General features: G+C 52.8%; 64 protein-coding genes and 3 pseudogenes (1 of these 67 cut by a window edge). 41 read left to right on the forward strand and 26 right to left on the reverse strand.

Features of this window, described 5'->3' with window-relative positions; translation table 11 throughout:
* Both FGK63_RS20155 and FGK63_RS20160 read left to right on the forward strand, forming a co-directional pair.
* On the forward strand, nt 1-666 hold a 666-nt coding region (locus FGK63_RS20155; protein ID WP_138845682.1), incomplete at its 5' end, for an ATP-binding cassette domain-containing protein.
* A complete protein-coding gene (locus tag FGK63_RS20160; RefSeq protein ID WP_138845684.1) occupies nt 666-1982 on the forward strand; it encodes an HlyD family type I secretion periplasmic adaptor subunit in 1317 nt (438 codons plus the stop codon). The genes FGK63_RS20155 and FGK63_RS20160, both read left to right, overlap by 1 nt.
* A 636-nt stretch (nt 1983-2618) precedes the next feature.
* Here the strand turns inward: FGK63_RS20160 and FGK63_RS20165 are convergent.
* The 4 genes and pseudogenes from FGK63_RS20165 to FGK63_RS20180 all read right to left on the reverse strand — a co-directional run bounded on the left by FGK63_RS20165 (nt 2619) and on the right by FGK63_RS20180 (nt 7089).
* The gene (locus FGK63_RS20165) at nt 2619-3734 is read right to left on the reverse strand and encodes an HIRAN domain-containing protein (RefSeq protein WP_138845686.1); all 1116 of its coding nucleotides are present in this window, start codon (nt 3732-3734) and stop codon (nt 2619-2621) included.
* Between the two features lie 246 nt (nt 3735-3980).
* Nucleotides 3981-5539: pseudogene (istA, locus tag FGK63_RS20170) on the reverse strand (IS21 family transposase).
* A 179-nt stretch (nt 5540-5718) separates the two neighbouring features.
* The gene (locus FGK63_RS20175) at nt 5719-6327 is read right to left on the reverse strand and encodes a DJ-1/PfpI family protein (RefSeq protein WP_138845687.1); all 609 of its coding nucleotides are present in this window, start codon (nt 6325-6327) and stop codon (nt 5719-5721) included.
* Between the two features lie 213 nt (nt 6328-6540).
* On the reverse strand, nt 6541-7089 hold the full coding sequence (locus FGK63_RS20180; protein WP_138845689.1) for a hypothetical protein: 549 nt from the start codon (nt 7087-7089) through the stop codon (nt 6541-6543).
* A 309-nt stretch (nt 7090-7398) separates the two neighbouring features.
* Here FGK63_RS20180 and FGK63_RS20185 point away from each other — a divergent pair, with 309 nt between their 5' ends.
* On the forward strand, nt 7399-7668 hold the full coding sequence (locus FGK63_RS20185) for a helix-turn-helix transcriptional regulator (protein ID WP_171052724.1): 270 nt from the start codon (nt 7399-7401) through the stop codon (nt 7666-7668).
* Nucleotides 7669-7933: 265 nt separating this feature from the next.
* On the opposite strand, the gene FGK63_RS20190 is transcribed toward FGK63_RS20185, so the two are convergent.
* Nucleotides 7934-8296 (reverse strand): hypothetical protein, encoded by a 363-nt coding sequence (locus FGK63_RS20190; protein WP_138845693.1) that lies wholly within the window; start codon nt 8294-8296, stop codon nt 7934-7936.
* A 470-nt stretch (nt 8297-8766) separates the two neighbouring features.
* Here FGK63_RS20190 and FGK63_RS20195 point away from each other — a divergent pair, with 470 nt between their 5' ends.
* From FGK63_RS20195 to FGK63_RS20205, 3 genes are all read left to right on the forward strand, one after another.
* The gene (locus FGK63_RS20195) at nt 8767-9525 is read left to right on the forward strand and encodes an XRE family transcriptional regulator (RefSeq protein ID WP_138845695.1); all 759 of its coding nucleotides are present in this window, start codon (nt 8767-8769) and stop codon (nt 9523-9525) included.
* A 352-nt stretch (nt 9526-9877) separates the two neighbouring features.
* Entirely contained in the window at nt 9878-10120 is a 243-nt protein-coding gene (locus FGK63_RS20200) for a hypothetical protein (RefSeq protein ID WP_138845697.1), read from the forward strand.
* Between the two features lie 90 nt (nt 10121-10210).
* A complete protein-coding gene (locus FGK63_RS20205) occupies nt 10211-10828 on the forward strand; it encodes a hypothetical protein (RefSeq protein WP_138845699.1) in 618 nt (205 codons plus the stop codon).
* Here the strand turns inward: FGK63_RS20205 and FGK63_RS20210 are convergent.
* The gene (locus FGK63_RS20210) at nt 10825-11130 is read right to left on the reverse strand and encodes an H-NS histone family protein (protein ID WP_138845701.1); all 306 of its coding nucleotides are present in this window, start codon (nt 11128-11130) and stop codon (nt 10825-10827) included. The genes FGK63_RS20205 and FGK63_RS20210 overlap by 4 nt on opposite strands.
* Before the next feature lie 167 nt (nt 11131-11297).
* Here FGK63_RS20210 and FGK63_RS20215 point away from each other — a divergent pair, with 167 nt between their 5' ends.
* The 3 genes from FGK63_RS20215 to tnpC all read left to right on the forward strand — a co-directional run bounded on the left by FGK63_RS20215 (nt 11298) and on the right by tnpC (nt 13574).
* Entirely contained in the window at nt 11298-11642 is a 345-nt protein-coding gene (locus FGK63_RS20215; RefSeq protein WP_138845703.1) for a transposase, read from the forward strand.
* Nucleotides 11639-11986, forward strand: coding sequence for an IS66 family insertion sequence element accessory protein TnpB (gene tnpB / locus FGK63_RS20220; RefSeq protein ID WP_138845705.1), 348 nt, complete (start codon nt 11639-11641; stop codon nt 11984-11986). Before FGK63_RS20215 ends, tnpB begins: the two co-directional genes overlap by 4 nt.
* 70 nt (nt 11987-12056) lie before the next feature.
* Nucleotides 12057-13574, forward strand: a complete 1518-nt coding sequence (gene tnpC / locus FGK63_RS20225; protein ID WP_138845707.1) for an IS66 family transposase — start codon at nt 12057-12059, stop codon at nt 13572-13574.
* 133 nt (nt 13575-13707) lie between these two features.
* Here the strand turns inward: tnpC and FGK63_RS20230 are convergent, their stop codons facing one another.
* Both FGK63_RS20230 and FGK63_RS20235 read right to left on the reverse strand, forming a co-directional pair.
* Nucleotides 13708-14502, reverse strand: coding sequence for a hypothetical protein (locus FGK63_RS20230; protein WP_138845709.1), 795 nt, complete (start codon nt 14500-14502; stop codon nt 13708-13710).
* Nucleotides 14503-15128: 626 nt separating this feature from the next.
* Nucleotides 15129-15560: pseudogene (locus FGK63_RS20235) on the reverse strand (IS6 family transposase); the annotation flags it as partial.
* Between the two features lie 376 nt (nt 15561-15936).
* Between FGK63_RS20235 and FGK63_RS21240 the strand changes: the two are divergent.
* Nucleotides 15937-16425 carry a thermonuclease family protein gene (locus FGK63_RS21240; protein ID WP_425471887.1) on the forward strand — a complete coding sequence of 163 codons (489 nt, stop codon included), beginning with the start codon at nt 15937-15939 and terminating at the stop codon, nt 16423-16425.
* 65 nt (nt 16426-16490) lie between these two features.
* Complete coding sequence (locus FGK63_RS20245) at nt 16491-17549, forward strand: hypothetical protein (protein WP_138845713.1); 1059 nt, start codon at nt 16491-16493, stop codon at nt 17547-17549.
* On the opposite strand, the gene FGK63_RS20855 is transcribed toward FGK63_RS20245, so the two are convergent.
* Both FGK63_RS20855 and FGK63_RS21245 read right to left on the reverse strand, forming a co-directional pair.
* Nucleotides 17546-17695 carry a hypothetical protein gene (locus FGK63_RS20855; RefSeq protein WP_171052725.1) on the reverse strand — a complete coding sequence of 50 codons (150 nt, stop codon included), beginning with the start codon at nt 17693-17695 and terminating at the stop codon, nt 17546-17548. The two genes, FGK63_RS20245 and FGK63_RS20855, sit on opposite strands and share 4 nt — an antisense overlap.
* A 28-nt stretch (nt 17696-17723) precedes the next feature.
* Nucleotides 17724-17996, reverse strand: a complete 273-nt coding sequence (locus FGK63_RS21245) for a hypothetical protein (protein ID WP_138845715.1) — start codon at nt 17994-17996, stop codon at nt 17724-17726.
* 260 nt (nt 17997-18256) lie between these two features.
* Here FGK63_RS21245 and FGK63_RS20255 point away from each other — a divergent pair, with 260 nt between their 5' ends.
* The 3 genes and pseudogenes from FGK63_RS20255 to FGK63_RS20990 form a co-directional block, all read left to right on the forward strand.
* On the forward strand, nt 18257-19786 hold the full coding sequence (locus FGK63_RS20255) for a B12-binding domain-containing radical SAM protein (RefSeq protein ID WP_138845717.1): 1530 nt from the start codon (nt 18257-18259) through the stop codon (nt 19784-19786).
* Nucleotides 19787-20164: 378 nt separating this feature from the next.
* Nucleotides 20165-20914, forward strand: a complete 750-nt coding sequence (locus FGK63_RS20260) for a DUF4274 domain-containing protein (protein WP_138845719.1) — start codon at nt 20165-20167, stop codon at nt 20912-20914.
* 339 nt (nt 20915-21253) lie between these two features.
* A pseudogene (locus tag FGK63_RS20990) lies at nt 21254-21343 on the forward strand (IS6 family transposase); the annotation flags it as partial.
* Nucleotides 21344-21379: 36 nt separating this feature from the next.
* On the opposite strand, the gene FGK63_RS20265 reads toward FGK63_RS20990, so the two are convergent.
* The 3 genes from FGK63_RS20265 to FGK63_RS20275 form a co-directional block, all read right to left on the reverse strand.
* Complete coding sequence (locus FGK63_RS20265) at nt 21380-21916, reverse strand: invasion associated locus B family protein (protein WP_171052726.1); 537 nt, start codon at nt 21914-21916, stop codon at nt 21380-21382.
* 272 nt (nt 21917-22188) lie between these two features.
* The gene (locus tag FGK63_RS20270) at nt 22189-23151 is read right to left on the reverse strand and encodes a DUF2332 domain-containing protein (RefSeq protein ID WP_246044098.1); all 963 of its coding nucleotides are present in this window, start codon (nt 23149-23151) and stop codon (nt 22189-22191) included.
* A gap of 204 nt (nt 23152-23355) precedes the next feature.
* The gene (locus FGK63_RS20275) at nt 23356-24222 is read right to left on the reverse strand and encodes an alpha/beta fold hydrolase (protein ID WP_246044099.1); all 867 of its coding nucleotides are present in this window, start codon (nt 24220-24222) and stop codon (nt 23356-23358) included.
* 326 nt (nt 24223-24548) lie between these two features.
* On the opposite strand from FGK63_RS20275, the gene FGK63_RS20280 reads away from it, so the two are divergent.
* The 4 genes from FGK63_RS20280 (at nt 24549) to FGK63_RS20295 (ending at nt 26213) form a co-directional block, all read left to right on the forward strand.
* On the forward strand, nt 24549-24896 hold the full coding sequence (locus tag FGK63_RS20280; protein WP_138845723.1) for an XRE family transcriptional regulator: 348 nt from the start codon (nt 24549-24551) through the stop codon (nt 24894-24896).
* Nucleotides 24887-25282: a hypothetical protein gene (locus FGK63_RS20285; protein ID WP_138845725.1), complete on the forward strand. Its 396-nt coding sequence runs from the start codon at nt 24887-24889 to the stop codon at nt 25280-25282. The genes FGK63_RS20280 and FGK63_RS20285 overlap by 10 nt, the downstream gene beginning before the upstream one ends.
* Before the next feature lie 62 nt (nt 25283-25344).
* Nucleotides 25345-25695 (forward strand): antitoxin Xre/MbcA/ParS toxin-binding domain-containing protein, encoded by a 351-nt coding sequence (locus tag FGK63_RS20290; protein ID WP_138845727.1) that lies wholly within the window; start codon nt 25345-25347, stop codon nt 25693-25695.
* A 2-nt stretch (nt 25696-25697) separates the two neighbouring features.
* A complete protein-coding gene (locus tag FGK63_RS20295) occupies nt 25698-26213 on the forward strand; it encodes an RES family NAD+ phosphorylase (protein ID WP_138845729.1) in 516 nt (171 codons plus the stop codon).
* 395 nt (nt 26214-26608) lie between these two features.
* Here the strand turns inward: FGK63_RS20295 and FGK63_RS20300 are convergent, their stop codons facing one another.
* Together FGK63_RS20300 and FGK63_RS20305 are read right to left on the reverse strand one after the other, a co-directional pair.
* On the reverse strand, nt 26609-27358 hold the full coding sequence (locus FGK63_RS20300) for a GGDEF domain-containing protein (RefSeq protein ID WP_171052727.1): 750 nt from the start codon (nt 27356-27358) through the stop codon (nt 26609-26611).
* A 31-nt stretch (nt 27359-27389) separates the two neighbouring features.
* Nucleotides 27390-27818 (reverse strand): hypothetical protein, encoded by a 429-nt coding sequence (locus tag FGK63_RS20305; protein ID WP_138845733.1) that lies wholly within the window; start codon nt 27816-27818, stop codon nt 27390-27392.
* Between the two features lie 360 nt (nt 27819-28178).
* Between FGK63_RS20305 and FGK63_RS20310 the strand changes: the two genes are divergently transcribed.
* On the forward strand, nt 28179-28421 hold the full coding sequence (locus tag FGK63_RS20310) for an antitoxin Xre-like helix-turn-helix domain-containing protein (protein WP_138845735.1): 243 nt from the start codon (nt 28179-28181) through the stop codon (nt 28419-28421).
* A 363-nt stretch (nt 28422-28784) separates the two neighbouring features.
* On the opposite strand, the gene FGK63_RS20315 is transcribed toward FGK63_RS20310, so the two are convergent.
* Nucleotides 28785-29429, reverse strand: a complete 645-nt coding sequence (locus FGK63_RS20315; RefSeq protein WP_138845737.1) for a hypothetical protein — start codon at nt 29427-29429, stop codon at nt 28785-28787.
* 171 nt (nt 29430-29600) lie between these two features.
* Here FGK63_RS20315 and FGK63_RS20320 point away from each other — a divergent pair, with 171 nt between their 5' ends.
* The 3 genes from FGK63_RS20320 to FGK63_RS20330 all read left to right on the forward strand — a co-directional run bounded on the left by FGK63_RS20320 (nt 29601) and on the right by FGK63_RS20330 (nt 31318).
* Entirely contained in the window at nt 29601-29996 is a 396-nt protein-coding gene (locus tag FGK63_RS20320; protein WP_138845739.1) for a hypothetical protein, read from the forward strand.
* A 57-nt stretch (nt 29997-30053) separates the two neighbouring features.
* A complete protein-coding gene (locus tag FGK63_RS20325; RefSeq protein ID WP_138845741.1) occupies nt 30054-30422 on the forward strand; it encodes a hypothetical protein in 369 nt (122 codons plus the stop codon).
* Between the two features lie 110 nt (nt 30423-30532).
* Complete coding sequence (locus FGK63_RS20330) at nt 30533-31318, forward strand: hypothetical protein (protein WP_138845743.1); 786 nt, start codon at nt 30533-30535, stop codon at nt 31316-31318.
* On the opposite strand, the gene FGK63_RS20335 is transcribed toward FGK63_RS20330, so the two are convergent.
* From FGK63_RS20335 to FGK63_RS20860, 5 genes are all read right to left on the reverse strand, one after another.
* Nucleotides 31315-32468 (reverse strand): IS3 family transposase gene (locus FGK63_RS20335; protein ID WP_138845745.1). Its coding sequence is split into 2 segments (ribosomal slippage): nt 31315-32207 and nt 32207-32468, totalling 1155 coding nucleotides; the frame shifts between segments, so codons are not numbered across the junction. The genes FGK63_RS20330 and FGK63_RS20335 overlap by 4 nt on opposite strands.
* 51 nt (nt 32469-32519) lie before the next feature.
* Entirely contained in the window at nt 32520-32744 is a 225-nt protein-coding gene (locus FGK63_RS20340; RefSeq protein ID WP_138845746.1) for a hypothetical protein, read from the reverse strand.
* Nucleotides 32741-32974: a hypothetical protein gene (locus tag FGK63_RS20345; protein WP_138845748.1), complete on the reverse strand. Its 234-nt coding sequence runs from the start codon at nt 32972-32974 to the stop codon at nt 32741-32743. Before FGK63_RS20345 ends, FGK63_RS20340 begins: the two co-directional genes overlap by 4 nt.
* 106 nt (nt 32975-33080) lie before the next feature.
* A complete protein-coding gene (locus FGK63_RS20350) occupies nt 33081-33401 on the reverse strand; it encodes a helix-turn-helix domain-containing protein (protein WP_171052728.1) in 321 nt (106 codons plus the stop codon).
* Nucleotides 33401-33844 carry a hypothetical protein gene (locus FGK63_RS20860; protein ID WP_171052729.1) on the reverse strand — a complete coding sequence of 148 codons (444 nt, stop codon included), beginning with the start codon at nt 33842-33844 and terminating at the stop codon, nt 33401-33403. The genes FGK63_RS20350 and FGK63_RS20860 overlap by 1 nt, the downstream gene beginning before the upstream one ends.
* 461 nt (nt 33845-34305) lie before the next feature.
* Between FGK63_RS20860 and FGK63_RS20355 the strand changes: the two genes are divergently transcribed.
* From FGK63_RS20355 to FGK63_RS20395, 9 genes are read left to right on the forward strand one after another with little or no spacing between them, the layout of a single operon-like run.
* Nucleotides 34306-34665, forward strand: coding sequence for a hypothetical protein (locus FGK63_RS20355; RefSeq protein WP_138845753.1), 360 nt, complete (start codon nt 34306-34308; stop codon nt 34663-34665).
* Nucleotides 34658-34951, forward strand: coding sequence for a hypothetical protein (locus tag FGK63_RS20360; RefSeq protein WP_138845755.1), 294 nt, complete (start codon nt 34658-34660; stop codon nt 34949-34951). Before FGK63_RS20355 ends, FGK63_RS20360 begins: the two co-directional genes overlap by 8 nt.
* Nucleotides 34948-35670 carry a hypothetical protein gene (locus FGK63_RS20365; RefSeq protein WP_138845756.1) on the forward strand — a complete coding sequence of 241 codons (723 nt, stop codon included), beginning with the start codon at nt 34948-34950 and terminating at the stop codon, nt 35668-35670. Before FGK63_RS20360 ends, FGK63_RS20365 begins: the two co-directional genes overlap by 4 nt.
* On the forward strand, nt 35663-35902 hold the full coding sequence (locus tag FGK63_RS20370) for a hypothetical protein (protein ID WP_138845758.1): 240 nt from the start codon (nt 35663-35665) through the stop codon (nt 35900-35902). The genes FGK63_RS20365 and FGK63_RS20370 overlap by 8 nt, the downstream gene beginning before the upstream one ends.
* A 29-nt stretch (nt 35903-35931) precedes the next feature.
* Complete coding sequence (locus tag FGK63_RS20375; RefSeq protein ID WP_138845760.1) at nt 35932-36120, forward strand: antitoxin Xre/MbcA/ParS toxin-binding domain-containing protein; 189 nt, start codon at nt 35932-35934, stop codon at nt 36118-36120.
* Entirely contained in the window at nt 36117-36632 is a 516-nt protein-coding gene (locus FGK63_RS20380) for a hypothetical protein (protein ID WP_138845762.1), read from the forward strand. Before FGK63_RS20375 ends, FGK63_RS20380 begins: the two co-directional genes overlap by 4 nt.
* 2 nt (nt 36633-36634) lie before the next feature.
* On the forward strand, nt 36635-37135 hold the full coding sequence (locus FGK63_RS20385) for a 3'-5' exonuclease (protein ID WP_138845764.1): 501 nt from the start codon (nt 36635-36637) through the stop codon (nt 37133-37135).
* A 3-nt stretch (nt 37136-37138) separates the two neighbouring features.
* On the forward strand, nt 37139-37645 hold the full coding sequence (locus FGK63_RS20390) for a hypothetical protein (RefSeq protein WP_138845766.1): 507 nt from the start codon (nt 37139-37141) through the stop codon (nt 37643-37645).
* Complete coding sequence (locus tag FGK63_RS20395; RefSeq protein WP_138845767.1) at nt 37642-38355, forward strand: hypothetical protein; 714 nt, start codon at nt 37642-37644, stop codon at nt 38353-38355. Before FGK63_RS20390 ends, FGK63_RS20395 begins: the two co-directional genes overlap by 4 nt.
* Before the next feature lie 7 nt (nt 38356-38362).
* Here FGK63_RS20395 and FGK63_RS20400 read toward each other — a convergent pair whose 3' ends face one another.
* A complete protein-coding gene (locus tag FGK63_RS20400) occupies nt 38363-38725 on the reverse strand; it encodes a hypothetical protein (protein ID WP_138845769.1) in 363 nt (120 codons plus the stop codon).
* 129 nt (nt 38726-38854) lie between these two features.
* Between FGK63_RS20400 and FGK63_RS20405 the strand changes: the two genes are divergently transcribed.
* From FGK63_RS20405 to FGK63_RS20425, 6 genes are all read left to right on the forward strand, one after another.
* Nucleotides 38855-39175 (forward strand): hypothetical protein, encoded by a 321-nt coding sequence (locus FGK63_RS20405; protein WP_138845771.1) that lies wholly within the window; start codon nt 38855-38857, stop codon nt 39173-39175.
* 7 nt (nt 39176-39182) lie between these two features.
* The gene (locus FGK63_RS20865; protein ID WP_171052730.1) at nt 39183-39356 is read left to right on the forward strand and encodes a hypothetical protein; all 174 of its coding nucleotides are present in this window, start codon (nt 39183-39185) and stop codon (nt 39354-39356) included.
* Between the two features lie 103 nt (nt 39357-39459).
* The gene (locus FGK63_RS20410; protein WP_138845773.1) at nt 39460-39825 is read left to right on the forward strand and encodes a hypothetical protein; all 366 of its coding nucleotides are present in this window, start codon (nt 39460-39462) and stop codon (nt 39823-39825) included.
* 590 nt (nt 39826-40415) lie between these two features.
* Nucleotides 40416-41597 (forward strand): plasmid partitioning protein RepA, encoded by a 1182-nt coding sequence (gene repA / locus FGK63_RS20415; protein WP_138845775.1) that lies wholly within the window; start codon nt 40416-40418, stop codon nt 41595-41597.
* A gap of 2 nt (nt 41598-41599) precedes the next feature.
* Nucleotides 41600-42583, forward strand: coding sequence for a ParB/RepB/Spo0J family partition protein (locus FGK63_RS20420; RefSeq protein ID WP_138845778.1), 984 nt, complete (start codon nt 41600-41602; stop codon nt 42581-42583).
* A gap of 198 nt (nt 42584-42781) precedes the next feature.
* Nucleotides 42782-43843 (forward strand): helix-turn-helix domain-containing protein, encoded by a 1062-nt coding sequence (locus FGK63_RS20425; RefSeq protein ID WP_138845780.1) that lies wholly within the window; start codon nt 42782-42784, stop codon nt 43841-43843.
* A gap of 573 nt (nt 43844-44416) precedes the next feature.
* Here FGK63_RS20425 and FGK63_RS20430 read toward each other — a convergent pair.
* From FGK63_RS20430 to FGK63_RS20870, 4 genes are all read right to left on the reverse strand, one after another.
* On the reverse strand, nt 44417-44794 hold the full coding sequence (locus tag FGK63_RS20430; protein ID WP_138845782.1) for a hypothetical protein: 378 nt from the start codon (nt 44792-44794) through the stop codon (nt 44417-44419).
* A complete protein-coding gene (locus tag FGK63_RS20435; protein WP_138845784.1) occupies nt 44794-45474 on the reverse strand; it encodes a ParA family protein in 681 nt (226 codons plus the stop codon). Before FGK63_RS20435 ends, FGK63_RS20430 begins: the two co-directional genes overlap by 1 nt.
* Nucleotides 45475-45661: 187 nt before the next feature.
* Complete coding sequence (locus tag FGK63_RS20440; RefSeq protein WP_138845786.1) at nt 45662-45886, reverse strand: hypothetical protein; 225 nt, start codon at nt 45884-45886, stop codon at nt 45662-45664.
* Nucleotides 45887-45938: 52 nt separating this feature from the next.
* Entirely contained in the window at nt 45939-46085 is a 147-nt protein-coding gene (locus tag FGK63_RS20870; protein WP_171052731.1) for a hypothetical protein, read from the reverse strand.
* A 1285-nt stretch (nt 46086-47370) separates the two neighbouring features.
* Here FGK63_RS20870 and FGK63_RS21140 point away from each other — a divergent pair.
* The 4 genes from FGK63_RS21140 to FGK63_RS20460 form a co-directional block, all read left to right on the forward strand.
* The gene (locus FGK63_RS21140; RefSeq protein ID WP_138845788.1) at nt 47371-50832 is read left to right on the forward strand and encodes a hypothetical protein; all 3462 of its coding nucleotides are present in this window, start codon (nt 47371-47373) and stop codon (nt 50830-50832) included.
* 373 nt (nt 50833-51205) lie between these two features.
* Entirely contained in the window at nt 51206-51985 is a 780-nt protein-coding gene (locus tag FGK63_RS20450; protein WP_138845790.1) for a hypothetical protein, read from the forward strand.
* 321 nt (nt 51986-52306) lie between these two features.
* Nucleotides 52307-52750: a hypothetical protein gene (locus FGK63_RS20455; RefSeq protein ID WP_138845792.1), complete on the forward strand. Its 444-nt coding sequence runs from the start codon at nt 52307-52309 to the stop codon at nt 52748-52750.
* Nucleotides 52751-52757: 7 nt separating this feature from the next.
* Nucleotides 52758-55603: the start of a calcium-binding protein gene (locus FGK63_RS20460; protein WP_138845794.1), read on the forward strand. 3271 nt of this gene lie beyond the right edge of the window; the window shows 2846 of its 6117 coding nt (coding positions 1-2846); it begins with the start codon at nt 52758-52760; the stop codon falls past the right edge of the window.

Raw genomic sequence — 55603 nt, forward strand, 5'->3', positions numbered from 1 at the left:
CAGCTCAATCCGGGAGAGGCCATCGGGGTGATCGGCAAGAGCGGCTCCGGCAAGACCACGCTGGCCAAATCCATTCTGGGACTGTGGCCCCCTGCGGCAGGTGAGATCCGTCTCGGTGGCGCCAGCCTGGACCAGTATGACCCGGAAGACCTGGGGCGCCACATCGGCTATCTGCCGCAGCAGGTCATCCTGTTCAACGGCACCGTGGCAGAGAACATCGCCCGGCTGTCGCGGAACCCGGATCCGAACAAGGTCATCGCCGCGGCAAAGAAAGCAAATGCCCATGAGCTGATCCTGAGCCTGGAGAAGGGTTATGACACGATCTTGCAGGGCAATGACAGCCAGCTCTCCGGCGGGCAGAAACAGCGGATCGCTTTGGCGCGCGCTCTCTATGGCGATCCGGTCCTGCTGATCCTGGATGAACCCAACTCGGCCCTGGATGCTGATGGCACTGAGGCGCTCAACGCAGCGGTGCGGGAACTCAAGGCTGAAGGCAAGTCGGTGATGATCATGACCCACCGGCCACAGGCGATTTCGGAATGCGACCGGCTGGCGGTGGTGGAGCGCGGCCAGATCGCAAAGATTGGCAGCCGTGATGACGTGCTGAGCGCACTGGTTCAGAATGCCGGGGTGATCAAACGGCAATTTGCCAAGGCGGGTGAGTGATGTCGGATATCGTCGCTGCAAAGCAAGGCCCGGCCTGGCGCATTACGATTCCGGCCATTGTCGGTTTCACCGCCCTGATCATTCTGATTGGCGGACTGGGGATCTGGAGCACCCGGACACAATTGGCCGGCGCCATCGTATCCTCTGGGGTTATCGAGGTTCAGACGAACCGGCAGGTTGTCGAACATCCCGATGGCGGGGTGGTCGGCGAGATCCTGGTCCGCGATGGCGCCAAGGTCGCGGCCGGCGATCTGCTGCTGCGGTTTGATGATACGTTTCTCGCATCCGAAAAGGCCATCGTCGAAGGCCAATTGTTCGAGCTTCTGGCCCGCAAGGCCCGGCTGGAGGCCGAACGGGACGGCGTCAGCGTTCAGGAACTGGAAGACAGGTTTGCCGAACTCCAGAGCCAGGAACCCATTGGCGATGATCTAATGGCCGGGCAGCGGCGGCTGTTTCTGGCCCGTGCGGAAACGTTCGCGAAACAGGCCGAGCAACTGCACGAACAGCGCATTCAGATCGAAAACGAGATTATTGGGACCCAAGCCCAGCTGGTTGCCATGCGCCGGCAGGTCAAGCTGATCGCGAATGAACTTCGGGACCAGCAAAGCCTGCTGAACCGGGGTCTTACCCCGGCCAGCCGGGTTTCCGCCCTGCAACGCGAGGAGGCCGGCCTGGAGGGACAGATCGGCCAGCTGGAAGCCACGGTGGCGCGGCTCAAGGGGCAGATCGCCAGCACCGAGATCGAGGTCTTGCGGTTGACCGCCTCCCGTCGCGAGGAAGCAATCTCCATGCTGCGGGACCTACAGTTCCAGGAGGTCGACCTGGCCGAACGCCGTTTGTCCCTGGCCGAGCGCCTGTCCCGCCTCGACATCCGCGCCCCGGTGGCCGGCACGGTCTACGGCAGCCAGGTCTTCGCCCTGCAATCGGTGATCCAGCCGGGTGAAGCGATGATGTATGTGGTGCCGCAGGATACGCCTTTGCTGGTCGCGGCGCGTGTGGATGCGATCCATGTGGACCAGCTCCATGTCGGTCAACCCGTCACCTTGCGGTTCCCGGCTTTCAACCAGCGCCAGACTCCGGAACTGGAAGGTCACGTCATCAATATCTCGGCCGACGTGTTCACCGATGAAAACACGAGGTTCAGCTTCTACCGCGCCGAGCTTGTTCTCGATGAAGGGCAGAACAAGCGCCTGAACGGGCAGGTCCTCTTGCCAGGCATGCCTGTCGAAGCCCTCATCAAGACAGATGAACGGACGCCACTGTCCTATCTGGTGAAACCGCTGTCGGATTATTTCACGAAGGCGTTCAGGGAGTGAAGTGAATGGCTTTTGCGGAAATTCTCATTCGAGTTTAGAGTTCACCGCGGAATTGCTGTCCAGATCTGAATCTGAACCCCAGTCAGAGGTTTGCGGCCGGGGCAGGGGAGCTGTATCTGGGTCTGCCCAAATCAGAAGTCTTTTCCCGCCTGGCTTGAGCATTTTCCGACCGCGGCGTGTGGGTTGAGGCTGAGTAGGCACTTTGTCCCGCAACATGGAAACCAGCTTTTCGTCTGAGCTGCGGCGCACTGCATTCTTGGAAGGCGCAATTGTCTATCCATCTGTCCGCCGCAGCCAAGCTCTGGATACAATGCTCGCACATACTGCACCAAGCCCAAGCTTGAACCCCCAATCAATAATCATGCCTACCGTGCGCTGCCCCAGTGTTTCGCCGAATGCTCCACACAAAAGGACGCTTCCTCGTCCGGGATATTCCCAGGAGTGCATTGGGCAATGATCCACCAAGACAAGTCCAGTAATGGTAACCGCCGCCGCCACCCCAAAAACGAATGCTGCCAATATGACGAAGTTGCGCAAGATATTCATTTCTTTCCCTAGCTGTAGCGGGTTGCATTGTGAACTGAACCCGGTTTCGACCGGATACCTTGTCTAAGGCAAGTCGACTTCAGTACTTTCCTATTTCCTGGCGCCGGGCGCTGTGGAAACGACAACTCCCAACTTTCTGGCCCTCTCTACAAGGTCACTGTATCGCTTGCCATTCCCACTGGGAAAGTGCCGCGTCCATGCTTCCAGGAATCGCTTTTCCAGATCTTTGTGCCCGGCTTTTCGCAGGATGACCGCGATCCGATAGGCATAGTAGGGTGCCGGCACCTCGCCGGTCTTCAGCCAGAAGTCAAAGCTCTTTTGAACGATTGATACCTGCTGCTCCAAGTTGTTGTCAGCCTTCTTCATGAAGTCCTCGCACTCTCCGTCGGACATTTGAAGATGCGAAAGAGGGTGCTGCTCTTTCGAACGGCGCTCGATTTCTTTTTGGGCACCATCAGAATCGCTGATGAAATCAATCTTTCGACTTTCAATGAGATTGCTGACTTGCTTTCCTGAGAGGGGCTCTGTGGCGTTCATGTGGTCAATCAGGGTCAATAGAATGGAGCTGTCCACATCTATTGCTTGAGCATCGACCGGCGGTTTTTCAGGCGCCTCTTCCCATCCGTTCTCCCTACGAACCTTTACCGGTGGGATTAAACCCGCAACCGACACAATAATCTTAGAGTGGCCAATCTTTGCCTGTTTGAGCTCCGCCGCTGTCGGCATACCAGCGGGCAAGCTGGCCGCTTTCTCTGCAATATCCCGTGGTACGAAACCAATGAAGAATTCCTTGGCATCGACAAAACCGACGACTTTTAGGGCGTTTTTGTCGTATTGATTTATTGGATCAGGAACCAACTTCACACCGAACGAACGACCTCTCGATGAGGCGATTTCAGCCGCCGACAGAAAATCCAGCACTTCTCCCTTTCGATGATGGGTGCCAGCCACCTCAAACCAGCCACTGAAAATCTTCCAGTTTACCCAATCACCAGCCGGATGGTTTTTGCTGAACTGGATGACCCGCATCCGGTCGTCAGGGCTAGGCCTGAAAACACCGCTGCTCTGGGTGCGATGGTGCGATGGGGCAGGGGGTCGAGGCTGCTCCAAGGGTGGCCCACCGGTCTCATTTGATGGCCTTTTGCGCTTGGAAACCAAGATTACGACCAATGCCAGTATGCCCAAAAGAAGAATCAGTTCGGTCAAAATTCCCTCCGTGAAATCGAACTAGGCGCACTTGCACGCCCACAGACAATTGGACTGTCAGCAAGCCGCCAGCGCAACGTTTTGCTATCAAGTCAGCGAATTTTTTTGACCGGTGACATGATATGGTCAGACCCATGAATGACAACTTCGACATCTCTCAGCGACCTGCCCAAAGGGACGTTCAGCGCGCATGTGATGAGGCACTGGAGAATGCGCTCGTTTGTGTCGACGTGGATGGAGCCTACATCAAAACTGTTGAGGATTACGGCTCGGTGAGCACACTGTCAACGGCGGAACGATTTCCGGCCATAGGGCGGCGCAAAACCCGGCCAATTTCAGGTGTGACTGGCGCCTTGGTCCGTCAGGACCAAATCTGGCTTGGCTTTCGACCCGGCACAGCAGCAGGTGCTTCACGGCATCAACGCTGATGGCACCCATTTGCAAGGCCGTCTTCACCGCGGCATGGACGTCCTCCATCTCGAAGCTCTCGATCAACCGCAGGACCTGCACGGACTCGCGCCGAACGGCCTTGAGCAAACGCGCCTCCATCAGCCGTTGAAGAGTATGGAAGGCCTTGGGAAGATCCCAGTTCGCCAGCGGCGCGGCCTGGTCGAACGCCCCGATCTTCTGTTCGATCAGGGGAAGGTAGTGCAGCGGATCGAAGATCATGTCTTCGCGGTCGTAGCTGCGCGGGTGCCGCGCAATGACGTCGCCGCCGCAACCGATCACCACCCGGTCAACGTAGCCGCGGATCCAGACATCACGGTGACCGTAGGCGACCGGCACTGAATAGTCGTTGGTCTTGTAGCGCACGAGTGACAGGGAACTGACACGGCCCGTGGCCTGGTCGCAAGCCTCGAAGGGCCTGGCCGGCAACGCAGCCATCGCGTCCAGATCATGCTGAAGCCGCTCGCCAATCGTCGCGCCATGATCGCGCAGCGTATCGCCCTGGCGCCTCCGGCTTTGTTCTTCCAGCCATAGATTGAAGGCCTCCCAGGTTGGGAAGCTCGGGACCGGCACCATGAAGTTGCGTCTGGCATAACCGACCAGGCCCTCGACCGCACCTTTGTCGTTGCCCTTTCCAGGGCGGCCATACCGATCCCGGATCACGTAGTGAGACAGAACCTCGCTGAAGAGCCGGGCCCGCCTGCGTGCCCCATCCGGCTGGATGCGGGCAACCAGGCAGCGGTCATTGTCGTAGAGCACCGAGAGAGGGACACGGCCGACGAAGGCAAAGGCATGCACATGGCCGTCCATCTGTCACCCGGCAGGCGATTGCGAAGCAAGCTGCCGAGAGGGCATGCCTCGGCTGGCGCCGCAGGATAGGCGCGAACATAACAGGCATCGCTATGCGGCAAATCCAGTGCGAAGAAATGGGCTTTCTGCTCGACCCCGCCGATCACGACGGTCGCTTCGCCACAATCGGCCTGTGCGTGACCCGGCGGATGCTGGAGCGGCACGAACATCTCGCGGCTGCGGCGGGCATGCTCACGGACATAGTCCTTGATGATCGTGTAGCCGCCGGCAAAGCCATGCTCGTCGCGCAGCCGCTCGAAAATCCGTTTCGCCGTGTGGCGCTGCTTGCGCGGCCGCTCCTGATCTTCCAAAAGCCACTGGTCGATGATCATCGTGAACTCGTCCAACTTCGGACGCCGGATCGGGGCCGTTCGCCGAGAGCCCGGCGGCACCGAAAACACGATCATCTTGTCGACGCTGTCGCGCGAGATCCCAATATGACGGGCGATGGCTCGCTTGCTCATGCCGTCGCGGAAATACGCATGGCGAACCTTCCGATAAAGTTCCACGGTGAAAAATGCTCCCGCCCTCCCTGAAACCAGAAAGGGCCAAAACTGGCCGGTTTTTACGCCGCCCGCAGCAGGATCATCCCGCCGCTACCGTGGCAGTCTCTCGCACCGCCGCTTACATGGTCTACATACGGGGCAGTTGTTCAAAACGATAGGCGCTGGCGAAGTGCTCAGCCTAGTCAAACGAGGCCGTGGACCTGCGCAAATGGGTCCCAGTCTTTGTCCATATGCCAGTCGTACTCGCTCCATGTCGCGACCTTTTTGGCTGTCTCGCGGTCGTGCATCAGCGCGATGGCTCCCAGAGCCATATCCATCCCGGCTGAGACACCGGATGATGTAATGAACTTGCCGTCTTCGACCCATCGGGCTTGTTTCACCCAATCTACCTTCGGATATTGACCCGCGATTTTGGTGTAGGCCGCTTTGTTTGTCGTTGCGCGACGCCCATCCAAAACACCAGCACCTGCAAGAAGCAAACTGCCTGTGCATACACTTAAGACATACTCCGCAGAATCTGACGTGGTTCTGATCCAATCCAGGAGAGCCGTGTTGTTCACTTCGCCGCGCGTCCCCATTCCTCCGGGGATGAACATGACATCGAAATGAACTGAATCCTTAATCGTTGTGTCCGGATTGGCACGAACTTGTTGATTGCTTGCGATGGGATCAGACGTCTCTGCGACCAGTTGGAGGTTAAAATCGTCTTTGAGCAGCCCGAACATCTCAAGCGGCCCGAAGAGGTCCAGCAACTCAAACCCAGGAAAGATCAACGCCCCTACACGCCGCATTGCTTGGCCTCTCTCATCAAATCACTTAGACCGCACATTAGCGCTGACCAAATGGTCGCTCCACCTTCAATTTGGTGGCCCCTGTCTCGTCGATTTAATGACCGGACAATCGTACATCTTGCAGCATCGAGCTGTTTGGGCTCGAAGCCGCTGTCGGCCCATACTTGTCAGATGACCGCTCAGCGGACAAAACGGACCTTCACAGGAAGCCTTCTATAAGGAATTTGAGGTTATGCAGGACACAAACGCTCGCGCATTGCGCGACATGTGCTGCCAATGGGGTAGAAGCTTCAGGGAATAATCGATATCGAAGTCGACCAGCGGCGACTCCATGTAATGCCGACAGCCCGGATACGGGACTGAACCGGGCTTTTTGCACGTTATCACGTCGGTGATTTGACCACTGGAGTTGCGGGAAATGTACAGGTCTGTATCACTGGCAACGCTGGTTTCTGGATCTCTGGAGGGTGGAGCATCTGACACCAGTGTTTCCAATCCAAGTATCGAATCGACGGCGTAAAACTCGGGCACATCAGTGACTGTGTATCCTCGAATGCGCGTGGCGAAATGCTCAGCGACAGAGTCCATCGGCCTATAGTCGGTCAACAAAATACCGACATAGGGCCCCTCCTGACGTTTTGGCAAAAGCTCAGGTGGCCAGGGCGTGAATCTCTCACCGTGAATCCGCAGAACCTGACCTTGCCGCGTCGTGCTATCTCGCCATTTGAGTCGCGGGTCGAAATAACCGCGCGGGATGCTCAATCGAACCTTCTCCGCGCCAGGCTGAAACTCAAGGAAAACAGTTAGATTGGTCGACTGGTCCGAAGAGCAAATGAACGGCGATGGCTCGAAAGTAGACGCATCGTAGATTTCAGCGGTTGATCGGGACGTGACAGCTACCACAGGGAGTATGCCGACGATTATCGAGATGGTCCGGAGGATTACATTCCGCATCTACTCAAAGTAGAAAATCCATACTAGAGATTCAAGCACAGCGTTTCACGTTGCCCCGGCAAACCTATGTCTTAGAAGGGCTCGAAGCGGACAAAGGGCTCGGTTATGATCTCGACCATGGATCCAGATATTCGAGCATATGATGAGGCCATTGCTGCGAACGAAGAAACGTTTCCCGATCATGTGGCAAAGCGGCTGATTAACGGGGAAGTCCCACTCAAAGTTTTCCGCGAATATCGTGGTTTGGCAGGGGCCGATCTAGCGAGCAGGGCAGGGGTCCAGTTGGATCAGATTATGGCAATCGAGGCCGGAAATAGTCAGGGCTCACCTGAGATCATGAATAGTTTAGCGACTGCGTTAGGATTGGAGAGCGATGACCTGACCTGATCGGTTTTCCCAGGTCTCGGCCAACGGTCCTGTCATAATGTCAGCGAGTGAATGGCCGTTGCGCCCATGCCATTCTGCCTGAGCGGCGAGGACCCCAGCTTTCTCCCTGATCAAGGTAGGGACATCGGTCTCTGGATCGGCGGTGGTATTCTGGGGGCAGGTGCTTTGTCATCAGCTTTCATGTCATGAAACTATATGGTCGTCGCAACAATAGAAACCCCGAACAACGACCAGGGTTTCTGAACCTTGCCAATGAAACTGATTTTCAGACCGCAGGTGCAGTCGCCGTGCTCGAAATTTCTTCACGCCATGCATCCATTAGTGGCTCAGGATCGGCACCAGCAATGCAGGCATTCAGAATTTCGTGACCGCGATCACCAATTGCGATGTGATGTGGGATCTCAGTTTCATAACGGCTGCTAATTTTGCCGTTGTACTCGGCACCGTCATGAGCGGGCTCATATGTACTGATGATAGCCTGAGCATCCGTCCAATCTGACCAGCTGGCGCCATTGTTGTCATTGTTGCCGACCACACAGTCGATCAACCATTCAACGGCATCGTACTGGGCCATTTCTGTGGCATCAGCAAATGCGAATGGTCCGTCAGCGCTTCGATTTAGAGTCATCTGGTTCTCCTGAAAAGGTCGCATGTGTGCGCCATGTGCGGGCCACAAGCGGGATTGGTTATGCTGCCTACACGGCAGAGAACGACCACCAGAGCACCGGAAAATGCCGGCGAGGAACACCAATGATATCCCTCGCCTCTAAGCCGCCTGTGCGGCACGTTGATGTTGCTTACGAAACTCACGCGAAGCGGGTCTCTATTTGTAAGCCAGGTCCCGATTGGGCCCTGTTTTCTTCTAAGCCGCCTGTGCGGCTGACACCGGCTTTCGACAGCGTCCATTCGAACACTTGCTGAATATACTATGGCCCCAGAAGGGTCAACAAAAAAATCGCTATAAGCAACTGTTTTGTAACATTTTTTTGTAATACAAATGGTATTACAAACCATCCAGTAACCTTCAATAATGCACCCCTTTAACTTCCTATATTGAAGCTTCTTGTATCTTGCTCCCGTGGACCCAACTTTGTCACCATGGCAATTGAAGGCAGGGAAATGCATCTAACGGGCATCAGCAAATCAGATCGGACCAAACTCAGCCTGGCGACCGAGATCACCAAGCGCATTCAAAAAACAGGGCTGTCTCAGCGCGACGTTTCCAAGCAGATCGGCCTGAGCCGCACCAAGATCGTGGCCATGAAACAAGGTCGGGTCGGCGGGATCAGCCTAGAGAAAATGCTGGCTATTCTGGAAGAACTGGGTGAGCGCGTGGCAATCGTGATTGGTGAGGATGCTAGGGAGACATGCATCGAGTACGAAACCGACATGGAACGCTATCTCAGGATCCATGGCGATGGACCGATCCCCAAAAAGTATATTTCTGGTTTCATGGTCAATCTGGCGGCCGGGTTTTCTGTAGAAATTTTGGCAGATCCCAAGGAGTGGGAGAGATACCAGCTGCCGTTTGGCGGCATGTGGGACGATATCGTGCATCGCCCGGAAGATCGTGAGGTCGAAAAAGCTCTGAAATGTATGTTGTATTCGGCCTTGAGGGCAGGGGAGACTGAGCGATCCTGGCGCCAGCATCAGAACACTTTTGACCTGGCTCGCAGTCAACTGCGTCACGAAAAACAACTGGTGCCGCGACTAGATCAGGTTCTCCAGCGTGCTCACCGTGTCGTGTGCGAGATGGCTCGCGATTTCGGGCGGCATCAGCGGAAGCTGGCGGAATTTGAGCGATCCAAGGATCAGGGGAACGACACGGAGTTGGTGATGTTCAGTGATTTCAAATAGTCATAAATTAACGCAATCATGGTTGCAAACAACCGCATTTGGGAACTCAAAAAGAAATACTGCGAAACCCTAAATAATCTCTGGACTGGGAATTGCACCGGTGCTATTTGGAACTCAATCAGGGACCCCGAGCCAATAATAACAACAAACAATCGGGGATAAACCTGGCGCAGGCAAATCGACACTGCCACCCCGTCATAGCGGGGATATATCAGGTGTCCGAAATCAGCTCTTCTCACTGAAGAACTTGTTGGCTTTTTTGTTGACCCGTCGGGGTGCGGCTTTAGGTCAATTTTGCCATAGTTGTTTTCGCATACCTGGTGCGTGGACCAAAGAACAATAGGAGATGATGATGGCCACATATATCATTCAAGACCTGTATGCAGGCATGCTTCAATATATTACGGAGGCTGATAGCCCAGAAGAGGCGATTGAAATTTTCGATTCTGATGTGGGTATAAACTCAAAATCGGTAGATGATTGGATAATCACCGAGGCGACACCGGAAATGGTCGAGGAAGTCGAGGCCTGGGAAGACAAGGGACAGCCAGGCGACGAAGCGCCGGATTGGATGTGCGGTAAAAGCAACTGTTAGTGGGATTGAGTCAATACATTAATTCTGATGTATCGTTTCAACGGCAATTAGCATTCATGGTCTCCCTCACAAATGAAAGGGAGATCAAGAATGCTGACTATAGCCACGCTGCATTACAAGGGGGGTGTTGGAGGCACCCTGCTGGCGATGAACTTGGCTGGAGAGGCCTGTAGACGAGGCTATAAGGCCCGAGTTCTTGATTATGCACATAATAAATGTGCTCTGGATTGGAAAAACCAACGCGAGTCCGAATGGCCGGAGATTCAACTCCCAGTCGTTAATCCACTGATAGAGATCAGGCGAGCCGAACAAGACGGCATCGATGTGCTAATTTTTGATACCGACCGGAAATCTGCCGCGACTGCCCAGGACGCAGATATTGTGGTCGTACCTGGTCGAGCTACCGGCACCCATGAAACTGGGCCTCTCTTCGAATGTGTTGAGGTTGTGGTAGGCAGTCGTGTGCCAGTCCTGCCGGTGCTCAACAAGGTCGAGAATCCTGATGACGAGAGAGTGCAATTTGCCATGGCGACATTAGACAATTCTCCATTGGCTACACTGCCGGCCATGATTGTCGGCAGGTCCAGGGAAATGGATGAGGCCGAAGATCACTGGAAAGCAGTTCAGGAAATGTATCCTGACAGCCAGGCGGCCGATGAGATCAGGGCTTTGTTCGATACTCTGATTGCCCGAAGCTCCAGGGATTAGATTTCAAGATCAGAAATGTCCGATCCATTCTCAAGGGCAGACACCACCCATCCAGGTTTCCGGCCACGACCAGACCACGTCTGCGAATGATCCATCGGATTCCTGTACTTTGGGGCGGCCTTGGATTTGGCGGGTTTCTGATCACTGACCAGTTCCGAAAGCGCGAAGCCGTACTCAGCGGCGGCGGCCGAGGCCGCCGCCTTGGCGTCAATGAGATCCTGGCGCTGGCGATTTGCGATTGCAGTATCGACGTCGTCACGCAGCTGTTTCAGCTGTACTGAAGTCATTTCGCTGAAGTTCATTTTTTTACGCTCCAATTTTCACTTTGTGTGGTCCGATAGATGAAGTGTTGTGATCTGTAAATGAATGTGAGCGTCCGACGAACGCGACCTTGAGGCGTTTGGGCCCGATGTGTGAGACAGATGACCGGGCAATTTAGTGCCCACTAGAATCTGATGGACACCAAAATATGGGCAGAAAGAAAGGTTCCCGGAACTATCCTCTTGCTTTCAAGCGTCAGGTTGTTGCCGAGGCGCTAAGGGCACCGTCGATAGCTGCGGTCGCGCGGCGGCACGGATTGAACGCGAACATGGTGCATCTGTGGTGCAAAGACGACCGTTTCCGCCCCGCGCCTGATCCGGCTGTGCTGCTGCCGGTCGAGGTCGTCGAGGCCGGGCGGGACGACGGTCATAGCGTTTCCCGCGCCGTGTCGAAGGTGGAGATCCTGACGCGGAACGGACATCGCCTGATTGTGACGGATGCCGAAGATCCCGGTGCCATTGCCAATCTTGTACGGGCCCTGGAAGCAGTATGATACCGGTTCCGTCGAACACGAAGGTCTGGGTTGCCGCCGGGGTCACGGATATGCGCAAAGGGTTCAACAGCCTGTCGGCCTATGCCGAGAAGATACTGGCGGAAGATCCGTATTCTGGTCACCTCTTCGTCTTTCGTGGCCGCCGTGGAGACCTGCTGAAGATCATCTGGTGGGACACCCAGGGCGCCTGCCTGTTCTCGAAGCGTCTGGAAAAGGGCCGGTTCGTCTGGCCTGCGGCCAGGGATGGCAAGGTCAACGTGACGCCGGCGCAATTGTCGATGCTGCTGGAGGGCATAGACTGGCGGATGCCGAAGAAGACATGGCGGCCTCTTACGACAGGATAGGTCAATAAATACTGGTGCTTGATCGTTTTCAGGATTCACACTGAGGTCCCCATCCGGTAGATGATCGGGGATGCTGAAAGACCTCGATATAGCGCCGGAAGACCCCGCTGAACTGCGGGCGGTGAACCGGCTTCTGGCCGATGAGGTCAAGGCTCTGACCCTGAAGGTGGAGCAACTTCAGCACCAGCTTGCGGGCCACAACCGGCACCGTTTTGGCTCGAAGTCGGAGGGCCTCGACCAACTCAACCTGACCTTTCAGGAAGACGAACAGATTGCCGAGGCCGCCAAAGCGCAGGCCAAGCCATCCACCAAATCCGAACCGGACAATACGTCCCGCCAGCATAGCCGCAAACCGCTGCCCGACCATCTGGAACGTAACGATGAGATCCTGTCCCCTGGTGAAGAGTGCCGCCGCTGCGGTGGGGCTTTGAAGACGCTTGGGGAGGATGTGACCGAGGAACTGGAATATGTCCCCGGCAGGTTCGTGGTGAACCGGATCGTCCGTCCGCGCATGGCCTGTTCATGCTGTGTGGCGATTGTACAATCACCGCTGCCGTCTCGCCCGATAGATCGCGGTCGTCCAGGGCCGGGCCTTTTGGCGCATGTGCTGGTCGGCAAGTATTCCGACCATCTCCCCCTGTACCGCCAAGCGCAAATCTTCGCCCGTGAAGGCGTCGACCTGGATCGCTCCACCCTTTCCGATTGGGTCGGGCGTTCGACAGCCCTTCTGGAGCCGCTTGCCGACGCCATTGGCCGGTTGGTCCGGCAGGGCGAGGCCATTTTCGCCGACGACACACCGGTGAAGATGCTGGCGCCAGGTCAGAAGAAGACAAAGACGGCACGGATCTGGACCTACGTCCGCGACGAGCGGCCATGGTCCGGGCAGTCGCCTCCCTGCGCCTGGTATCAGTTCACCGTGGATCGCAAAGGCGCCCATCCTGTCACTCATCTCTCAGGTTACAAAGGCTGGGTCCATGCCGATGGCTATTCCGGATTCAACGGATTGTTCGGCGACGACAAGGCCCGCGAGATGGCCTGCATGGCGCATGTGCGGCGCAAATTCGTGGATGTCTTCGCCTCGCAGGGGGCGGCCATTGCCGCAGAGGCAATCCGACGGATCGCCGAACTCTATGGCGTGGAGAAAGAGGCGCGGGGCAAACCACCTGACGAGCGGGTGGCGCTCCGGCAAGCGAAGGCCAAGCCGATCTTCGATGACCTTGAGGAATGGCTGCACGCCCAGTTACCCCGAATCTCAGGCAAGTCGCCATTGGCACAGGCAATCCGCTATGCCCTCGGTCGGATGCCGAAAGCGCGACCCTATCTAGACAACGGGGTGCTGGAACTCGACAACAATTCAGCCGAGCGGGCGATGAAGCCTGTGGCCATCGGCAGGAAGAACTGGATGTTTGCCGGTTCCGAGGGTGGCGGAAAAGCTACCGCCATCGCATTCACCCTTGTCGAAACCGCCAAACTGAACGGTGTAGATCCGCAAGCCTGGCTGACTTGGGTGCTGGGACGCATTGCCGATCACAAGATCAATCGTCTCGACGAACTGATGCCCTGGAGTTACGCTGCGCAGGCAGCGTAACCGGGGACGCTTCGTCCGCGCCAGAGCGCATTCGCCGGACGGTCACCCAACACCTCCAAAATTGCCGCGCGAAGAAAATGAACCCGTAACATCTGCCATGAGAGATTCCTACCTACTTATTTTTGTGGAAAAGTTAATTCGCGTCATTTAACAGTTCTTCATGGCGCTTATAGACGGCGCCTAGCAGATCTGCCGGGCAGCTAAGAGAAAAGTCCTCCACAGCATTTCGGCAATAGGCCGAAGCTCTTAACAAAAAGTTTAGCTCACTTTTGTCTATAAAGGGTTCTGAGGCGCGCAAGGATTTGGGTCCCTCTTCCGAATAGTCATATGTTGAAAACACTGGTAACACACCCAGAGAAGACGGAATCATAAAATCAATACAGGCTTCTTGTTGTTCCTTTGAGTTACTGGCATCTATCACTACCACAAAACTGTTTATTTTATTTTCCTCATTAGCGCTCCACGCCGCGTAGCAACCAGGGCCTTGAAAAGGTAAACCTGACGCAAATAAACTGCGAATCTCAGGGCGCGCATCTTGAAGATCGATATCTACATCTCTGCCAACATAGATTATCTCCGCTGTTCTTGCCTCGGGGTCTTTGAACTCTGCAAAATGGACTACTAGGTTTGCCTCATGGCCAATACGTTCTTTCGGCGAGAACCAACTATTTGGTCTCCCCACCATTGCAAACTTCGTTTCCGCCTGACCAGAAAGCACTTGTGCAAGGGACGCAGATTGTAGGCCAAGATCCGCAGGCACACTACCAACTGCTTCGAAAGCGATGCCTTCTGGCCAATAGCTAAGAGTTAGTAACTCAGCGTTTTCTCTTATGTAACGGTCGGTGGGGACAGCCAGATCAGAAAAATCTTGCGCCCAAGCGTTGGTAGCAAGCACTACTAGGCCTATGGAACTTACTATTTTTGACATTTTCTCGCCTCCCTGGCCCCCAAAAACACAACCCTAAGCAAGGTTTTCATATCTTAGTCAACTTAAGGATTAAACTGTCAACTACGGAAGAGTGTCTGTTCACGCCGCCACCCATGTTAACTCTGCGCGTCAACTGACCTGGGCGTCGACTCCGTCTCAGAACTTCGAACTTGGGAACGACTGTTTGACTGTGTCCAAATCCACGCTGACGCTGGATTCGCCAAACCAATCTTTGTTTCACAGTCAGCACCGTCAACCCTGTCAGCCTCTGGTATTTACCTTGGTTTTGCTGAGCAACATGTTCGGCAACCAGATTGATCGGTGTACCATTTATGGGCTTTCGTGGCTTCGGGCATGACTACGTGCTTCACCATTTGACCACTCCAATCATATTTCTCCGCGCAAGACCCGACATTCGTCGCGTCGTCGAAAAATTGCAAGATGGGCTCTGACCGGGCATTTCCGATGCTTTGGCAGACGGTGCTGACAGTGCTGACGATAAAGTTTGGGTGGTATTCACTTGGGGCGGGTGACGCTTTTCGGATTCGGCGCTTCCAGAGTGCTTCCACGGCGGGTGTTGTCAGACAGATTCTAACCAGTCTCGTCAAGGGCAGTGACACTGCCCTTTATGCCGCGCCAAGCTGGCGCCACTCGGCGAGAGCGGCGTTGCGGATCAGCTTGAAATTCGCTCGCGTGTAGAGATGACGCTCCTGGTTGAAATGGTTGTAGACAGAGGAATGGACGGCGGCGAATTTTTGTAAACTTCGCATGCGCCGAAAGCGCTGCATGGCTCGTTCTCGTCGCCGGAACGGCAAATGTGAGTTCTCGATCCGGTTGTTGAGCCAGCGACCTGTGAGCTGCAGATCGGCAGCTCCGATTTCCCGCAAAGCGGCCCAGTAGGAGGGAAACCTGTCGGTCACCAGAACTTCCGGCCGACCGTAGCGCCGCATCAATTTTCTGAGGAATTTCAGTGCCGCACGCCCGTTCCGGCGTTTAGTGACAACCGCTTCCAGTACTTCGCCTTCGTGATCAATCGCCCGCCACATGTAATGGCGCTCACAAATGAATGATATTTGTTATCACAGGTGCCAAGCTTTGAACTAAGTCGCTTCTGAAATGCCGTTTTCCCAAGAAAAGCTGGACCAGTTGAAGTCTGGAGTATCCCGAAAGCTGACTTCAGGCTCGATCAACGACTGGGAACGGAATTTTCTGGTCAGCATGCAGGCCAAGTTGGATCGATACGGCCAGCGCACAAAACTGTCTGACAAACAGTATTCAACGCTTATGCGGCTGGTATCGACCGCGTCTGAGAACGAGACCGTGATCCGCATCTTGGCAGGTCCAAAACGACAGCAAGCATGGCCGGCCCGTAGACCAGTACGACGCAAGAGGATCCATAGGCCTCGCCTGAAGAAAAGCCCAAAAGCCTACTTGATGCTGGTGGTGGCTGGTTTCGCGCTCTCTGCTGTCCTCACAACGGAACGCCACTCCGGCAGTTGGCCAGTTTCAAACAGCAGCGGCTCGGAAACCTACCAACAATCGGTTTCGGCCAGCAGTTTTCGTGTCATCGATGGCGATACAGTCAAAATATCTGGTGAGAGCCGAAGTTTCAGGCTGGTCGGGTTCAATACCCCTGAGACCAAATCTGCCCAGTGTTCTGGGGAAAGGGAGCTGGGTAATCAGGCTACGAGGCGTCTGCGCGAAATGCTGTCAGCAGCGTCAGAGATCGAATTCCACAGGGTCAGATGTTCCTGCAAACCTGGGACAGAAGGAACGAAAGCCTGCAATTATGGCAGGTTGTGTGGTCGACTGTACGTTGATGGCCAGGACGTCGGGAGCAGCCTGATCTCTGAAGGGCTCGCGGTCAGATACATATGTGGGGCGACAAGCTGCCCTCTTAGGCCTAGGAATTGGTGTGGATAATCATAATTTGTCGTAGCACGTTTACTACAATTACTATGACGCATTGAAACGATGGAGCAGGACCTTTGTTCTTTCCACCTGAGCCGCTGAGTGTCTACGAGATTGTTGGTGGCAGCTATGCAGCTGACTTTCTGGGCCCCAGAAAGGGTGGCGTAGGTGGCAACGAGGCCGCGTTTAGAGCGTTTCAGCGGGCCTATAAGAATGACACACCGGTCAGCCAACTGATGAAAACTGGAGGTGGACGGCAGCTGTTGCAGGCATACCGAGATCGTTTGGAGCGTCTCAGCATTACGGAGGCTGATCGCGCTTGGTACAGGACTCTGTCCATCAAAGACATGGAGACGCGATGGTCCCAGTTTCTGTTTACGACCAAGCTGGCCCGAACTCTGCCTCAGTCTGTCGACTTTACCTACAAGCTTGCAAAGAGCTCGGCTGCGTGCCGCCAGCTTTGGGATGATGGAGAGCGCGCCTCTGCCTTCCAGATGCTAACTGATTTGCCATGGGCCCATACGGACACGATGCAATGGTATCTGGCGGCATTACGAACCAATGAGCGCGACCTTCCTGAGGCATGGCACTTGCCGGCTCAGATGATGGGAATGATCGCCGCTCTGCAAATGATGATCCTCGAAGGGCGCGAGCGTAGTCCCACCCAGGACGACGCGTGGAGCTTTGCTGAGATGATGGCCGCCAGATATCCTGGCACTGGTCACCTTGCGGCTATCCGCTACTATTTGGAACGGACAAAGGCGGCCACCGAAATCGAAACGAATTTCGATTTTGATGAGAGGGCTTTTTCCCAATATCGAAACCAGGACACCAGGCAGCGTGAAGCCAAGAAGTTTCGAGCAGGCAAGGTCGTCCCTTCGCATCAGACATGTCTGAACATCAATGAAAATATGAGATCGGACATGTCGGAGAAATCAGCCGGGCAACTCTTTATACTCGCGAACGTCGCATGCTTTTTTCAGAAGGCATTTGACCGCTTGCAGAAAAATCGTGAACTCACGCTCGATCCGATGACTCTTTTCGACGACTACCAGGCATTTCGCGAAATGCCCAAAGAGAGGTTGCAGGAAGCCACGAACTTGGCAGCCTCCCACACCCCTGCTATGACACCTTAATCGTCATCCTCGTAGGCATTCTGCCAATCGTCAGGCCGCTCGTCATATCCGCGGTCGCTCCAGTATGTGTCGTGTTCCGGGTTCAGTTGGTTTGCGCGGTTGTCGATCTCGTCTTGGCTGTGTTCGTTTCCGTTAAAGCGTCCCATGTGCTTTCCTTTCGTTGCTTGGGTAGCCTCAACTTATGACTAGGAAGATGCCTCTTCGAGTGGGGAAATGGCGACAACTGAAGATCGATTGCTTAAAACCGTGTAGCCGGAGTCGCCTACGGCTGGGGCGAAATAGTACGTTGCCCTTCGCGGTCAGGGTTTTCCTGAGCCGCAACACCGCATCCGCCGAATTCACGATGGTGCCGTGAAACCTGATCTCGCCTCCACGTCCATCCTCAGCAACCGCAACGGCAATCGTATCCTTGTGGACGTCCAGCCCCACATAAAGCGTTTTGTTCATTCGCATTTCCTTCGTCGAACAAATCCATGTTCGTCGAGAAAATCACGGGCACTGCGCCCGCCGCAAAACGCTCATCTGGTCTAAGGCGCAGTCCCGTCATTCATTCAGGGTGCAGCGAATTCTACCGAAGAGCCCATACTGCCGAATGCTGCAAAACCTACGAATGGCGGCTTCGCAACGGTAGTAAACGACTTTTTTGAATTAGTTGGCATTTCGACAGACTTCAGTCACGCTTAGGTTGAGCAATAAAGGGGCAATAGATGCGAGTTTTGCTAATCAATCCGCCATACCGGGCCGTAACCAGCAAGCTTGGCGTTGGCGAACAAGTACCGCTTGGACTGCTGTCGATTGGCGGGCCGGTTTCCGATGCAGGCCACGAGGCAAAGCTCATTGATGCAGAGGCGCGACATATGAAAATCGGCGCGATTGTCTCAGAAGCCGTGGCCTGGAAGCCAGACGTAATCTTGACAGGTCATTCAGGTTCGACGCCCGCGCACCTTACTGCGATGCGGATGTCGCGTGCGCTGAAAGACGCCCTCGGGCAAGTGCCGATCATCTATGGTGGAGTCCATCCGACTTATCATGCAGAAGACATTCTTCGCGAAGAACCACAGATAGACATATTGGTGCGCGGCGAAGGCGAAGCGACGATTGTCAATTTGTTGAACGCAATCGACACCAAGAAGGACTTGGCAAGCATCGGCGGAATTGCAGTGCGAAAAGACGGCCAGCCACTCCTGACCTCAACGTCACCGCCAATCGCCGATCTGGACGAATTCCGGGTCGGCTGGGAGTTGATCGAAGATTGGAATTTGTATCAGTGCTGGGGCCTTGGTCGGTCCGCACTGGTTCAATTGTCGCGCGGTTGCCCGCATCTCTGCTCATACTGTGGGCAAAGGGGATTCTGGACGAAACAGCGGTACCGGACGCCGGAGCGGTTGGCCGACGAAATCGCATGGCTTCACAAGGAACACGGTGTCAAATTCGTCGATCTGGCGGATGAAAACCCCACCACTTCTAAAAAGAAATTTCTGCGCTTCCTTGAAGCGCTCATCTCACACGACTTGGATGTCAAGCTTTTTGCGACCCTGCGGGCTGACGACATTGTCCGGGACGCAGATATTCTGCACCTCTATAAGAAGGCCGGATTCGAGTGCTTTCTGATGGGAATGGAAACCACTGATGCGAAGACGCAAGCTTTGATCCGCAAAGGCTCGACAGTGGCGAAGGATCGCGAAGCGGTCCGCTTGCTTCGTAGTCATGGGATTATTTCGATGATGGGCCATGTAGTCGGTTTCGAAGAAGAGACAGACAAAGACTATTGGAACGCGCTGCGCCAAATCCTGTTCTACGATCCGGACCTCATCAATGCCATGTATGTAACTCCGCATCGATGGACACCATTTTATGCGGAGATCGCCAAGCGCGGCGTCATACAACCGGACCTGTCAAAGTGGGATTACCGACACCAAGTTCTTTCGACACCACATATCCCGGCTTGGCGTGTGTTTCTCTGGGTCAAAGTAACCGAGATGGCTGTGTCGTTGAGACCTCGGGCATTGATGCGTATCATACTACACGAAGACCGCTCAATCCGGCGAGCGCTTCGTTGGTGTTTCTGGCGGTCTGGTTTGGTCTGGCTCGACGAAATCTTGGATTTTCTGTTTAGGGATTGTCGACTGAAGCATCCAGTCCCGCTCAAGGACTTACGAGGAGATCCAGAGCCCGAAAAAGAATACATACTTTCACGGTCGGGAACGAAATCGGTGCGGAACCAAAACGCGGCTTGACCAGAAACCAAGTATTCCTGACTTCGGCTTTCGCCACCGAACTTTCTCTTCCACAAAAGCGTTCATTCCCATCCGTTTCCTGATCGGCAGCAAATTGCGCTTGCTGCCAGTCCAAGGCTGACTAGGTGAACGGCCCCTGCCTCAGTAATCTGCCATTCACGCTTGGCGCGGTGAAGGTTCCCTGGTCTGGGCCTTGCACGAGTTGATGGTGGGGCCGGCGGCGCGGCACAGGCGGTCGAGGCTGCGGGTTTTGTGAGGAATCGAAATCTACTTTGAGTTGATTTATTTTTAGTATTAGGTGTTACTGCCTTTGACTGAGGAAGCCTTTGGCTTCTGAATGGTGAGAAAATCCTACAAGGATAGGGAAGTAGACAGGCTGTGCTGAAGATACTCAAAGCGATTATTGGAAAACAAACCTCTAATCCGATTGCGCCCCGTGAGCCAAGAAAGCCTTCGGAGGAACAACTCAATCACTACTGGGCCGAAATAGACTTGGCGAAGGCACGGAACCAGACGTATCCGACAGACCCACAAGATATGGTTCCAGTTCCAGAGAGAGCGTTGTTTAGGGATGGTGAATACTTCGGTCATCCCCTGAATTCGTTCGGAGTATCTCTTGAAGAAATAGTACCATTTCTTGACGTCCACCGCGATCAATCGTTGTGGTTTTCGGTCGTAGCAGGTTTGAACTACGACATTTCCCTGACATTCGAAGTTATCGAGTGGATTCTTGCTCAACCTGACTGCGACGCTTTGGTCGCGGTCAAAGCATTTCAATACTTGGCAGGCCCTTATTTTTGCGGAGAACCCTCAGATGATCCGTACGCGGTCAAAGCAAATGCACTGCGCCCCCTAAGCGTCATTGTTGAGCGAGAGCAAGCCGGTATAGATTATGTCGTCGGCCTAGCGTACGACAATCGATCCATGGACGGTGTTACTGGGAAAAGGCTTCTTGAGGAAGCAAGGCGAGCAAAGAGCAAATTAACAGAAGATCAGCAGTCCATTCTTGAAATCCCGGAGAAAACTCTACTTGCAGGAGGCGGTGGAGCGAAGCCGATTGAGAAGTATTCTGTTGATGAAGACGGCATTCTAGCATTGTCCAAAAGTCAGGCAGCGATACTTCATTAGATCTTAGCCTGGTCAGTTGAAGTGTTGCCCAACCCACGTACGCCCCATTCGCGCGGCTTAAACTTTTCTCCCTCATAACTCCTCTTAACAAGCCGGGCAGAGCGGCGGGGGAAACCCTTCGCCCCGGCTCGCAGATTGTTGTGGCCGGACACGGAACAAGGTTTGGGATTTTGTGGCCGAAGTGAGAAAGGTTGATCACCCTTAAGGCGTGGTCGTGGGATTGATCATCTAGCAAAGACCGTTTTGTTCCCGCTAAGCAGTCGTTCACACATCACACAGCCTGCCTCTGTCAGAAGAAACCGGCTTGAGGCGGGTAGGGCGGTTTCGTAGCCTCGCGCCATGACCAAACGATCCCCGTTTCGCTACTTCAAGACCAGCCCCGAGATTATCCGCCTGGCGGAGATGCTGAATGTCCGGTTTCCTCTCGCTTAAACGTCCTACTCCTGCTTCATCTTGGTGAACAAGTCATCCAGCTGCATTCAACGCCTCCGCCAGACCGGGCAAGGGAACCTGAAACTCTTCTGTTCTTTCTTCCGAACCCGAGTACACAAGCGTAAGTCTCGCAGTTTTACCCGTTTCAAGAGCCCGCAGGAGCCTTCGCTTCACCCCCACATTTACCACACAATAATCAGGTTTGCAGTTCTCAATGGAATATCGCCGTGTTACCCGGTGATCGACGGACATCAAGAGCCCGGCAGCCTTGTTTACGGTCAGGTCCGGGCGACCAGGCGCAGACATTCTGGCAGGGATTAAGATATTGAATCCTGCAGCAACAGCTTTCTCGTTTTCAGGCAGAAGGTACCCGCTGATAGAGAGAATCTGTTTCCCGGTCATGTCTTCGACAGGCAGGTTGGCGATGCAATTCGCGTGAGCGTCACTGCACAAGACCGACCACGCGCCATGGTGCGACCGGACCATATGATCGCTGTCTTCAGACCCACGTTTCACGCAAGCCGCCGACAGAGAAACAAGGGCCATCACCCAAATCCATTTCTTTCGCATTCCCGCCTCTTCAATCGTTCTTTGGCAGAACCAGTACCGGTCGCCTGCTGGCAGTTCAACTCCTGCTTCACGGGTACCAACAGCGGTAGCGTAGACGAGGTGGATAGGTTTTGCGCTTGCAGCGGACGGCCGTTTTGTCCGCACACCCGTCATCGAGGCTGAGAATAGGCTAGCAGCATCGCCGCAAGTCCGGTTTGAGCGTAAAGTGACGGATGCTGCGGCCCGTTCAAATGACTGCTTTTGTCAGATCAACCGGAGTAGCTAGGCCTGACTTAGAGCCAATCTACAAACTGCCCATGCGGCCCTGTTCGCGCAATTGCATGACCATTGTGAGAGAGAACAAACGCCCCCGGTCGATCCTCTAACATGTTCATTGATGCAACCTCGGGAAGGATACTGGCGCCTTCATTCGCAAGCCATTCCGCTCCAAGATCATTGACGAGCGTTGCAAACTCCTTGCGGACCTTTGGCGCGACATAATTCAACACTGCGGTATGGAATATCACAAGACGGGCACCTGTCGGAGCTTTTGCCGCTAACGCTTCGGTTTCTTCGAGAAGGTCACCTGCGATGACACGTGGCGGATCGCGTCTAGCAACCGAGATTGCCGCGTCCAGACGGGAAAGCCTTTTGGTTTGTTCCGGCCAGACCAGTGTCTTAAGCCATTGCACGTCCTCGTCACTGCGCACGTCCAGCGGATTGAGATCGAGGCCTGCTCGCCAAGTTATCTCAGGAAGGGAGGGTGGAATGGGGGTTTGGTCGGATGCCTTGCAAGGAAACATTGGGGCGTCAACATCAGCAGCTGGCAACTGAGCGCGGCCGTAATCGTAACCGTAACGGTCAGGGATCAGACATAAACCTGCCGCCGCTCCTACTTCGATGATGGCAAGAGGTTCCTCGATCTGCGCAAGCGCCGGAAGGAGGCAGGCGCAGCGCCCAGGCTCGTTGGTTTGCGTGGAACGAGAGAGGATGATGGGCCTTACCTCATCCCATGCGTCCAAGGCGTGTCGAGCGAAGTCAAAGCCATCATCTGGGAGGCCAACAGCATGGCGTGTTGCCGCGAACAGTAGATTTGGTTGCTGCTTGCCATCGGGCAAATCCAAAAGCCGGTCAAGCAAGTCGCTATTTTTGGCTGCTGACGTCGCGTAGCTTTCGTATGTCGGTGAGACACCATGCGCTTCACGGTCTGCGAAGGCAAGGTAGCGGTCTGCGAGTTCACGGGTGCTCATTTTCATGTAATTGAGCTACGGGAAACACATGCCTTGCGAAAGGCTCTTTTGGCAGTTTGATTGGATGAATTTTCGCTTAGCGGACATTGACCTCAAGTGTCTGATCGACCGCTTCGGTTGCGCTGAGCGGTCATCTGACAAGTATGGGCCGACAGCGGCTTCGAGTCCATTTTGATGGATGCTGCGCGCCGCTCGAATGGTCGCTTCGTCCTATGCTATTTCCATCAAGTCAAGCATCGCGGTTGCAAAAGCTTCAGGTGCTTCCTGCGGTAGATTGTGACCGGTTGCATCAATGATCCGGCGATCATAGAAACCAGTGAAGTTAGGCTGGTCGAAGTCGTCTTCGAATGGGGGATCGACGCCGTCATCCCGCCCTTGAAGTACGATGGTGGGCACGGTGATCTTTGGCTTCTGAGCAAGCTGCGCCTCGATATCGTCATACTGAGGGTCACCTAGAATACCGCCAAAACGATGACGGTAGGAATGCAAAACGATCTCGACAAAATCCTGATTGTCAAAAGATGGGGCAGTCGCCTCCCATGTAGCATCGGCAAATTGCCAGCTCGGTGACCAGAGCGACCAAATGTGACGGCAGATGTCACGCCTATTTTGTGTCAATCCGGCTCGGCCACGCTCTGTATGGAAGTAGTACATATACCAATAGCGGGCTTCTTCTACGGCAGGTGCAGGTTCGCAAGCACGCGCAATATCTTGAATGTTGTAGCCCTGCCCGCAGCTTACCAGGCCCCGCACACGCTCCGGCCAGAGCGCGGAAACGATGCAAGCGGCGCGACCACCCCAATCATACCCTCCCAGAAAGGCGCTCTTAAGCGAGAGTGCGTCCATGAGCGCCAGCAGATCGGCACCTATTGCTCCCTGCTGGCCTGACCGCATCGCATCCGGGAAGCGAAAGCGCGTGGGGCCATAGCCTCGTAGGTATGGCATTAGGCAGCGATACCCACGTTCGGTCAGGCGAGTAGAGACGGCGTCGAATGCACGCACATCATAGGGGAAACCGTGCAACAGGATGACCGGATCACCATCAGCCGGGCCCAATTCTTCATAGTAGATCTCCAAACATCCTGCGCACACTGACTTCAACAATCTTGCTCCGGTTTGAATAGCTGTCCAAACCATAAGGCGAAGATCAGCAAGCGACAATCGGACTCAATGGTGAACGTCAGTCGTCAGAACCGATCTGCTAGCACTAAACATCTCTCTGAAAGCGGGCCTTCAAGCAGCCGCAGCGAATGCCCATGCTTTGTCCGCATTATCTGAGCTGATGCGGCGGGCAGTGAATGTCAGGTGTTGAGGGAGAGACTCAGCAAACCATCTGCCTCCAATTGTATCCTGCTCACGCGGTCCCAATTTAGACACCACAACAATCGAAGACGGGCAGGGCAATGCATGTCACAGGTATCAGTAAATCAGAGCGGATCAAGCAAAATTTGGCGGCTGAGATCACCAAACGGATCTCGGAAACAGGTCTATCCCAGCGTGATGTGTCCAAAAAGATCGGCCTGAGCCGCACGAAGATCGTGACCATGAAACAAGGTCAGGTCGACGGCATTCCACTGGAGAAAATGCTGACGATCCTCGAAAAACTGGATGAGCGCGTGGCCATCGTGCTCGGAGCTGATGCCAGGGAGACCAGGATCGAATACGAGAGGGACGAGGAACGTTACCTCCGGCTGCACGGGCAAGATTCAATACCGCAAAAAAATATAGTAACGGGTTCGTGGTGCATTTGACCGACGGGTTTTCTATAGAAATTTCAGGTGATCCCGAGGAATGGGAGAAGTTTCAGCTGCCGTTTGGTGGCTCCTGGGACGATATCTATCATTCCCCAGAAGATCGTGAGATCCAGAAAGCCCTTAAAACTATGGCGTATTCGGCGCTCAGGGCAGGGGAGACGGAGCGATCCTGGCGCCAGCATCAGAGTACCTTCGATCTGGCTCGCAGTCATCTGCGTCACTACGGCCGGCTAACACCGCGCTTGGACCAGGCGCTCCAGCGTGCTCACCGTGTTGTCAGCGAGATGGCTCGCGAGATCTCGAAACATCAACAAAAATTGGCGGAGCTTGAACGATCCAGGGGTCGGAGGGATGACGAGGAGTTGGTGACTTTTGGAAAGTGAGCCGCTCTTGACAACACATAAGGCAACAGCAATATATGTAATAGTGTGTGGCAGGAATGACTATGGAACTCGCTGAACTCATCGAAGACGAAATCTTCGTCCCTAAAAAAATGGCAAGAAAGTTGCGTACGACGCAATCTGAAATTGCGGCAACCATTGGGTTTTCCCGCGATGCTTTTGCACGAAAAGACCGCTTGAGATCGGTCCGCACACAAACCCGGCTTCGTGAGATGCTGGAAATCCTGAACCGGGTGGAAAAGTTCACTGGCTCCGCGTTGGCTGCTTATGCCTGGATGCGATCAGAGCCGATCATTGGCTTCGGAGGGCAGACGGCCGAACAGTTGATCCAAAAAGGCAGGGCAAATCATGTTCGCCGCTACTTGGATCATGTCGCAGCGGGCGGTTACGCCTAGGCATGCAGCACAAAGGCCCGCTGTTTAGAGCTCACAATCCCGAATGGTCCTGGGCTCCAGAGTCAGGAGAGGGCGCCCGCCAAAATGGCGGCCGCTTCAATAAGATCGGCGTTTCAGCCCTCTATTTGTCCGAAAACCCGCTAACTGCGATCCGTGAGGCCAGCCCAATCGGACGGCCAATGGAGCCGCTGACACTATGTCAGTATGAGGTGGATTGCGGCCCGGTATTTGACGCAACCGACTCCGTCCTCCTTGCAAAACATGGAATCTCGTTTCACCATCTGGAGTGCCCAAGCTGGCTCGATGAAATGCTGAGTGGCGAGACACCTGATTCCCACAGGGTTGCCGATCAATTGATTGCAGAAGGTTTTGCGGGAATTCGCGTTCAGAGCTTTGCAAAGCTGGCGGGGCCCGGAGATATCAATGTCGTTTTCTGGCGGTGGAGTGACATTCCTCCAACCATGATCAAGGTTATCGATAACGACGGGCGTCTGCCGGATCCGCCGGCCATTCGCTGACACCTGAAAGCCTTTTAGCCGATAATTAGCGTTATGTTAAATAAGACAGCATTGCTGACCTGAAAAGGAAGTTCACCTAAGCCGTTCTGTAGCTGACTTTCCGCGTATGGCCACCCGCTGCGCTACTTGGGGTTGCGCGTGCGGCCCATGTCTCGCGCGGTCAGCATGCCGGGTACCTTAAACTTGAAACAGCCGCAGAAATGAGCGTCTGCTCTTTTTGCAAGCTATGAAGGCAAAAACCGTCGTATTCGCCGGGGTCACAAAACCTAGGCACAACTTCTCGAATGCCGCAAAGAAGGGTTGGAAAATTTTGAGTCAATATTTCTGACATATAATCCGTTCAATGTGCAGCGCCAAAACCGAAAGTGGCGTATAGTTTCAATTTGCTCGCAGCATCAATCGGATGCAATAATTACAGTTGATTCAGTAGGTATATCTTTGGCTTGAACTAATCCTTTGGTGAGCCGTGTCTTGGCTTTCTCCCAGGAATCATTCTCCGAAACACTTGTTGCGCTTGACCAAAACTTCAAAACGATGCCAGCTGATTTCAATAGTTCGAAGTTTTCCGTGCACTCTTGCTCTAGCTCGCGCCGAAGTCGGTTTGTGAAACCAGTCAAAGCGGCTGTATCTCCAGAGATAATGAAGAAAAACTCATCAGCGGCTTCTCCGTATCGGGCAGCCAAATCACGCTTTCCTCTTACGAAAGACTTCAAGAAGCCTCCAATAAGAGAAATGGCTTCATCTCCAGCATCATGGCCGAGCGTATCGTTGATGCTTTTGAAGCCCACTATGTCGATCATCAGAACGGAGAAAACGCTGCCCTCGCGTGCAGCTGGAACATATTCATCGTCAAATTTTCTTATGAAAAAGTCATAGCTAGATAGGCCGCTTTTAGTATCAGTCTCAAGCTGCTCCACAAGGTCGCGATTTCGAGCTTCCAGCTCGTCAATTCTTTCATTCTTTCCGGCGTTTAGATATGCAAACAAGAGAATAAGAAGAAACGCAACGACAACCAATGAGAGCAAAATCCAGTGCGTCGCGTCTAAAGTGAATACATGTTGCCGGACTAGAGCATTCAGTTCATTGCTAAAAACGGTTGCTGAAACGCCTATTGCTGCGAGTGCAACTGTGGCCAGAGACCCCACTAGCCATGTTATGTGAGAACGACGCACAGCTTCAGTTTCTCAAAGAGCCAGATTTATCCGGGATGGACAATCGTATAACGGCGTCCCAAAACCTGCCGTTCTCTTGCAAGTGGCTGTCTGCAACGGTCACATCTAACATACCCAATGCTCTTTTTGCTATTGCAGTTATGCAGTCAAAAGAAGATACCACAACGTCTGGCTTGTCAGATCGATTTGCTATGTTGTTCAAGGTAAGCGTCTCCGTGGCAATCCCGCCCGTTCTCCATAGAAACTCTGAAAAAAGCTTTGCTGAGGTGTCGTCGCCTTGGTCACCGACAAGAATGTCAGTAACGGCTGACAAGTCGTCCAGGCTTCTCCGCAAGAAAAAGCGCTGATCACGCTGGTAAGAGGCTTGCCATGAGAAGTCATCCTTGCGGATACCGAGGCCGCTTGGGTAGTAAGACCATTCGAGCAACACCATGTGCTCCACCTGCTGTTTCTGCCGAAAATAGCTTCGAGGTAGACTAAGCTCCAAAGCTAAACAAATATTTATCGATCAGGTAAGGAATGGGATTTCGCCATAATACAAGGTTTCTTCCACGATACGCAGATTTTCTGCGGTCGGCCACCGCCATCGGTATCCTTTTCTCGGCAGAGAATTGACGGCGTCTCGACACCGCCATGATATGCCGCCCCTCAGGCCATCACCCACTTTCGCGCGTTTCTCGATTCAGATTCAAGAGTGACAAATTTGGCGACGGCAGAGTATGCTTTGCCGACTAGGACAATCGACACTTGCACACTGACAGTCATCTACTGATCTCATTCATGGAGACAGAAGATGAAACTCTCAGCGCGAACAATTGTCATTTTGAACGATATCAGGCCGGCAAAGTTCGAGGATCTCGAACAAGCCAGGGTCGAACTCGGCCTCACTGTGAAAGATCTCGCTGACCTCATGCAAGTTTCGGATGCCACGATTTACAGGATGAAAAAGGCGCCAGGCAAGCGCTTGACGCCGCTCCAAAGCTTGCTCCTCACGCATCTGCGCGAGAATTACCTGAGGCCCATGTCGCTCGCATAGTAGCGGCCGAATTCGATCATCTCGAACACGTCCGAGCACACGAGCGAGGAAGACCCGAACCGAATCATCGAATGGTGTCAACGGCGGAACGATTTCCGGCCATTTCAGGTTTGAGGCATCCGCTCAAGTTGTCGAGATTACGCATGGGGCGTCCATGGTGCGGCTCGGTGCGGAGATCCGACAGACACCACCACTGATTGGCCGCTGGCGAATTTTCGCACCGATCAAAGAAAAATGGCGGCCCCTAGCTGAGACCTGCATCAACATTTAACTACAAAGGCTTTACCCCCGAAAGGGTGCTTCTTTTGGTATCGAACAAAAACTGCGGGCACGGTCTGGCCAAGATGTGCGCCGGTCGATTTGTTAAAGGGATTCCTTCCGATTCCAGTCCCGGCTGGCAGCTGCCATGATGTTTTCGAAATCGTTTTCGCCACCCTTGTGCTCCAGGTCGTAGATCTTCTCCATTTCTTCTTCCTGGATGATGGCAGCTTCCCGCTCCGCGTCCGAAAGGAGTCCGGCTTCGTGCACGATAGCCATCCGGTTGAGGCTGAAGTTTGGCCGGTACTCGGAAGGCACGGTTTTCTTGAATTCTTGAAGGCCCATTGTGTTGTGAATGGTCTTCATCGTCGAACCAAGGGTGCTCTCCTCGATATCCTTCAGCATGGCATAGTACAGATCACTCGGAATCATCTTGATCTTCCCGAGGTGAACAACGGCGGAAATCAACTCGACCGGATCGTAGCCGGGGAATTCAGGCACCCCTGAGGCATTCAGCATCACCTTGCCTGTCCGACCGCCCAGACGCAGCCCTGAAGACTGAGCAGGGGCTTCCTGCCCTTGGGAATTGACCAATGCTCGGAAAAGGTTTGAAGCCAGCCAGATCCCGCCATACACAACGACGACGCCGGTAAGAAGAGCTCCAAAAAGACTTGTGCCAGTGACTGCGTGGACATTTTTCGCCACGACCACGATTGCGGCCAGGATCCCGAACCCAATGATAATGTGCATATTCGCCTCCCAAAAGATTTAGGAGCGAAATCATAGGTTTATTACCAGAAGTCAATAATAAAAATTATAAAATTTCAAGTAGTTTCCATCGCAGGAAGAGTCGCGTTGGAGTTGTCCCCGACTTGGAGCTGTGCTTTAGTCCGGCCAATAATCATATCAGGGGTAAACTTCATGAATCTTTCGCGCTTTATCAGCATCTCACTCGTTGCGGTTCTGGCCGCATTTGTGACGGCCTGTGTTCCCACGCGAGACGTTTCCGTGAGCCCGGTTCAGGCGTCATCACGCAACCTGGCCACCGCGAAAGCGCATATGGCCGCGGCCTTGAAAGACCCGGAAAGCATGAAGATTCGCAACGTCTCTCACTACAAGACGGCCGAGGGCGACTGGATCGTCTGCGGCGAGATGGACGCAAAAAACAGCTTTGGTGGCTACAATGGTTACTCGCCATTCTATTTCCGGCTCCAGGGTAACACCGTCAAGAAGGCGCATTTTGGCGATGACTCGGACTGGCTGGCCACCACCGCCTGCACACAGTCGGCATCAGGCACGATCAAGGTCGCTGCCTGACCAAGAAGATCGCGTAAAACAAATTTGTAGTAAGCGGACATTCTGTCTGTAGATCACATGAATAGTATTGATTTAACCGTGGTCGGGATATCTCGAATGGTCATGGCAAAAGTCTCTTTGATGCTGGTTTTGACGCTTGCGGTGGCGAGCTGTGCATCGCTGCCAGCAGGAAGCCTGGGATGGCTTTTGTCTGCGCCGGCACAAGAGGTCACTGTCGGAGAGACCCCATATCGGGTTCTGAAGCACGAGATCCCCGATACATATTTTGCAGTTCACCGAGACGCCATGGGATATGTGAACGCAGACCTTCAGTATGTTCTGGGCGGAGTCAAAGCCATTGAGATTGTAAGCGGCTGCCTTGTTGTGGAGCGCCAAGTTCTCGAAAACATCTACATCGAAGCACTGGTCGATTGCCCGGAAAGCTGACAGCGGCGGTCGGCACGATGCCGATGGCCACGTGACCAGATATACGGTCGCCGGTATCCTGGTGTTTGATGTCAAGAGCGCCCTCATGGGACGATCACAGAACCAGTGGCTTGAAAACCAAAGCCGCAACAACCACTTTGTCGGACGCGTGGACTGAAACTTGGAGCTATCTATTGGAAGAAAAAGAATATTTAGCGAAAGGCTATGCACGCCAGATCGTCGAGGAGTGCCGACTTTTTGAGGGCGATTTCTTGAAATTTTTCGAAGATGCCCTGAAGAGGTCAAACGGTAAAGGGAAGAGCCAACGAGATCGAGAGCGGCTGGCTCGTTCCCTACTGCACGCCTTTCAGGATGAGATATTTGGTTTCGGTTCTCAGAAAAACCATCGAAAGCTGAGGTTCCTGGTTGCATATCAGAAGCAGGGCAAATTACCTCGTATCGTTTTACGCAGTCATTTTTTTGATCAAGATGCAAAGGGTACCTGGACGCACTACGAAAGGGCGCATTCTGTTATAACAAACCACGCGCTTCAACGACTGTATTTAAGAGGGGGTGCAAGAACACTTGGGGATGTTAAGGCGCATACCAGAAGAATTGCCGGATGGATTTCCACAATCAATTTGTTCAAACAAGAAAATTCTGTGCCAATCCCGACATCAGATGGTTTGTTTGCAATAAAAACCAGGGGTGCTGAGAGTATCCTCGTAACTTACATTTCAAAGGAAAATCTGTTTGGTAGAGCCCTGGAGAACTGGGAGGATTTACAAAGAGAAGAAAACCTAGTTTCGGATTCTCCGGACATCTTCCCTAAAGATTTCGAAGGCAAGAAACCTTCGGAGCTTGCTCGGGCGACTGAACTACTCCCCATCCGTTGGACAGGATCTGGCGTAAGTTAAGCTACTTTTTGCTCCTGCTGATCGGGTTGGGTTTCATCTTTTCTCAGCCAATAGACCACGGCTGGCGGTCTGCCGCCAAGGGCGGAATGGGGGCGCTTGCGGTTGTAGAACTCGATCCATTTTCCGACGCCCGCCTTTGCCTCCGATCCGGTCTCCCAGGCGTGCAGGTAGACGCACTCGTATTTCAGGCTCCTCCAGAGCCGTTCAACAAATATATTGTCGAGGAACCGGCCTTTGCCGTCCATGGAGATGCGCACACCGGATCGGCGCAATCGGTCCGTCCAGGCAAACGATGTGAATTGGCTGCCCTGATCCGTATTCATGATCTCGGGCGGGCCGAACTTATGGATGGCTTCGTTCAGCGCCTCGACGCAGAACTCGGCTTCCAGCGTGTTCGAGATGCGCCAGGCCAGAACCTTGCGCGTGTGCCAATCCATGATCGCCACCAGATACAGGAACCCGCGCCGCATCGGCAGATAGGTGATGTCTGCGGCCCAGACCTGGCCGGGCCGATCAACGCGCAGCCCCCTGAGCAGGTAGGGATAGGTCTTGTGCCCCTTCGCCGCCTTGCTGGTGTTGGGCTTCTGGTAGATCGGCATCAGGCTCATCAACCGCATCAGCCGGCGGATGCGCTTTTCGTTGACCAGGTGTCCCTCGTTGCGCAAGTGCCATGTCATCTGCCGAACCCCGAAGAACGGTGTCTCAAGGAATTGTTCATCAATTTGGCGCATGAGCGCGAGGTTCAGCGCCGTTTCGCCCTTGGGCCGGTAGTAGAACGAGGACCGCGAGATCGACAGCAGTCGGCACTGCTTGCCGATGGACAAATCCGGATTGACTGTCTCGATCATCTCCCGCCTCACTTTCCGGTCCACGGCTTGAGCTTTCTGGACAAAAAATCGTTGGCTACAGCCAGCTCCCCGATCTTGGCGTGCAACTCCTTGACCTGCTCCTCGTCAATCTCGGGGGCTTTCTTGCCACCACGTTCGAACACGCCGGATGCGCCTTCCAGCAATGCCCGCTTCCAGGTGTGGATCATCGTCGGATGAATCCCGAACCGGCTTGCCAGCTCGGCCACCGTTTGCTCACCCTTCAGCGCCTCAAGCGCCACCTTCGCCTTGAACTCAGGCGAATGCTGCTTCCGTTTCGACATCTCTGATCTCCTTCTCGTCGAAGATCAGCAGACAGCAAATCATAGCTTACGTCAGCGTCCGATTTTCTGGGGGTAGCTCACCTCGCCCGTCTCACTGAAATATGCTTCAACGCCCCCGAAGCCCAAACGCCGCTCACAGATGTAGTGAACAATAGCTGTCAAGGCATCTCGCGCGTCAGGATGCATGTAGGGAGATGGGTTGTCTTCTAGCGCTAGAGCCATCTTGTACTGTTCGACAAGCTCATCCATTTTTTTGCGGTCCTGTTCGAGCATCATGCCACCCCCTCGCCCACAAACTTTGGCGACATCGAGGGGAACACCTGGACAAGCGACAGCATGGCTTCTTTGATATCCGCATAGCCGCGCTTCAGGTTCCTTTCCTCCACGAATGCTCCTGCCTCCTCGCCATCCTCGCGTATAAATGTCAGCCACTGGTGATCACGAAAAACGGTGTTTGGTTGCATAGTTGCGCTGTATCCCACTCCATTCATGATGAACTTGGTCACCTGCCCTTTTCGAACTCTTAGGCCTCCTTCCCACTGTGCCGACCTGAAATACCGGATGCGGGATCCGAGTTTAGAGTCATAGTATTCTTTTTTGTTTGCTCGTCTGTCATGACTGCTTTCTCGCTCTAAAAGGCTCGGTGATCACAGACATAAACACATCCATGTCCCAGCCCTTGATTGCTTCCCAAGCCAAGGCTCTTGGCTCCAACTCCAATGCCTCGGCGAAGAATTCCAGTCGCTCCGCAGGTAGTCTGCTCTTCCCAGCCTCGATTGCTGCGATGAAAGATGGGTTGTTGAGACCCGTCCTTACGGCCAGCTGCTGCTGTGTCAATCCGACATTGCGGCGAGCTTCTTTAACGTATTTGCCGAATTCAGCCCTGGTTTCGTCGTTGGATTCGACGCAGTTCAAAAACTCGCTGATTTCCACTACACCGCCTCCGCAAACTTCAGGTTCTTGAATGCATTCTTCTCGATGTCTGCCTTTGCCCCCTGCCCCAACTCGATTTCCAACTTGGGGCTTGCCTGGTGATAAATGTGCTTTTTCACGGCCCTTGTCAGGCGCCAGCCATCACCTACACGCTTGGCTTCAATGGAAGTCGTGAGCACGCCGCCGCGATATGATGATGGGAAATCGAAACCTGGCGTAAACTTAACCTTCGCGCCGATCATGTTTTTTATGGATACCCCTCGATCTTTGAGCATGTCCTCAAAGTCCCAGATCTTTTCCTGGATTTCCTCAAACGAAAGTGTGTGAGTAGTCGCCCGGCCATACAGATCGCGGAGGTACTGCTTCTCGGTTTCAAAATTGTAACTTTCGTCTCGCGTAGTCAGTTTCAATGTTGCCATTTTTGATTCCAATTTATTGCTCATAACCACTCCGGTTAATAGACATATTGCGCGCCCAAAAATTGATTGCAAGGTCTTTATCAAAATTTCTTGCAAAAACACTTTGCGAGATCAATAAACAGTTTACAAGAACAACAATACCTACAGTCATACAGCAGCCCCAACCCCAGAAATACTAACCTTGCAAAATACCGGGGACCTATTGTTCCAAAACAAACACAACAGCCAAACTTGGCCATGTTTTTTGGTGAAAACACTTACCGTCTCGCCCTGCTTCGCTACTGCATCCGCAATTCCGATTAATTGGCAACTTGCAAATTGCAAAATACCAATTAATAGCGACACTTCTCAGATGGTATATTTTCCATTGACGCCAGATCAATCAAAACATAAAACAAATCGATGGCAACAGTTAGAATCAAAGGTGAATTCAAAAAAAATGATGCCGGTTAGCCGGATTAATTGTCTTTTGGGGACCCTATAAGATGACAACAGAAACCCTTGATCTTTGTGTCGACTATCCACTTTTTGTGAATACCGACACTATTACTTCGTTCGTCCCGTCGGTCGGGCCAGGCTGGGTTCCGCTGGTGCGCGAAATGCTGGATGAGCTCAGAGTGATGACCCAAGATTACCCTACTCAACCACATTTTACTGATATCAAGGAGAAATTTGGGAAGCTGGACGCACACACAGACGTTGGCAACGAAGAGATTTATGACCTTTTTGACAAATATAATGAGATTTCTGAGCACGTCTGTGCGCTGTGCGGCAACTACAGTGATCGGAATACAGAAGGGTATGAGCTCTGTCAGCCAATTTGCAGAAGTTGCATAAATGGCTGATCGTTTGAGAGATCTGACGACAAGAGAGCTGCTCGACGAGATGCGCCGCCGGTTGCGTGAGACGCATCCGGATATGGGTGCATATGTTTTCAAGCAATTGCTGCCTGATGACATGTACCAGCCGCTCAATGAACACCACCAGCGGCTCGTCGAGGTCACCATGGATTGGCTCGAAGCCGAATTCGCACAGCATAGAAGGTCCCTGCATTCTGACCGGCCAGGCAGCGTTGAGGATGCCATTGATTGGATGTCTGAGCGTCTCGAAATTCTGGAGAGCAAACGATGAGGCGGAATCTCATTGACTGGACTGACATCGAAGCAAGCGTCAAACGCCATATGGAATCCCGGCCGGGGTGGATTCCACTCGTGATTGAGGTTTTGGAGACGATCAAGGAACACGCTGATTTCACCGGAGACCAGCCGCCGAATATCGTCGAGATCAAGCAGAAGCTTGGGGGCCTGAGGATCTACACGGACCCGTCCCCGGACCACGTTCTCTCTGTTCTCGAACGCGCCGAGATCAAAGCCGAGAGTACCTGCGAAATCTGTGGCAACGCAGCCCGTGTACAGGATTTTTATGGATATCTTGCGTGCCGGTGCTCCTGGTGCGCGCATGATCTGATTGATGAGCGCAGAGGCGTTCACAGCCCGGAGCCGTACATACTGAACCAGCGGCTACCAGAAGTCGACCGGGATCTGTGTTGCACAGAATGCGGATACTTCGGCCAGAGAGTCCAAGCGTGGAATGAGACCAGGTGCCCCGTCTGCATTATGAACGACTGGCTGCTGAAAATGGCTTCAAATCTGGTCTCAATTCAGTCGCAGATCCTTCAGAAAGCGGAGGATCCGGCGGCCGAGGCGGTCAAATACACTGTCGTTTACGGCCACGATTTCACTTTCCGCCATGAAGTATTCAAGGTCACCGGACACATGCGTGCAGACGATCTGCTGGAGCGCTGTGCTCATGAAGTCCGAGTGGCAATCGAGGGTGATAGCGATGACTGAATGCGATGAGAAAAAGTGGCGGCAACTTCGAACAGAAATTTCGAAACTAGTTGCGCCCGAGGCCGCAAAACAAGTGATGTTTGACTGGCTCGATGACGAGATCGCTGCCGACACAGAACTACCGGAAATTTCACATATGTCCTGGGGCCTGGATGGGCTGCGGATTGGGTTTAATGGCCCCGAAGAGCCAATCGACAGACTCATGCGGCGGCTGCCCTACCCTCCTAAATAGTTAACAAAACAACTCTAATAGGTGATTTGATGACTCGTGGTGAACTCCTGCTGGAAGCTGAAAAAGTACTCAGTTCGCAGCAGCTTGCCGAAGCTTGGGTAGAGCGCCCTGCTCTTGCGCTTGAGTGGCGGACGCCGGCCGAAGTTCTTGAGGCGCCTGACGGTCCAGAGCAGCTCCGTCAACTGCTGAGCCGCATCGAATTCGGGGTATACACATGATGACTGACCACTCCGCAATCGACTATGACAACATCCGCGAATCCGTTGCTCGCAATCTCGGACGCAAAAACCTGGGCTGGATCGAGATCGTCACGCGCTGCTTTGAGAGCATCAAAGAACATTGTGACCAGAAAAATCGGGAGTATCCTCGCGTTTTCCAAATCAAACAAAAATTTGGTGAGCTGCGGATCTATCTGCATGAGCCCGAGCATGATGGCCCAGACTACATTTCACTGCACATCAACGAAGCTTGCCGCGAAGCCAACCGGAGCTGCGAGGTCTGCGGCAACAATTGCAGTCAACAATGGCTGGGCGCCTGGGTCCGTAATTTATGCTGCTTTTGCGCGCATTCAGAAGCCCGGCGACAACAACGGGATCTTAGTAATTATCCATTGAATGCAAATCTCGATTGCAGCCGGAAATGCACGAACTGTGGATACATTGGTCAGCTTGCGCATAGCCCCGGCCGCGGTGACCAGCAGTGTGTGGCTTGCGTGATCGAGAGTTTGTAGCCATGGCACCGATTTCATTCATCGATTTTGAGGCATCTTCTCTGAGCCAAAACAGCTGGCCGATTGAAGTTGGCATTGCAACTATCAATGACGGCCAGATTGAATCCTGGGGATCACTGATCCGGCCGGCAGCATCCTGGGATCTGGAAGATTGGGACCTTGCCGCCGAGCTCAAAACTGGCATCAACAGACATGAACTGTACGACGCCCCTGCCCCGCGAGATGTTGCGGACGAGCTTATTCAGCGCGCAGAAACCAGTGATTTTGTGCTCTACTCTGATGCCCCTGCATTTGATGCGAATTGGCTTCGAGTGCTGATGGATGAACATCCTAGCGACCAGAGAGTCCAAGCCTTGGATTTCGATACCCTGATCAACACCAGGATGTCTCAGGACATGAAGGCTTGGGAACGGGTGTACAACTATCTCGACAGTCACCCTGCCCCGCATCGCGCCGAAGCCGATGCCAGGCGCCTGGCGTCAGCGTTTCTTGAGGGTGCGTGAGAAATGAACCCGGTTTTCTTAGCTTTCACGACCAGCGATCTGAGCCAGTACGTAGGATGGCCAATCGAAATCGGATTTGCGAGCAACCAAGCTGATGGTTCCACAAAATCCTGGTCGACTCTGATCCGGCCGTCCGACAACTGGGACGTGAAAAAATGGAGTACATATGCTCAACGAGGCCACGGGATCGAATTTGATGATCTCCTGAAGGCCCCTGCCCCGGCAGACGCGGCAGTCCGCATTGTCAACATTGTTGATGCCCAACGATGTACACTCGTTGTACTCGATAAACAAAACGATCATCGCCTCCTGAACATGCTGCTCGCCGAGCTGCCAGATGCGCGGAAGATCATGGTCATCAGTTTCGACGAGCTCCTTGGAGCCCGCAATCTGACCGCACCTCGGCTTGAGCGCGTGAACAGATACTACCAGCGCACCCAGAATGTGCTACGCGCGGAAGCTTCAGCGGCGGCAATGGCCTACGCATACAAACAAGCGGATATCACATGACAACAGGAGAAAATGAGCGTCCAAATGTTTTCACTTGTGAGATCTCTGGAACAGGAAAAGTGCGAGATGGCCGAGCAATCATGAAAGTTGTTATGCCGTCAGGTGAGACGATTGAATTCGAGACCAATGCCGAGTTCAATCTCGATGGTTTTTTCACAGATGCCATCGCTGCTATCGAGAAAGCACGTAAGAAAATGAGAGAGCTGACAGCCGCGGACTACTACGTTTCCGACATGGAGGAGATGTTTGTTGCGATCCGAAGTGCAAATGTCCGCGGGAAACTGTGGCCGGTTGAAATTGCGTTGTTGGGGATCAAAGACGGAGACGAGTATGTATGGTCTTCACCGATCTATCCTGCCCTGTCCTGGCCCCGCCAAATTATTGATCTATCAGAAATCGATCTACGAGATTCTCCGCCGGCAACAGATGTTGCCAGGGAGACCCTTGAACGCATCTCGCGAGCGTCAGGAAAATGGTGCCATGCTGAAGACCCACAGCATACGAAAAAGCTGCTGGATCGGCTCCTGGATGAAGCAAACTTGGGATTCACCTCGGATGAAGCGGTGATTCCAGTTGATGTCGAATGGGGCCGGGATGGCGCAGCGGCTGGGGGTCGTGTGAGGGAGTATCTAGTGACCCACCCTGCCCTTTTGGATCCTGTGGAGCAGGTCCAGCGGTTGTCGAGGGCATGGGCTGCGGGGTATTCGTAAGGAGCAACTAGCTCGAAAACTCGCTTCCAACCAAATCAGCAAGTTTCCAAAGAAACCAGAAGATCACCGCAGCCAAAACCAAAATCAGAACAGGTAAATACATATCCAAAAGTAAGTTCAAAATTTTGTTTAGGCCCACCCAGCTACTGATCTCAATGTAGTTTTCTCGGCAGATATCTTTGGCTCCAAAACCTTCAGCGGCTTTCTCGCAACCCTCGGGTGCAATTAGCCAAAAAAGGTCTCGCTCAGGCCAGACTCCGTCTGCAAGAAATACGTAGACTTGGTTTCCCACAACTAGCGCGGCAAAGATTGCTGCGAGCGACCACAAGTACTTACCCAGACCAAACAAAAATTGACCAAATGATTCCATAGGAGAACTCTACTATTCGTTGTCGTTCTGACAATGCTTGATCTTGGTGGCTTTCGTTGTTGAAGCCCAAATTTCGCCAGAATCTGAGTGCAGCTAACGAGTGAATCGAGTTTACTAAGGACAAACACTTTGAAAAACACCATTGCATCCGCCGCCGCACTTCTTCTGACAACCGCAGCCGCCAGCGCAGAGATTTGCTTTCTTCAGATCGATGGCCAGATTGAGATGCAGGGCCCCTGTGTTTTCGATCCAATGGGAGGCGGCGACTTTTTCGCGGCAGATATCGATGACCGCCTGGCATTCGTTTACTTTTATCTAGAAGATTCAGGTATCGGTATCGCAGCGTGGAGTGACCGTGAAAGCAAAGCGAATAGCATGCTTGGTACGCTGTACCGTGATGGCGCGTGCTGGCAGAATCCTGATGTCACGCTGTGCGCTTGGGACTCCTGATCGCCCGATGCCCATCTTCATTTTTGTTGTGACGACACTTGTTGTTGGTGCTGTCGAAATCATCCTCTTCCATTGGATGATGGGCCGAGATGCCGGCGGGTTGGTTCTGTGGGTAATGGGCGGGATAGCAATGTTTGCTGGCCAGTTTGCGATGATGAAATACGTGAAGCGGGGCGAATAGCGCCCTGCCCAACATAGCCATTCCCTCCTTTTCCTGGCGGTACTTCTCCGCCCGGATGCTAGGCCGCTTCTCTTCGATCCTGCGCTTATGCTCGCGAGCCGGCTTGTCGATCAAATACCAACAAGCCATCCTGTTAATGAAGAGTCAGGCAGAACCATTCAAGAAGCGGTCAAAGCTGGGTCTCTACTTGTCGCAAGGGAAAATGCTGTCATCAACGGCCACGATCCAGGCGACCGGCGAGGTGCGTGACGGTCGAGTTGCGATGAAACTTTTGCCACCATTGGAACATCAGGAGATCGAGATCGAGACAAATGCGGATTTCGATCCCGAAGATCTTTTCGAGGCCGCGCTGTTTACGAGCGAGCAGGCCCGGAAACGACTTGGCCTCTGGAGGATTTGGAGCGTGAGGCGGGCAGTATGCAGGTACGTGTCAAATCACGCGGCGACGCGCCAGAATTTGCCCCACTGAAAACGCCAGGTGCGATTCTGGTACTAACCGCCCTACCCCGTTCTTGGAATTCCTGGGACGGTTGTTTGTGGGCAATTCAGCGGTATCAGGAGATCAGGATGAAACGACCTATCGATGCCTAGGATGATCCCAAATGCGTGGATGCAGTGATAGATCTGGCTCGCTCACAGGAGGATTAGTCATAGCCCATTCCGAGGGTCCCGCGCGCACAAAGAAGCTGCTGGATACATTAATCACTGAAAGCAACCTCGGATCCATCTCCGACGCAGATGTGATCCCAGTCGATGGCGTATGGGGTCGCAACGGCGAGGCAGCGTCTCAGCGTGTGCGGGATTATCTTGAGACCATTGAGCCGATCAAGGATCCGCTTTCAGAGGTCTATAAGCTCGCCAGGGCGTAGGATGCAAGGTATCCAGCGTAACCCCCTACCCTCCCCCAGAGTTAACAGCTGTTAACTGGCTTTTCGCCTTGTGCCAATCTAGAGAGCACACACAACCTATTGATTTTCCTCTTGACATGAATCACCTGCCATGTGCCTAAATGATGGCAAGTTGCGCAAACGCACGAATTCGAGCAGGAAAATAAAAACTATGTTGCAGACAACGCCAATCGACGCGGCTACGCAGTCTCAATTTACCCGACAGATTTCTGATCGTCTACAACTTGCGCTGACTGCGCATCTTGAACATGCATACTCGCCTGACCACGTTAAGAGCCTGCGACTATTCTCTGCAACCGAAACCGCTGAACTTATTGGTGTGACCCCAGCTTTTCTACGCAAGGGCCACGCCGACGGATCTCTCGCGGAGCCTGCCGTCAACAAAAGCGGTCGTCGCTTTTACAGTGGCGACGAAATCTGGGAAATGCGTCAAATCCTGGAGGCGGGATCGCGCAAGCCGGGCAAATATCGACCCGGCCGTCGGGATGACGACCACCTTCAGGTAATTCAGTTCATGAATTTCAAAGGTGGGTCGGCAAAATCTACAAGCGCAATCCATCTTTGCCACTATCTTGCACTGCAAGGCTACCGCGTGCTTGCCATAGATTTGGATCCACAGAGTTCATTGACCGGATTTTGCGGGCTGAACCCAGAACTCGAATTCGACGGGCAGAGTGTCTACGACGCAATGCGATACGAAGACGCTCTGCCGATGCAAGAGTGTATTCAAAAAACCTATTTCCCAGGCTTAGACTTGGCCCCTGCCCGCCTGATCCTCTCCGAATTCGAGGTCGACACGGCTGTGTACTCTCAAGAGGGTGTTCCATTCTACACTCGCCTGTCGAACGCTATCGAACAGGTTGAGGTTGACTACGACGTTGTCGTGATCGATAGCCCGCCGAGTCTCGGCTACCTCACGATGGCCGGCCTGTTTTCAGCCACGTCGATCATCGTGCCCTTGACACCGAGCATGCTGGATGTCGCAAGCACCCAGCAGTTTCTGCAAATGATGGCGGACTATATTGAGGCATTCGAGAAGCAGGGCATCGAGATCGAATTTGAGGACTTCTCGTTCTTGATTACACGTGATGACCCGAGCGATGTCCCCTCTCAACAAATCACAGGGCTGATGCGTGCGCTTTTCCAAAAACAGGTGCTATCCGCAACAACGCTTCGAAGCACTGCTGTTGCGGATGCGGCGATGCTGAAGTGTTCGATCTTCGAAATCAATCGTTCGGACATCACAAGAACTACCTATGACCGCGCCCGAGCGTCCATGGATGCATTTGGCGCCGAGGTTGCAGGGATGATTCAAAAAAACTGGGGGCGGTGAAAATGGCAGACATAAGAAACAAGATTGGAATGGCCGCAGCAATTGAAGCCGGCGTCTCTGGACAGAGCGTCTCGCCGCCGGCAAGCCATGCGAAACAATCGAGGATTTCTGACCGGAACAGGAACGCTATTGCCGCTCAAGGCATTCAGGAAATCGACCCAAACCTCATTCTTCCTTGGGGGCCACAAGACCGTCTGGGAGTCGAGTTAACAACTGTTAACAATGGAGGCCAGGGCCAGGCTTTTGATGAAACTGTTGTTGAGCTAGCTGCCAGCATCAAAGCCGCCGGTGGCCAACAAGTCCCTGTCCTGCTGCGCCCCTCCCAGGATGTCCCTGGACACTACGAAGTGATTTATGGTCGCCGACGCATTCTTGCGTGTCGCTACCTGAATCAGAATGTCAAAGCCCTAATACGCAAGATGGACGACCATGAAGCGCTACAAGCGAAGGGGCTGGAGAATGCCTCACGTATCAATCTCAGCTTCTACGAGCGTGCGAGGTTCGCCAAAGAGATTCTCAAACAGGGTTATAGCAAGGCCGAGACTTATACAGCACTGTCCATCTCCAAGAATGCGCTGAGCCAGTTCGAGAGGGTTACAAATACTATTCCAGATGACCTAGGGGACAGAATCGGGCCAGCCCCAGAGTCAGGACGCCCAAAATGGACTGCATTGGCGGTGGCCATTCAAGAGGGAGTGCTTACGGTAAAGCAAGCTCATACACGTCTTGGCGAATTGAAACCGGACGTTTCGTCCGATAAGAAACTGAGCCACCTTCTGTCCAGTCTTCGCACTGAACCGGACGTCATGGAGCCAGTTAAGGGTGTGACGATCAAAACTACGGCAGGGGGCTTGTCCATGAAAGTGAGTAGCAAAGACGACCCTGAATTTGCGAACTGGCTGAAGTCAAATATCAGCCAGGTGATCCAAGAATCTCGCGAGCGCTTCGAAAAAGAGAGCGCCGCAGATGAGGCGGGTGGCAGTTAACAGCTGTTAACTCACGAAGAGGCAACGAAGCAAAGGAGGAAGGCAGAAAAGAAAACCCTCGAAACCGGAGGCTCCGAGGGCTGCACCACGTCACCGTGGAATTAGTCTGAACACCTAATTTTTAGCAGCCCACGAATCACTTCACAACAAAAAAACGTCTTCGGGCGAACGGGTATTCTATGTCTGCTGACAAAAACCATGAGGACAGTATCCAATTTCGCTCCATCAGGAGCAGCCAGGTCATCGACCGGGCAGGGGAGCAGTGCACCCAAATGGTTGCAGCTCCGCGCCCTTGAGGAAGCGCGAGAGCCGCTTGGACTGAGGGCGACCAGCATCTCAATCCTGCGGGCTATGCTTTCATTCATGTCAGCTGATCGAATCAGTGAAATCGCGGACGATCATCACATCGTCTACGCCAGCAACGCCGCAATAGCCGGGCGCGCTCACGTCAGCATTCAGACAGTTGAGCGCCACATTGCGAGACTGGTAGATCTCAAGATCATACAGCGCATCACAGCAGCCAATGGTAAGCGCTGGGTGCGGCGCAATGGGGCAGGGCAGGTGATCCTTGTGAGCGGACTGTCTCTGCTGCCATTGGCTGCCAGGCATGCTGAGTTCACAGCACTGGCGGGTGAATATCGCCGCATGCAGGAAGCACTCCAGGTGCTGCGGGATCAATGCACATTGGCGCTGACCCGCCTTCAGGGGACCATCGCAGACGGCATCCACGATCTACTGGATCGCGCCCGCCGCATCCTGCGCCGCCGGCCTCAGCAGGATGTGCTTCAGGATCTGCTGGACGAGATCAACGAGCTTGTTTCTGTGGAAAACTCCCAATCAGAAACCATCAAGCCCATCAAATTGAGGGGCGGCAACAGTGGAACTGAGGGGCACAAAGAGCACTCATTGAATCCTGATAGTAAGAAAGAAAATTCTTCTCAGATTCAGATTTCCTCTGATCAGATGGAGTACGCATTCCCACGGTTGTGCTCAGAACTGAAGTTTGCGCGAGATCAGGCACATTGTGGTCGACTGATGGACACCATAGCAGACCAGCTCCGGCTTGGAGAGACCTGGAGTGCAATGAAAGCTACGCACGGCCCAGCAACCTGTTTCATGACTCTGGGGTACATTCTACAGCGGGCAGAGGGCATTCAGAGTCATCGGGCGTACTTGGCATCACTGATAAGCAAAATCGAACGAGGAGAAATGGAGCCAACGGCGCTGCTGAGACCACAGAAACTAGGGCAGGGCGTATGAGGCGCCTTACAGTTCCTTCACGCGGCGTTTCGGAGGCGGATCCATGCTCGCATCGAGTCTGGACCAATCAATCTGCTCGATGATCCTCTGAACGAACTCAGGATACACTTTGCGTGGCTCGCCACCCTGTTTGACTGCCCACCGGCTAAATCAAAGCCCGCGACCCGCGATGGACGCCCCGATAATACAGGAGATGACAACTTCGATACCCATACCAGGATAATACGCCACCAGCGGGAAGTGAGCAAACTGGATCCAGGACAACCCCAGATCCAAGAAATCAGCGTGCAAGCGACACTTGTCCGCGAATGATCCTTCAGAACGTCAACAAGCTGTTTGGATTCAAGAGGGTAGGGGAGGGCACCCCCTAAATTACCCCGATGAGGGAATCTGGGGGGTGCCCCTGGGGTGGCCTGACGGGTCACAACGAAAAACAGACAGAGAGAGCACCTGCACCCGCTATTTTTCAACGTTGAATAGCGTTGTGTGCAGTCAGATAAGATTTAAAACCGTTAATCAAAGTTAACCACAGTTGATTGCAGTTTTCTGATGTTAAAAAAGCCATAACTAACGTTATTTACCAAGCTGGTCGAGGTGCTCCTGAACGAGCTTCTCCATGTAAGCGGTCACAAAACCACCTCCGGCCACTTTGATGTGATCTTCAAGACGCTTCTTGAGATTGACCTCCAGACGGAAATTGAACTGCTCGCGCTTGGTTTTGGTGGATCCAGCCGGCCGGCCAGGCTTGCGCTTCTCGACCGATTCATCAGGCTGCGGGGCAGGGGCCTCAGCTGGCGATTTGGGGGGCTCACGATCCTTAAAGCCCGCCAACCCCCCACTCGCATTTGCCTGCTGCGCAATCGCTCTCGCAGCCGCTGCGCGATCCTGGACATCTGACGTGACCGGGACATCAAAATCATCTCCCAGCCCGGCTTTGCGCTTACCAGCCATTACGCGACCTCCTGAGATTGAGTTTTCAGGATAGCCAGAACTTCATCTGCAAATTCGCCGGCATTCATCGTGGCCTTTTCGACACCCGATACCTGGGAATGATCCAGATCGGGTAGGTCGCCACCCATCGCGAACACCTCACGGAATGCAGCGCGCTCAACAATTGATGTCCGTAGGGTAGGGATACCGGCCTTAGCCATTAACTCCCTGACATGCGACAGCGAACGGGTCTGGATCGCTGCGGATGTGCGGGTGAAAACTACAGTATGGGGGACTTCTCGCCTCAGAGCACGGGCCTGCTGCCTGATCAACTTGATGATCTTGGCTCCGCCCTGCGAGTCCATGGTCGAGCCTTGTGTTGGAACGAGCACGAGATCACTGATACCGATTGCCTGAACGACGCTCATGTTGGCTGTTCCCTCAAGATCGACGATCACGAATTGCGTCTGCTCCTGAGCATCCAATATCTTATCGATGATACAGTCTGCGGTCACATCGCTGACGATCTGAATGCCATCCGGCAGATCGTCCAACTGACCCCATTTCGTGATCCACCGCTCTGGATCCGCATCAATCAGTGTGACCGTACCGCCGCGGCGGGCGATCTCGGTTGCCAGAAGCAGCGCGCAGGTGGTTTTGCCGCTGCCGCCTTTTGGATTTGCCATCGAAATAATTGCCATCTTCAATCTCCATAATCTGTGGATACTCAGAAAATAGAGAGACGGAGTTTCTATCGATTTAAAATTGATTAACCTTATTCAAGGTTGAGCGAAGTTATTTGCAGTTTTTTGCTATTTGATAGTTGCGTCCCCTCAATCAAAAAACCGGGGTAGGGCCCCGGCTCCGATCTGCATATTGTCCAGTGAATCAGCCCTGAACCCGATCCATGACTTGTCTGATTACAGGGGCAGACTGTGCTGGAATGGATACGACCGTGCCGCACTGATCGCAGACACCAGCAAGTATGCCTGGCACGGTCCCGGATCCATCATCGAGTGACACATCCTGGCGTTCGAGCGTGGTCGAGACGATCTGCTCACAGTCCGGGCAGATGGCCCGTGATTTATCACCTACACTGAAAACCTGTTTCATCGGTCCACTCCTGATCACACAGAGATAAGCAGAGCCAGGCCCTGAAATCAACTTAGCCTTTGACTCGGCTCAGGAGATCTTCTGCGTAAGCGCGTTTGGCGCTCTCGGCCTCCAGCTGGGCCGTCAGGCGGGTGACCTGTTCTTTCAATGCAGCGTTGCCGTGCTCCAGATCACCGATAGAGCCCTGAATTGCTTTCATCTCCTCCGTCAATTGATCTCGGCCGAAAGTGGCGCGTTTGATGTCTGCGCGCAGTACAGCATTGTCCTCAGCGTATCACCGCGACACATAAACCCCAGAAGCTGCTGCCGGTTGTCGAAACCCGTGGATGTCCCAAAACTGCCGTTTCACTGCTCGCTATTGTTCTGGTGTTCAAATAGTATGGAGTTGGTTTGCAGAGCGTATGAAATTGAAGAAAAAAACAGACAGTTGGAAACGATTGTGGGCATCGAGCCAGAGTTGTTTAACTGAAGCAGACTCCAAATAGACGTGTTAAATGTGCAGTTTGGGTCCAGATCCTGATTGGTCATGATGACATCCACCATGATAGCCATGGTCACCGCGCCGATTATCGGTCAGTGAAGGGTGTTCAGGCAGGCTCCACCCCGATTGGACAAGCATGGAGATGTGATTTCGATGAACACGTGATTTGGTCTGTCACTGACAGGTATCGAGTGTACCAAGGAGGCTGGCGCGGCGGATCTGTATCGAACCAGAATTCTGTTTACTGTTGAACACTGCGTACAAACCGAAGCGCCTACCCAGGCAAACTCAGTTAAAGTCTGCGCAAAAACAAGCGTGTGCAAAAACGGAGTTGCCGGCACACCTTTTCGGATCCATTTCCCTGCCCAAAATCAGCTTGTCTGAAGTTGTCCAATTGCCGAAGTCATGAGGCTAGGATCAAGCTGATCGCCCAAAGTTAAAAATCTCCTAGGCCGTGCCTTGACAATGTTTGTAACCTGATATTTTTTAACGGGAAAGATGACATGTCCAGTACCCTTTAAGTAGAGATGGCGCGTTGCTTCATTTTGATTTGAGCTGTATGCAGTTTGCCGGGATCTGGTAGGATGGGAAAGTTAGCACAAATATTAGCTATTCTCTCTATAGTGGTAGTGATTTTTTCTACTACGCGGTCGGGTATCTGTGTGCGTTCCATGAGATATTTTTCCAACGAGGAATACATCTCTGAAGCAGTGTTGGATGCTTCTCGCCGCGATGATTCTGATATTAATCTAGCATCCTTAAAGGATGCTTTGAACTACTATAAACAACATCCAGAATGCTGTGAATTACTGCCCAGTAACGACAGTAGTCTAGAACGCGGATTAATATCGTCACTCCTGGGATTTAGAGAGAAGGGTGTAGTTGTCACTTTGCCGATACGTGGCGGTAGTGAGAAAACCACGTATACCAGCTATGTCATTCTAAGTAGGTGTATGGATCGGCGCAGCGTTTACGGAATGGAAGACTAAAAAGGATAAATTAAATGGCCTTACCAACGCCTAGCGAAATTATGTTGCAATATCTATACGGCACGGCAGCTAAACCAGAAGACCTTCTGAATCCCAATCTCGTTAGAGATGAGGCCGCGCGATCAACAATGGAGCTCGATGCTGTTGAATTTATGTCCGCGGGGGCCGGTCGATTTGCAAATCTCTCGCAAGCGCAGGTGGTTCAGAACTTCTTTCAAGCTTTTAGTATTGGTATCAACGATGGAACAAAACGTGAGTACACACTCGCTCGAATGCAAGAAATAGTTGGGGGGGATGTCGCCGCAGGTGGCGGAGAAAAATTCGGTTTCCAGCAATATAACTATGTTGACGAAACAAGTGATTATGTTGAGAGAGTTTTTTATTATAATTCGTCCTCCTTCAAAATACCGAGCGAAATAATATTTGTGATTGATGAAAGCGGAAACAGATATATCAAGAATGCCAAAATTCTCCCCTTTGATGACAATTTTGATTTTAATTCTGACGACGTTGTCGCTTACGTCACAAACGCGTACAGCCAACTAAGAACGGACCCGTCTGGAATTGGCCGTCGAGTTGATTTGAAAATGGTCGGAAAAGAAAATATTTCATATGAGGGGTCTGTTGTTGGCTCTGATGGGGAAACCATTTACACAAGGCAAGATTACATATCTGACCTTAACCAGAATAACAGTAACTATACCAGTGTGCTTTCTTTAATTGGAGCTGGAATAAACAACCACATCGATGACTTGTACCAGTCTGGCGTGACTGCTTTTGTTCAAGATGGCAAAGCTCTTGTATTCGCAAGTGCAGATGGCTCTGAAGTTGTGGTCGACGACGAGATCAATTCGTACCACAGAGAAGTAGCGTCGTCGAATGGTATTATATTTGTCGGTTCAGAGGAAGCAGATACAGCCAAGTCCCTAACTTATCGTACTGAGTTTCGGGGATTTGGCGGTAATGACCATTTTAAGGCGCCTGAATCGGCTGATTCAGATGACATTCTACGTGGCGACGGAGGCAACGACACGTTGGAAGGGGGTCTGGGCGATGATTGGATCGAAGGCGGTGAAGGCGCCGACATCCTTCGCGGCGGCGCTGGCGACGATACGATTGTTTTTGACTCGGAAGACACTGAAATTGACGGAGGCGACGGACGCGACGTTGCTGTCTTTGAAGGGGAAGGTTCAGCAAATTTGGATTTGGACGCCTCGAAAGTTGAAGTAGCAATTGGTGGTGATTCTGCCGATGAATTCTTCATGGTTTCAGGGCATATGGCCGCTGGCGGTGAAGGAAGCGATACGTTTTACACCAACGATACGACCGATACGGGACCCGCCATTGTGTGGGGCGGCGAAGGCGAGGATCACTTCTACACGGAAGACGGAAGGATCCTGGCTGTGCAGGTCGAAGGATTGACTGCGGAGAATTTTGCCGATTTCAATCTCGACCTTCTGGGCATGGGGTCGGATTTTGACTGGAGTGCTTTCGATCTTATTGTCTTGAATCCGGACGCGTCCGACAAGTTCTATAATGCTGGGCGCAACATTGCTGTGCGTTCGGGAGTGTATACATTGCAGGAGTACGAGTTTGATGTAGACGACATAAACGAAGAGGATATTCCTGAAATACCAATCAAAGACTTTGGCAGTCAAAGCCTATTGATGGATTTTACAAGAGCCGAGGGTTGGACCGGACCAATTGGATCTATCACCGACAGTTCGGTCAGCGTTAAAGCAGCTGGTCAATTTGAGGTCTCGTTTCTTGGTTCGAAAATTACACATGTCCAAAGCAGCGTTTCCTTCGGTAGCTACACTGGATATTATCTTTATGACGAGAACGGAAATCTCCAGGGTGCAGACGGTGCAGACCTATCGTCGGCAGTTTTGAATGACGGTTACACATTGAAAGTAACCGCAGACTTAAGTCCTATCGATGCCGAGATATATTTTTGGATGTATTTTGACGATTATCAGAGCATCGACCAACACCCAGGCTTTTCTGATGCCAATCAGATGGGATGGTTTGTGGCAGGTGGTGAATTCGATGACACGGGATTGGTTTTGGATGGAACGATTAGTGTCACCATGCCTAACAAAGAAGCCGCAAATGCCATCACTGGCCACTCAGACCTAGCTTTCAAACCCGGCGATGGCGCCAAGAAACTATCCGGATTTCAGCCAAGCACAATGGTCATCACTGTTGCCGGAACGGCGGTGAACCCCAACACTCAGCAGGCCGGAATTACCATTTCTCAGCAAGTCAGTGACGTGGTTATTGAGTACGGGGCAGGAGACTCTGTCACGCTGATCGATACTTCTCTTGCAGATTGGCTGGATGCTAGCAGTACGCAACACTTAGGAACGTCCGCTGACGACGTCCTGGTAGGATCCGCTGGGAATGAGCTAATGGCGGGAGCTGATGGAAATGATGATCTCCAGGGCCAAGATGGCGATGACATTTTGAGTGGCGGCCACGGCAATGACTCAATCAGCGCCGGAAGCGGCGACGACACAATCATCTACCAGTCTGGGAATGACGTCATTCAAGGACAGCACAACCGGGGGCACGACACGCTGGATTTGAGCAAGTACAGTTCCGATCAGGTGAGCTTTTCCAATTCCGGTGCGGATGTCCTGATTGACACGCCGGACGGCCAGATAAAGCTAAGATACCAACACTACTACGCTATCGGCGATGACCGGACCAATATCGAAACGGTCCTGTTTTCGGATGGTTCCCTGGACGAGATCGGTATCAGGGATCGGGCATTGGCCGATCAGTCCAGCGATGGTGATGACACCGTTACAGGCACTCAGTTCGACGATGTGATTTCGAGCGGCCTCGGCAATGACTCTATCTTCGCCGGAAGCGGTGACGACACGATCATCTACCAGTCTGGAAATGACGTCATTCAAGGGCATCACCACAACCGCGGAAATGACACGCTGGACTTGAGCAAGTACAGTTCCGATCTGGTGAGCTTCTCACATTCTGGAAGTCACGTGTTCGTCAATACACCCGATGGCCAGATTAAATTGACGTATCAGAATTACTACGATTTCGGGGCAGACAGAACGAATATTGAAACCATTCTGTTTTCCGATGGTTCACTGGATGAGATTGGCATACGGGGCAGATCAATAAACGACTCGTCGACCAATGGAGATGATGTCGTCGTCGGCACCAACTTCGATGACCATCTCGATGGAGGCGCAGGCAACGATACCCTGACCGGCGCAGGAGGTGCGGACGAGTTCCGGTTCAAGGATAACTTCGGCATCGACACGATCACAGATTTCAGTGACGGAACCGACCTGATCCGCGTGGATATCGCCGGGCTTGGCTTCGAGGATCTGGTCCTCTCGGACAATGGTGGCGATTCCGAGGTTGATATCGGCACCCATGGCAAGATCATCCTGAGCGGTGTGGCTGCCTCCGTCCTAACACAGGAAGACTTCACCTTCGCCTGAGGAGCAAGTGGTCCAACTTAGTAGTACGGAAATTTTCTTCGGAGTGACGTTTCGAATGGGGATCGGTTACTCTCTCTCTAGGTCCAAGGGTAAGGAATACCAGACTTTATCGGATCAAAAAATCGGCTTTAAGTTGTTTTCATCTTTTCTAGGCCCGTTAAAATAGTATTGCGGAGATGATACTTGCTTGGTTCTCGAAGAGTTCTGTTTGTAGCTAGCGTGATCTTTTGCCGGGTGAGGTCTGCTCTGTCTGCAAGTGCGAAAAAGGGCGATTGGTCAGTGCACCGGTCAGCGGACAGATGGGGTTTGTTAAACAATTCTCCTGCGGTTAGCTTTCCTTGGTGTTGCTCAAAGTAACAGTTCGTGCCTCACCATGTTGGAACTCAGAAAAGCACTATTTGTCCTTTGCGGTCTAGCGGTCGCTTGCCTGCGACAAGAGCTGTACGCTGATGAAAGAGCCGCTGATACGGGTGCCGCAGCCAAATCAATCGCCGACATCTACGATGCGTCTACTTTCGAGCCATCACCGTTCATTTGCTCTTCGGACCAGTCGACCAATCTAACTGTTTTCCTTGAGTTTCAGCCTGGCGCGGAGAAAGTTCGATTGAGCATCCCGCGCGGTTATTTCGACCCGCGACTCAAATTGCGAGACAACACTACGCGAAGGGGTCAGGTTCTGCGAATTCACGGTGAGAGTTTCACGCCTTGGCCACCTGAGCTTTTGCCAAAACGTCAGGAGGGGCCTTATGTCGGTATGCTATTGACCGACTACATCCCGATTGACGATCTCGCCGTGCATCATGCCTCCCTCGTTCGTGGGTATACAGCCACCAATGTGCCCGAGTTTTATGCAGTCGAGTCTATACTTGGACTGGAAACGCTGGTGTCTGATGCGCCGCCTTATATAGATCCAGAAACCAGCGCCTACAGCGATACTGACCTGCATATTTCCCGCAACGCCAGAGGTCAAATCACCGACGTGATAACGTGCAAAAAGCCCGGTTCCGTCCCGTATCCGGGCTGTCAGCATTACATGGACTCGCCGCTGGTCGACTTTAAGATCAGATATTCCCTAAACCTTCTACCCCATTGGCAGGATATGTCGCGTAATGCGCGAGCGTTCGTGTCTTGCATAACCTCAAGCCCTTCATAGAAGAAAGTTGATCATGGCCCAGACATTATCCGCAGAAATGTACGATGTACCAAAAAAGCACGTCGGTGCGAATGCTCGAATGCTCTGTAGCAGTCATACCTGCAAATACCACTATTGCTTGAAACAGAATCTCAACCTCAGATACGAAATCTGGATTGACGACAAATCCAGACCCGCGGATTGGATCGCCATCGATCAATACGTTCGTCGTGAGTTTGGCACTGGGAGAAAGCTGCAAAGTGCATAATTCGCTAGAGGTAAAAAGAAAATTTGAACTACAAGGTCATTCTAAATGTGAGATCTGTGCTGCGGGATAACCAAATGAAATACTCAATAATTGCAGTTCCAATTATCGGCTTGATTTCTATCGTGAATAATGGGTTGGCTTTAGCTAACTGCCGCAATCTAAGCGAATCCGAAATGATTGATGCGGCCATTGACTTTACTCTTCAAAACCAGGTGGGAAACGCCTTTAAACTCACGGAGGAGGGCGAAAGATTGCATCTTTCATTAAAAAGGTTTGAAGATAAAGCAGCGTACCTTGCTATCAACTCAGATTGTTGTACAAATTTTACAAGAGAAGCAAAAGGAGAGTACATTGATCCTCACTTAGCCGAGCGAAAGAACTATGCCGCCACGATTCGCGTTAAATCTCGGTGGCTATTCGACGACAGAAACTCAATGAAAACCCCACTACTCGGTTTTTATGAGAGCATCAGGTTGGTGCATTTCGACAATTGTGGAAAAATCATTAATCTAGACTAAGGGGTCAATGGCAATGAGTGTATCTGTAAACGAATTAGTTAGTGTATTTTTGTACGGAGAAAATACGCCACCAGAAAATTTAAATGACACGGGGTTGATAGAAAGATCTGACGACTCGAATTACGACATTGACATTGCTGACCATATGCAAAACGAAGGGCGCTTTGCTTTGCCGACTCGTTTTGCTCTAATTGAAGAGTTTTTTAGTGGTGAATATCTTCCAGAAGATTTTTTTGAGTTTGAACCAGATGCTGGCCAAGAGTACACCAAGTCAGACACTGTTGTAACGTTTACAAAATCTCAAGCAAATTACTACTTTAATGGGGGCGCAAGCTTTTTCGGTCTCAGTATTGATCATAAGGACTATGGTGGTGCCTCTGATGAAGAGATGATCGAATACGCAAAACGCGCGTTCGTTTTCGGAAATATGCAATACAAGATCTCAGATGAGGCCACTTTTAAGATTGAAAAAATAAGCAATGGTGATGGAACCTTTAGCTACAAAAAGTCAATTGAGAGTTTTGGAATTGAACCAATAAACAATGACTTTGATTTTGTAGGGGGAGATTGGGTGACTGAAGCCACACAAGCCATCTCCAGAAGAGCAATAGATCCGTCTGGGATAAACGAAACGGTAAATCTTGTTTTCACCAACGAGTCTGGAAACTACCAACTTTCGGACTATACATTTTCTGATTATCAAAGCGACCTGAGTGAAGAAGGGAACCAAACTTTTTATCCTTTTGAGTCCCTGTTGAGCGCCGAGGCGGGTGACCGGCGTAATAGATTGGCAGAAGGTGTTCAAGAACTTTTTGACAATTTGTATGCGGACGGTGTTACAGATACACGTATTGATGGCAGGTTTGTTGTATTTGGGTCTCAAAACTCTGATGATTTAAGGGTTGGTTTTGCGAATTATGAGCAAGACAATACTAACCACGAATTTGATCTAACGGACACAGAACAAACCGGGAGCTTTTTCTCGGACCTTCTCCCTTACAGTTTCGAGTTTCCGCAGATGATTGAATCCGGTCTGCATTACATCCTGGCAGATGGAGATGACACTCTGGATGCAGGTAGTCATGGATACTTGGGACCTGACGGTACATATGGAGGGTTCTTTGATGGTGGTGAAGACATAGATACTCTGTCCTACGTTAACTCATCAACTGGCGTTCGCATTAGTGTCAATTCGGCAGCTTCTCAAGAGGCATCGGCAGTTTTTAGTGTAACGGATGTGAACGACCCTGATGCCTGGCAAGATCTATTCACCAATTTCGAGGTCATTAAACTGAACAACCTGGCGAACGTAATTGAATTCGCGCCTGAGTTCTATGATTTGGAAGTCGACGGCAACTATACAATCCAGGCCGATGACGCCCTCGAAGAAGGACATCTTCTAGACGGCTCAACCCTTGATGAAGGTTTCACGATCACGCTTGAACAGAGCGATTGTTCCGCGGGCTCGATAACGTCTCATGGATCCAGCTTGACGTTAGCCAATTTCGACAACGTTACCGGTTCTGAACACGCCGATACAATTACTGGAGGCAGCGGTCGCAATGATGTTCGGGGTGGTGATGATGTTGACATAATCGATGGTGGTGATGGCCACGACGAAATCCACGGCGGTCTTGGGGACGATGTCATCGAAGGTGGTGCCGGTGCGGATTGGATTTATGACCGGGGCGCCGACGACGATATCCGGGAGGGAGAAACCCTCGATCAATATGTAAACCGCGTGCTGGCCTACGATGGCGAAGGTAACGACGAAATCCGCGCAGGTGATGGCTCGGATATCCTGGTCTATTCCGGCGGTACGGACACCTACTATGGTGGCAAGGGCAACGATATCTATATGGCGACCGAGCGCGCTGAGACCAGCAGTGCGGAGAGTGACAGTCTGACGGTTGTTCTTGGTGACGATGGCGCCGATTTTGGTCACGATCTGATCAGGGGGGACGGCCACTGGATCGACAAGGTTCGGTTCGAAGGGATCAACCGCGCCGACGTGACGGTCAACTACAACTACGAAGAGTTTTTCATCGGAAGCGAAGTGTTCGACTTCGATCCACTCTTCTCCGGCTGGTTTTTCGATCCCGCCCCGGAGACGTTGGATCACTTCATGACCGTTGGCACGATTGAAATCGTCGTCAGCGAAACCTCCAGCCTGACTATTGAAAACGTGATCGGGTTCCAGACCAAAGGGGCCAATGGCGGCAGTATCACGATTGCACCGTCAATCGTCATACCGTTTGCCCTGGAATTTGAAGACGGATTTCTGGACTGGCCGAGTTCAGTCTCTGACCCCAGCAACGGCAACCGGACCTTTGCAAACAGCGCCCTTGGCGACAATGCCTTTGCGGCCCTTGGCGCGTTGGAAGCCGAACGTTCCGTTCCCACCGAGACCATCGAAGGTGACCCGCTCGCCAGCAACGAGCTTTTCGGATCCATTGAAGCTGAAATCCTCATAGGTGGTGACGTCGACGACAGCCTGTTCGGTGGAGGTGCCAATGACACCCTGATTGGTGGCAAAGGCGCCGATTACCTGAATGGCGGATCCGGCATTGACACGGCGTCCTATGCAGATGCGACGTCTGGCATTCAAATGACCCTTGGGGGCCACCTGATCACCCCTTCCGGGGATGCGGCAGGTGATGAATTTGTATCCATCGAGAACCTGACAGGGTCTGATTTCGATGACTTCCTGGGCGGAAGCGATCAGGCCAATGTCCTGCGCGGTGGCCTCGGCAATGATGTTCTTTCGGGCGGCAAAGGTGACAACGAGCTCTATGGTGGTGCGGGCAATGACGAGCTTTTTTCGTCTTTCGGCAACAATATCATGGATGGCGG

Origin of the sequence: Ruegeria sediminis, assembly GCF_005938215.1 — a bacterium.
Taxonomy (GTDB): domain Bacteria; phylum Pseudomonadota; class Alphaproteobacteria; order Rhodobacterales; family Rhodobacteraceae; genus Ruegeria; species Ruegeria sediminis.

What these genes read in the sequence shown, in the direction of transcription:
- FGK63_RS20160 (WP_138845684.1), top strand. Translation starts at nt 666, where the DNA reads ATGTCGGATATCGTCGCTGCAAAGCAAGGCCCGGCCTGGCGCATTACG.
- FGK63_RS20175 (WP_138845687.1), bottom strand. Translation starts at nt 6,327, where the DNA reads ATGCGGCGTGTAGGGGCGTTGATCTTTCCTGGGTTTGAGTTGCTGGAC.
- FGK63_RS20185 (WP_171052724.1), top strand. Translation starts at nt 7,399, where the DNA reads ATGGATCCAGATATTCGAGCATATGATGAGGCCATTGCTGCGAACGAA.
- FGK63_RS20190 (WP_138845693.1), bottom strand. Translation starts at nt 8,296, where the DNA reads ATGACTCTAAATCGAAGCGCTGACGGACCATTCGCATTTGCTGATGCC.
- FGK63_RS20195 (WP_138845695.1), top strand. Translation starts at nt 8,767, where the DNA reads ATGGCAATTGAAGGCAGGGAAATGCATCTAACGGGCATCAGCAAATCA.
- FGK63_RS20200 (WP_138845697.1), top strand. Translation starts at nt 9,878, where the DNA reads ATGGCCACATATATCATTCAAGACCTGTATGCAGGCATGCTTCAATAT.
- FGK63_RS20205 (WP_138845699.1), top strand. Translation starts at nt 10,211, where the DNA reads ATGCTGACTATAGCCACGCTGCATTACAAGGGGGGTGTTGGAGGCACC.
- FGK63_RS20210 (WP_138845701.1), bottom strand. Translation starts at nt 11,130, where the DNA reads ATGAACTTCAGCGAAATGACTTCAGTACAGCTGAAACAGCTGCGTGAC.
- FGK63_RS20215 (WP_138845703.1), top strand. Translation starts at nt 11,298, where the DNA reads ATGGGCAGAAAGAAAGGTTCCCGGAACTATCCTCTTGCTTTCAAGCGT.
- tnpB (WP_138845705.1), top strand. Translation starts at nt 11,639, where the DNA reads ATGATACCGGTTCCGTCGAACACGAAGGTCTGGGTTGCCGCCGGGGTC.
- tnpC (WP_138845707.1), top strand. Translation starts at nt 12,057, where the DNA reads ATGCTGAAAGACCTCGATATAGCGCCGGAAGACCCCGCTGAACTGCGG.
- FGK63_RS20230 (WP_138845709.1), bottom strand. Translation starts at nt 14,502, where the DNA reads ATGTCAAAAATAGTAAGTTCCATAGGCCTAGTAGTGCTTGCTACCAAC.
- FGK63_RS21240 (WP_425471887.1), top strand. Translation starts at nt 15,937, where the DNA reads ATGCTGGTGGTGGCTGGTTTCGCGCTCTCTGCTGTCCTCACAACGGAA.
- FGK63_RS20855 (WP_171052725.1), bottom strand. Translation starts at nt 17,695, where the DNA reads ATGGGACGCTTTAACGGAAACGAACACAGCCAAGACGAGATCGACAAC.
- FGK63_RS21245 (WP_138845715.1), bottom strand. Translation starts at nt 17,996, where the DNA reads ATGAACAAAACGCTTTATGTGGGGCTGGACGTCCACAAGGATACGATT.
- FGK63_RS20255 (WP_138845717.1), top strand. Translation starts at nt 18,257, where the DNA reads ATGCGAGTTTTGCTAATCAATCCGCCATACCGGGCCGTAACCAGCAAG.
- FGK63_RS20265 (WP_171052726.1), bottom strand. Translation starts at nt 21,916, where the DNA reads ATGCGAAAGAAATGGATTTGGGTGATGGCCCTTGTTTCTCTGTCGGCG.
- FGK63_RS20270 (WP_246044098.1), bottom strand. Translation starts at nt 23,151, where the DNA reads ATGAAAATGAGCACCCGTGAACTCGCAGACCGCTACCTTGCCTTCGCA.
- FGK63_RS20280 (WP_138845723.1), top strand. Translation starts at nt 24,549, where the DNA reads ATGCATGTCACAGGTATCAGTAAATCAGAGCGGATCAAGCAAAATTTG.
- FGK63_RS20290 (WP_138845727.1), top strand. Translation starts at nt 25,345, where the DNA reads ATGGAACTCGCTGAACTCATCGAAGACGAAATCTTCGTCCCTAAAAAA.
- FGK63_RS20295 (WP_138845729.1), top strand. Translation starts at nt 25,698, where the DNA reads ATGCAGCACAAAGGCCCGCTGTTTAGAGCTCACAATCCCGAATGGTCC.
- FGK63_RS20305 (WP_138845733.1), bottom strand. Translation starts at nt 27,818, where the DNA reads ATGGTGTTGCTCGAATGGTCTTACTACCCAAGCGGCCTCGGTATCCGC.
- FGK63_RS20310 (WP_138845735.1), top strand. Translation starts at nt 28,179, where the DNA reads ATGAAACTCTCAGCGCGAACAATTGTCATTTTGAACGATATCAGGCCG.
- FGK63_RS20315 (WP_138845737.1), bottom strand. Translation starts at nt 29,429, where the DNA reads ATGCACATTATCATTGGGTTCGGGATCCTGGCCGCAATCGTGGTCGTG.
- FGK63_RS20320 (WP_138845739.1), top strand. Translation starts at nt 29,601, where the DNA reads ATGAATCTTTCGCGCTTTATCAGCATCTCACTCGTTGCGGTTCTGGCC.
- FGK63_RS20325 (WP_138845741.1), top strand. Translation starts at nt 30,054, where the DNA reads ATGAATAGTATTGATTTAACCGTGGTCGGGATATCTCGAATGGTCATG.
- FGK63_RS20340 (WP_138845746.1), bottom strand. Translation starts at nt 32,744, where the DNA reads ATGATGCTCGAACAGGACCGCAAAAAAATGGATGAGCTTGTCGAACAG.
- FGK63_RS20860 (WP_171052729.1), bottom strand. Translation starts at nt 33,844, where the DNA reads ATGAGCAATAAATTGGAATCAAAAATGGCAACATTGAAACTGACTACG.
- FGK63_RS20355 (WP_138845753.1), top strand. Translation starts at nt 34,306, where the DNA reads ATGACAACAGAAACCCTTGATCTTTGTGTCGACTATCCACTTTTTGTG.
- FGK63_RS20360 (WP_138845755.1), top strand. Translation starts at nt 34,658, where the DNA reads ATGGCTGATCGTTTGAGAGATCTGACGACAAGAGAGCTGCTCGACGAG.
- FGK63_RS20365 (WP_138845756.1), top strand. Translation starts at nt 34,948, where the DNA reads ATGAGGCGGAATCTCATTGACTGGACTGACATCGAAGCAAGCGTCAAA.
- FGK63_RS20370 (WP_138845758.1), top strand. Translation starts at nt 35,663, where the DNA reads ATGACTGAATGCGATGAGAAAAAGTGGCGGCAACTTCGAACAGAAATT.
- FGK63_RS20375 (WP_138845760.1), top strand. Translation starts at nt 35,932, where the DNA reads ATGACTCGTGGTGAACTCCTGCTGGAAGCTGAAAAAGTACTCAGTTCG.
- FGK63_RS20380 (WP_138845762.1), top strand. Translation starts at nt 36,117, where the DNA reads ATGATGACTGACCACTCCGCAATCGACTATGACAACATCCGCGAATCC.
- FGK63_RS20385 (WP_138845764.1), top strand. Translation starts at nt 36,635, where the DNA reads ATGGCACCGATTTCATTCATCGATTTTGAGGCATCTTCTCTGAGCCAA.
- FGK63_RS20390 (WP_138845766.1), top strand. Translation starts at nt 37,139, where the DNA reads ATGAACCCGGTTTTCTTAGCTTTCACGACCAGCGATCTGAGCCAGTAC.
- FGK63_RS20395 (WP_138845767.1), top strand. Translation starts at nt 37,642, where the DNA reads ATGACAACAGGAGAAAATGAGCGTCCAAATGTTTTCACTTGTGAGATC.
- FGK63_RS20400 (WP_138845769.1), bottom strand. Translation starts at nt 38,725, where the DNA reads ATGGAATCATTTGGTCAATTTTTGTTTGGTCTGGGTAAGTACTTGTGG.
- FGK63_RS20865 (WP_171052730.1), top strand. Translation starts at nt 39,183, where the DNA reads ATGCCCATCTTCATTTTTGTTGTGACGACACTTGTTGTTGGTGCTGTC.
- repA (WP_138845775.1), top strand. Translation starts at nt 40,416, where the DNA reads ATGTTGCAGACAACGCCAATCGACGCGGCTACGCAGTCTCAATTTACC.
- FGK63_RS20420 (WP_138845778.1), top strand. Translation starts at nt 41,600, where the DNA reads ATGGCAGACATAAGAAACAAGATTGGAATGGCCGCAGCAATTGAAGCC.
- FGK63_RS20425 (WP_138845780.1), top strand. Translation starts at nt 42,782, where the DNA reads ATGAGGACAGTATCCAATTTCGCTCCATCAGGAGCAGCCAGGTCATCG.
- FGK63_RS20430 (WP_138845782.1), bottom strand. Translation starts at nt 44,794, where the DNA reads ATGGCTGGTAAGCGCAAAGCCGGGCTGGGAGATGATTTTGATGTCCCG.
- FGK63_RS20435 (WP_138845784.1), bottom strand. Translation starts at nt 45,474, where the DNA reads ATGGCAATTATTTCGATGGCAAATCCAAAAGGCGGCAGCGGCAAAACC.
- FGK63_RS20440 (WP_138845786.1), bottom strand. Translation starts at nt 45,886, where the DNA reads ATGAAACAGGTTTTCAGTGTAGGTGATAAATCACGGGCCATCTGCCCG.
- FGK63_RS20870 (WP_171052731.1), bottom strand. Translation starts at nt 46,085, where the DNA reads ATGAAAGCAATTCAGGGCTCTATCGGTGATCTGGAGCACGGCAACGCT.
- FGK63_RS21140 (WP_138845788.1), top strand. Translation starts at nt 47,371, where the DNA reads ATGGCCTTACCAACGCCTAGCGAAATTATGTTGCAATATCTATACGGC.
- FGK63_RS20450 (WP_138845790.1), top strand. Translation starts at nt 51,206, where the DNA reads ATGTTGGAACTCAGAAAAGCACTATTTGTCCTTTGCGGTCTAGCGGTC.
- FGK63_RS20455 (WP_138845792.1), top strand. Translation starts at nt 52,307, where the DNA reads ATGAAATACTCAATAATTGCAGTTCCAATTATCGGCTTGATTTCTATC.